The sequence below is a fragment of the Oceanobacillus sp. CF4.6 genome, from assembly GCF_051262635.1.
GTDB lineage: Bacteria > Bacillota > Bacilli > Bacillales > Amphibacillaceae > Oceanobacillus.
Map to the genome: position 1 here is coordinate 1 of NZ_JBIMEX010000001.1, position 57,671 is coordinate 57,671.

General features: G+C 36.3%; 62 protein-coding genes, 1 rRNA gene, 1 other RNA gene, 2 pseudogenes and 1 riboswitch (1 of these 67 running past the window's edge). Of the genes and pseudogenes, 21 read left to right on the plus strand and 45 right to left on the minus strand.

Annotated elements, in window-relative coordinates:
- Positions 1-82: 82 nt before the first annotated feature.
- Together rrf and ACHABU_RS00010 are read left to right on the plus strand one after the other, a co-directional pair.
- Positions 83-198 (plus strand): 5S ribosomal RNA (gene rrf / locus ACHABU_RS00005).
- Between the two features lie 394 nt (positions 199-592).
- Positions 593-1,201, plus strand: a complete 609-nt coding sequence (locus tag ACHABU_RS00010; RefSeq protein ID WP_435761001.1) for a YitT family protein — start codon at positions 593-595, stop codon at positions 1,199-1,201.
- Positions 1,202-1,214: 13 nt separating this feature from the next.
- Here ACHABU_RS00010 and ACHABU_RS00015 read toward each other — a convergent pair whose 3' ends face one another.
- On the minus strand, positions 1,215-2,432 hold the full coding sequence (locus ACHABU_RS00015; RefSeq protein ID WP_435762308.1) for an MFS transporter: 1,218 nt from the start codon (positions 2,430-2,432) through the stop codon (positions 1,215-1,217).
- A 72-nt stretch (positions 2,433-2,504) separates the two neighbouring features.
- On the minus strand, positions 2,505-3,005 hold the full coding sequence (locus tag ACHABU_RS00020) for a DUF3231 family protein (protein ID WP_435761003.1): 501 nt from the start codon (positions 3,003-3,005) through the stop codon (positions 2,505-2,507).
- A 200-nt stretch (positions 3,006-3,205) separates the two neighbouring features.
- Between ACHABU_RS00020 and ACHABU_RS00025 the strand changes: the two genes are divergently transcribed.
- The 3 genes from ACHABU_RS00025 to ACHABU_RS00035 are packed head-to-tail and all read left to right on the plus strand — an operon-like array spanning position 3,206 to position 5,743.
- Positions 3,206-4,156, plus strand: a complete 951-nt coding sequence (locus ACHABU_RS00025) for a sulfonate ABC transporter substrate-binding protein (protein ID WP_435761005.1) — start codon at positions 3,206-3,208, stop codon at positions 4,154-4,156.
- A gap of 23 nt (positions 4,157-4,179) precedes the next feature.
- On the plus strand, positions 4,180-4,944 hold the full coding sequence (locus ACHABU_RS00030; RefSeq protein ID WP_435761007.1) for an ABC transporter permease subunit: 765 nt from the start codon (positions 4,180-4,182) through the stop codon (positions 4,942-4,944).
- A gap of 22 nt (positions 4,945-4,966) precedes the next feature.
- Complete coding sequence (locus ACHABU_RS00035) at positions 4,967-5,743, plus strand: ATP-binding cassette domain-containing protein (RefSeq protein ID WP_435761009.1); 777 nt, start codon at positions 4,967-4,969, stop codon at positions 5,741-5,743.
- 73 nt (positions 5,744-5,816) lie between these two features.
- On the opposite strand, the gene ACHABU_RS00040 is transcribed toward ACHABU_RS00035, so the two are convergent.
- Positions 5,817-6,281: a hypothetical protein gene (locus ACHABU_RS00040; RefSeq protein ID WP_435761011.1), complete on the minus strand. Its 465-nt coding sequence runs from the start codon at positions 6,279-6,281 to the stop codon at positions 5,817-5,819.
- 181 nt (positions 6,282-6,462) lie between these two features.
- Positions 6,463-6,641, plus strand: a riboswitch (Lysine riboswitch).
- Between the two features lie 101 nt (positions 6,642-6,742).
- On the opposite strand from ACHABU_RS00040, the gene dapA reads away from it, so the two are divergent.
- The 7 genes and pseudogenes from dapA (at position 6,743) to ACHABU_RS00075 (ending at position 14,427) form a co-directional block, all read left to right on the plus strand.
- Positions 6,743-7,636: a 4-hydroxy-tetrahydrodipicolinate synthase gene (gene dapA / locus ACHABU_RS00045; RefSeq protein WP_435761013.1), complete on the plus strand. Its 894-nt coding sequence runs from the start codon at positions 6,743-6,745 to the stop codon at positions 7,634-7,636.
- 110 nt (positions 7,637-7,746) lie between these two features.
- Positions 7,747-8,700 (plus strand): annotated as a pseudogene (corA, locus tag ACHABU_RS00050) (magnesium/cobalt transporter CorA).
- Between the two features lie 48 nt (positions 8,701-8,748).
- Positions 8,749-9,114, plus strand: coding sequence for a DUF1801 domain-containing protein (locus ACHABU_RS00055; RefSeq protein WP_435761015.1), 366 nt, complete (start codon positions 8,749-8,751; stop codon positions 9,112-9,114).
- 269 nt (positions 9,115-9,383) lie between these two features.
- A complete protein-coding gene (locus ACHABU_RS00060) occupies positions 9,384-12,119 on the plus strand; it encodes a GTP-binding protein (protein WP_435761017.1) in 2,736 nt (911 codons plus the stop codon).
- 197 nt (positions 12,120-12,316) lie between these two features.
- Entirely contained in the window at positions 12,317-12,457 is a 141-nt protein-coding gene (locus ACHABU_RS00065; protein WP_379495492.1) for a YpzI family protein, read from the plus strand.
- Between the two features lie 213 nt (positions 12,458-12,670).
- Positions 12,671-12,931 (plus strand): hypothetical protein, encoded by a 261-nt coding sequence (locus ACHABU_RS00070; RefSeq protein WP_435761019.1) that lies wholly within the window; start codon positions 12,671-12,673, stop codon positions 12,929-12,931.
- A 506-nt stretch (positions 12,932-13,437) separates the two neighbouring features.
- The gene (locus tag ACHABU_RS00075; RefSeq protein WP_435761021.1) at positions 13,438-14,427 is read left to right on the plus strand and encodes an LAGLIDADG family homing endonuclease; all 990 of its coding nucleotides are present in this window, start codon (positions 13,438-13,440) and stop codon (positions 14,425-14,427) included.
- A 254-nt stretch (positions 14,428-14,681) separates the two neighbouring features.
- Here the strand turns inward: ACHABU_RS00075 and ACHABU_RS00080 are convergent, their stop codons facing one another.
- The 3 genes from ACHABU_RS00080 to ACHABU_RS00090 form a co-directional block, all read right to left on the minus strand.
- Entirely contained in the window at positions 14,682-15,824 is a 1,143-nt protein-coding gene (locus tag ACHABU_RS00080) for a glycosyltransferase family 4 protein (protein ID WP_435761023.1), read from the minus strand.
- Between the two features lie 170 nt (positions 15,825-15,994).
- Complete coding sequence (locus tag ACHABU_RS00085) at positions 15,995-17,524, minus strand: FAD-dependent oxidoreductase (protein ID WP_435761025.1); 1,530 nt, start codon at positions 17,522-17,524, stop codon at positions 15,995-15,997.
- Between the two features lie 153 nt (positions 17,525-17,677).
- On the minus strand, positions 17,678-17,917 hold the full coding sequence (locus tag ACHABU_RS00090) for an indolepyruvate ferredoxin oxidoreductase subunit alpha (RefSeq protein ID WP_435761027.1): 240 nt from the start codon (positions 17,915-17,917) through the stop codon (positions 17,678-17,680).
- A 140-nt stretch (positions 17,918-18,057) separates the two neighbouring features.
- On the opposite strand from ACHABU_RS00090, the gene ACHABU_RS00095 reads away from it, so the two are divergent.
- Positions 18,058-19,248 carry a M14 family metallopeptidase gene (locus tag ACHABU_RS00095; RefSeq protein WP_435761029.1) on the plus strand — a complete coding sequence of 397 codons (1,191 nt, stop codon included), beginning with the start codon at positions 18,058-18,060 and terminating at the stop codon, positions 19,246-19,248.
- Here ACHABU_RS00095 and ACHABU_RS00100 read toward each other — a convergent pair whose 3' ends face one another.
- From ACHABU_RS00100 to ACHABU_RS00150, 11 genes are all read right to left on the minus strand, one after another.
- Positions 19,249-19,809, minus strand: a complete 561-nt coding sequence (locus tag ACHABU_RS00100; protein WP_435761031.1) for a histidine phosphatase family protein — start codon at positions 19,807-19,809, stop codon at positions 19,249-19,251.
- 249 nt (positions 19,810-20,058) lie between these two features.
- Entirely contained in the window at positions 20,059-20,271 is a 213-nt protein-coding gene (locus tag ACHABU_RS00105; RefSeq protein ID WP_435762310.1) for a DUF6501 family protein, read from the minus strand.
- Between the two features lie 54 nt (positions 20,272-20,325).
- On the minus strand, positions 20,326-21,285 hold the full coding sequence (gene msrB / locus ACHABU_RS00110) for a peptide-methionine (R)-S-oxide reductase MsrB (protein ID WP_435761033.1): 960 nt from the start codon (positions 21,283-21,285) through the stop codon (positions 20,326-20,328).
- Positions 21,286-21,457: 172 nt separating this feature from the next.
- Entirely contained in the window at positions 21,458-21,868 is a 411-nt protein-coding gene (gene vrrA / locus ACHABU_RS00115) for a VrrA/YqfQ family protein (protein WP_435761035.1), read from the minus strand.
- A 303-nt stretch (positions 21,869-22,171) separates the two neighbouring features.
- Positions 22,172-22,387 carry a YozE family protein gene (locus ACHABU_RS00120; protein ID WP_435761037.1) on the minus strand — a complete coding sequence of 72 codons (216 nt, stop codon included), beginning with the start codon at positions 22,385-22,387 and terminating at the stop codon, positions 22,172-22,174.
- A 15-nt stretch (positions 22,388-22,402) separates the two neighbouring features.
- A complete protein-coding gene (tatC, locus tag ACHABU_RS00125; RefSeq protein WP_435761039.1) occupies positions 22,403-23,164 on the minus strand; it encodes a twin-arginine translocase subunit TatC in 762 nt (253 codons plus the stop codon).
- A 79-nt stretch (positions 23,165-23,243) separates the two neighbouring features.
- Positions 23,244-23,420: a twin-arginine translocase TatA/TatE family subunit gene (locus ACHABU_RS00130; protein WP_435761041.1), complete on the minus strand. Its 177-nt coding sequence runs from the start codon at positions 23,418-23,420 to the stop codon at positions 23,244-23,246.
- 19 nt (positions 23,421-23,439) lie between these two features.
- Positions 23,440-23,658, minus strand: a complete 219-nt coding sequence (gene tatA, locus ACHABU_RS00135; RefSeq protein WP_435761043.1) for a twin-arginine translocase TatA/TatE family subunit — start codon at positions 23,656-23,658, stop codon at positions 23,440-23,442.
- Between the two features lie 106 nt (positions 23,659-23,764).
- Positions 23,765-24,253: a dihydrofolate reductase gene (locus ACHABU_RS00140; protein WP_435761045.1), complete on the minus strand. Its 489-nt coding sequence runs from the start codon at positions 24,251-24,253 to the stop codon at positions 23,765-23,767.
- A gap of 29 nt (positions 24,254-24,282) precedes the next feature.
- Entirely contained in the window at positions 24,283-25,239 is a 957-nt protein-coding gene (locus tag ACHABU_RS00145) for a thymidylate synthase (protein ID WP_435761047.1), read from the minus strand.
- Positions 25,240-25,332: 93 nt separating this feature from the next.
- Entirely contained in the window at positions 25,333-25,923 is a 591-nt protein-coding gene (locus ACHABU_RS00150) for an HD domain-containing protein (RefSeq protein ID WP_435761049.1), read from the minus strand.
- A 302-nt stretch (positions 25,924-26,225) separates the two neighbouring features.
- Between ACHABU_RS00150 and ACHABU_RS00155 the strand changes: the two genes are divergently transcribed.
- From ACHABU_RS00155 to ACHABU_RS00170, 4 genes are all read left to right on the plus strand, one after another.
- Entirely contained in the window at positions 26,226-26,426 is a 201-nt protein-coding gene (locus ACHABU_RS00155) for a cold-shock protein (RefSeq protein WP_087971491.1), read from the plus strand.
- Positions 26,427-26,813: 387 nt separating this feature from the next.
- A complete protein-coding gene (locus ACHABU_RS00160; protein ID WP_435761051.1) occupies positions 26,814-26,951 on the plus strand; it encodes a cytochrome c oxidase subunit 2A in 138 nt (45 codons plus the stop codon).
- A 29-nt stretch (positions 26,952-26,980) separates the two neighbouring features.
- Positions 26,981-27,484: a cytochrome B5 gene (locus tag ACHABU_RS00165; protein ID WP_435761053.1), complete on the plus strand. Its 504-nt coding sequence runs from the start codon at positions 26,981-26,983 to the stop codon at positions 27,482-27,484.
- Positions 27,485-27,564: 80 nt separating this feature from the next.
- Complete coding sequence (locus ACHABU_RS00170; protein ID WP_435762312.1) at positions 27,565-29,175, plus strand: b(o/a)3-type cytochrome-c oxidase subunit 1; 1,611 nt, start codon at positions 27,565-27,567, stop codon at positions 29,173-29,175.
- Positions 29,176-29,199: 24 nt separating this feature from the next.
- Here the strand turns inward: ACHABU_RS00170 and ACHABU_RS00175 are convergent, their stop codons facing one another.
- The 9 genes and pseudogenes from ACHABU_RS00175 to ACHABU_RS00215 all read right to left on the minus strand — a co-directional run bounded on the left by ACHABU_RS00175 (position 29,200) and on the right by ACHABU_RS00215 (position 35,818).
- Positions 29,200-29,736, minus strand: coding sequence for an isoprenylcysteine carboxyl methyltransferase family protein (locus ACHABU_RS00175; RefSeq protein WP_435761055.1), 537 nt, complete (start codon positions 29,734-29,736; stop codon positions 29,200-29,202).
- Positions 29,736-30,827 carry a type III polyketide synthase gene (locus tag ACHABU_RS00180; protein ID WP_435761057.1) on the minus strand — a complete coding sequence of 364 codons (1,092 nt, stop codon included), beginning with the start codon at positions 30,825-30,827 and terminating at the stop codon, positions 29,736-29,738. Before ACHABU_RS00180 ends, ACHABU_RS00175 begins: the two co-directional genes overlap by 1 nt.
- 53 nt (positions 30,828-30,880) lie before the next feature.
- Entirely contained in the window at positions 30,881-32,380 is a 1,500-nt protein-coding gene (locus ACHABU_RS00185; protein ID WP_435761059.1) for a carboxypeptidase M32, read from the minus strand.
- A gap of 2 nt (positions 32,381-32,382) precedes the next feature.
- A complete protein-coding gene (locus ACHABU_RS00190; protein WP_435761061.1) occupies positions 32,383-33,519 on the minus strand; it encodes a THUMP domain-containing class I SAM-dependent RNA methyltransferase in 1,137 nt (378 codons plus the stop codon).
- Between the two features lie 209 nt (positions 33,520-33,728).
- An RNA gene (gene rnpB, locus ACHABU_RS00195) (RNase P RNA component class B) lies at positions 33,729-34,098 on the minus strand.
- Between the two features lie 77 nt (positions 34,099-34,175).
- Positions 34,176-34,484 carry a cell division regulator GpsB gene (gpsB, locus tag ACHABU_RS00200; RefSeq protein WP_435761063.1) on the minus strand — a complete coding sequence of 103 codons (309 nt, stop codon included), beginning with the start codon at positions 34,482-34,484 and terminating at the stop codon, positions 34,176-34,178.
- Positions 34,485-34,700: 216 nt separating this feature from the next.
- Positions 34,701-35,129: pseudogene (locus ACHABU_RS00205) on the minus strand (cytidine deaminase); the annotation flags it as partial.
- Positions 35,130-35,179: 50 nt separating this feature from the next.
- Positions 35,180-35,533, minus strand: coding sequence for a DUF1798 family protein (locus ACHABU_RS00210; RefSeq protein WP_435761065.1), 354 nt, complete (start codon positions 35,531-35,533; stop codon positions 35,180-35,182).
- Between the two features lie 75 nt (positions 35,534-35,608).
- On the minus strand, positions 35,609-35,818 hold the full coding sequence (locus ACHABU_RS00215) for a hypothetical protein (RefSeq protein ID WP_435761067.1): 210 nt from the start codon (positions 35,816-35,818) through the stop codon (positions 35,609-35,611).
- A gap of 159 nt (positions 35,819-35,977) precedes the next feature.
- On the opposite strand from ACHABU_RS00215, the gene ACHABU_RS00220 reads away from it, so the two are divergent.
- The gene (locus tag ACHABU_RS00220) at positions 35,978-36,088 is read left to right on the plus strand and encodes a spore protein (RefSeq protein ID WP_379495464.1); all 111 of its coding nucleotides are present in this window, start codon (positions 35,978-35,980) and stop codon (positions 36,086-36,088) included.
- A 32-nt stretch (positions 36,089-36,120) separates the two neighbouring features.
- Here ACHABU_RS00220 and ACHABU_RS00225 read toward each other — a convergent pair whose 3' ends face one another.
- Positions 36,121-37,086, minus strand: a complete 966-nt coding sequence (locus tag ACHABU_RS00225; protein WP_435761069.1) for a DUF2515 family protein — start codon at positions 37,084-37,086, stop codon at positions 36,121-36,123.
- 115 nt (positions 37,087-37,201) lie between these two features.
- Between ACHABU_RS00225 and recU the strand changes: the two genes are divergently transcribed.
- Both recU and ACHABU_RS00235 read left to right on the plus strand, forming a co-directional pair.
- Entirely contained in the window at positions 37,202-37,795 is a 594-nt protein-coding gene (recU, locus tag ACHABU_RS00230) for a Holliday junction resolvase RecU (RefSeq protein ID WP_435761071.1), read from the plus strand.
- Positions 37,796-37,813: 18 nt separating this feature from the next.
- Entirely contained in the window at positions 37,814-40,657 is a 2,844-nt protein-coding gene (locus tag ACHABU_RS00235; RefSeq protein WP_435761073.1) for a PBP1A family penicillin-binding protein, read from the plus strand.
- A 44-nt stretch (positions 40,658-40,701) separates the two neighbouring features.
- Here the strand turns inward: ACHABU_RS00235 and nth are convergent, their stop codons facing one another.
- The 14 genes from nth to ACHABU_RS00305 all read right to left on the minus strand — a co-directional run bounded on the left by nth (position 40,702) and on the right by ACHABU_RS00305 (position 54,655).
- Positions 40,702-41,358, minus strand: coding sequence for an endonuclease III (gene nth, locus ACHABU_RS00240; protein ID WP_435761075.1), 657 nt, complete (start codon positions 41,356-41,358; stop codon positions 40,702-40,704).
- A 4-nt stretch (positions 41,359-41,362) separates the two neighbouring features.
- A complete protein-coding gene (locus tag ACHABU_RS00245) occupies positions 41,363-42,046 on the minus strand; it encodes a DnaD domain-containing protein (RefSeq protein WP_435761077.1) in 684 nt (227 codons plus the stop codon).
- Between the two features lie 104 nt (positions 42,047-42,150).
- Positions 42,151-43,443, minus strand: coding sequence for an asparagine--tRNA ligase (gene asnS / locus ACHABU_RS00250; protein WP_435761079.1), 1,293 nt, complete (start codon positions 43,441-43,443; stop codon positions 42,151-42,153).
- An 18-nt stretch (positions 43,444-43,461) separates the two neighbouring features.
- Positions 43,462-44,649: a pyridoxal phosphate-dependent aminotransferase gene (locus ACHABU_RS00255; protein ID WP_435761081.1), complete on the minus strand. Its 1,188-nt coding sequence runs from the start codon at positions 44,647-44,649 to the stop codon at positions 43,462-43,464.
- A 16-nt stretch (positions 44,650-44,665) separates the two neighbouring features.
- A complete protein-coding gene (locus tag ACHABU_RS00260) occupies positions 44,666-45,181 on the minus strand; it encodes a DUF5590 domain-containing protein (RefSeq protein WP_435761083.1) in 516 nt (171 codons plus the stop codon).
- Between the two features lie 329 nt (positions 45,182-45,510).
- Positions 45,511-48,315 carry an ATP-dependent DNA helicase DinG gene (gene dinG, locus ACHABU_RS00265; RefSeq protein ID WP_435761084.1) on the minus strand — a complete coding sequence of 935 codons (2,805 nt, stop codon included), beginning with the start codon at positions 48,313-48,315 and terminating at the stop codon, positions 45,511-45,513.
- Between the two features lie 91 nt (positions 48,316-48,406).
- The gene (gene panD, locus ACHABU_RS00270; RefSeq protein ID WP_435761086.1) at positions 48,407-48,790 is read right to left on the minus strand and encodes an aspartate 1-decarboxylase; all 384 of its coding nucleotides are present in this window, start codon (positions 48,788-48,790) and stop codon (positions 48,407-48,409) included.
- A gap of 11 nt (positions 48,791-48,801) precedes the next feature.
- On the minus strand, positions 48,802-49,674 hold the full coding sequence (panC, locus tag ACHABU_RS00275; RefSeq protein ID WP_435761088.1) for a pantoate--beta-alanine ligase: 873 nt from the start codon (positions 49,672-49,674) through the stop codon (positions 48,802-48,804).
- Positions 49,675-49,727: 53 nt separating this feature from the next.
- Positions 49,728-50,717 (minus strand): biotin--[acetyl-CoA-carboxylase] ligase, encoded by a 990-nt coding sequence (locus tag ACHABU_RS00280; RefSeq protein WP_435761090.1) that lies wholly within the window; start codon positions 50,715-50,717, stop codon positions 49,728-49,730.
- On the minus strand, positions 50,693-51,892 hold the full coding sequence (locus tag ACHABU_RS00285) for a CCA tRNA nucleotidyltransferase (protein WP_435762314.1): 1,200 nt from the start codon (positions 51,890-51,892) through the stop codon (positions 50,693-50,695). The genes ACHABU_RS00280 and ACHABU_RS00285 overlap by 25 nt, the downstream gene beginning before the upstream one ends.
- A 22-nt stretch (positions 51,893-51,914) precedes the next feature.
- Positions 51,915-53,039, minus strand: a complete 1,125-nt coding sequence (gene bshA, locus ACHABU_RS00290) for an N-acetyl-alpha-D-glucosaminyl L-malate synthase BshA (protein ID WP_435761092.1) — start codon at positions 53,037-53,039, stop codon at positions 51,915-51,917.
- A complete protein-coding gene (locus ACHABU_RS00295) occupies positions 53,036-53,458 on the minus strand; it encodes a methylglyoxal synthase (protein WP_435761094.1) in 423 nt (140 codons plus the stop codon). Before ACHABU_RS00295 ends, bshA begins: the two co-directional genes overlap by 4 nt.
- Positions 53,459-53,508: 50 nt before the next feature.
- Entirely contained in the window at positions 53,509-54,303 is a 795-nt protein-coding gene (gene dapB, locus ACHABU_RS00300) for a 4-hydroxy-tetrahydrodipicolinate reductase (RefSeq protein WP_435761096.1), read from the minus strand.
- A gap of 61 nt (positions 54,304-54,364) precedes the next feature.
- Entirely contained in the window at positions 54,365-54,655 is a 291-nt protein-coding gene (locus ACHABU_RS00305) for a nucleotide pyrophosphohydrolase (protein ID WP_435761098.1), read from the minus strand.
- A 215-nt stretch (positions 54,656-54,870) separates the two neighbouring features.
- Between ACHABU_RS00305 and ACHABU_RS00310 the strand changes: the two genes are divergently transcribed.
- Complete coding sequence (locus tag ACHABU_RS00310) at positions 54,871-55,743, plus strand: YitT family protein (RefSeq protein ID WP_435761100.1); 873 nt, start codon at positions 54,871-54,873, stop codon at positions 55,741-55,743.
- Positions 55,744-55,813: 70 nt separating this feature from the next.
- Here the strand turns inward: ACHABU_RS00310 and ACHABU_RS00315 are convergent, their stop codons facing one another.
- From ACHABU_RS00315 to ACHABU_RS00330, 4 genes are all read right to left on the minus strand, one after another.
- Positions 55,814-56,494, minus strand: coding sequence for a zinc metallopeptidase (locus tag ACHABU_RS00315; RefSeq protein ID WP_435761102.1), 681 nt, complete (start codon positions 56,492-56,494; stop codon positions 55,814-55,816).
- 65 nt (positions 56,495-56,559) lie between these two features.
- Complete coding sequence (locus tag ACHABU_RS00320) at positions 56,560-56,832, minus strand: sporulation protein YpjB (protein ID WP_435761104.1); 273 nt, start codon at positions 56,830-56,832, stop codon at positions 56,560-56,562.
- A gap of 143 nt (positions 56,833-56,975) precedes the next feature.
- Entirely contained in the window at positions 56,976-57,548 is a 573-nt protein-coding gene (locus ACHABU_RS00325) for a DUF1405 domain-containing protein (protein WP_435761106.1), read from the minus strand.
- Positions 57,549-57,628: 80 nt separating this feature from the next.
- Positions 57,629-57,671, minus strand: the 3' end of a protein-coding gene (locus tag ACHABU_RS00330; protein WP_435761108.1) for a c-type cytochrome. It continues 731 nt past the right edge of the window; the window shows 43 of its 774 coding nt (coding positions 732-774); its start codon lies beyond the right edge, outside the window; the stop codon is at positions 57,629-57,631.

The window sequence follows — 57,671 nt, forward strand, 5'->3', positions numbered from 1 at the left end:
AATATCTTAAGATCGTTCAAGTAGGTTCGGTTAAAACCGTTCACGTCCTGTGAACAACACCGAATGACCTACATCGTGTAGGTCTGGTAGCAATAGCGAAGAGGTCACACCTGTTCCCATCTCGAACACAGAAGTTAAGCTCTTCAGCGCCGATGGTAGTTGGGGCTTTGCCCCTGCAAGAGTAGGACGCCGCCAGGCATTAAAAAAAGAGGATTTTCCAAAAGCTGTAACTTTTGGAAAATCCTCTTTTTTTAATGCCTATAAGTTATTGTGAAATCTTTTTAAAAATTAAAGTTCAATATAAACATCTTGACCCTGTGACTTAATCATACATATTAAATTTATATTTATAACTCAACTTTCGCAGAGTGAATTGGACAAATTAGCCTTAGTAGGATTGCTATGCAGATTGAACTTGGCTAATAACTATAAGGCAGTTTATATAATCAGGAAAGTAGTAAAAAGGAGTCAGAGCGAATACGTTCTGACTCCTTTTTAAATGTATTCATTCATGATTATAGAAAGGTTTGAATAAAATGAGAAAGTAGTTGTCCATTCCAAAGATATAAGATTAGGGCTTAGGAGGAACAACGTGAAACATTTTATTGCAAAGTTTGGGCTAGTAGCTGCAGGAGGAGCGATTCAAGGACTAGGTATGGGTCTATTTTTATTTCCTAATTATATTCCATCAGGTGGAGCTGGGGGTATTGCTGTTTTAATAAACTATTGGTTCCATATAAATATTGGACTAGCACTATGGCTGATTAATATATCGATGCTGTTTTTTGGTGTAAAGGTTCTCGGAAAACGATTTGCAGTATGGACAGTGATGGGAATTACGATTACATCTATTTCGCTTCATTTTTTTGAGCAAGGTTTCTCACCGGATAGAAATTTATTCTTTGATATCGTAGCTGGATCCGTATTTCTTGGTACAGGTATAGGAATTCTGATGAGGCAAGGCGTCTCCAACGGGGGAATGGGGGTAGTTGCCCTTATTATCTCTACGAAAAGAAATATTCTTCCAGGAAGACCTCTATTTTTTGTGAATATGTGTATTTTTCTTGTTACTGGAATTATAATTGACTGGAAAATAATTCTCCTGGCTCTGATTAGCCAATGGATTTCGACAAAGGTGGTTGATCAAGTGTGTCAAATGACTTTTCTTCAAACCTATACACTTAACTGGAGGAAAAAATAATATATATAGTAGTCTACATATATTTGTATCGTACTGCTGTGTGTTTGTTTTCTTTCCCATCTTTGCCTTTTACATGAAGCAAGAGTAGTACGAGCAAACCAACGATAAAGGTAAATGCTGCGATGGACAAAAACATACCTGTTCTTGATAAATCCATCAGACGAGAAAAAATTGGTGGACCTAGTGCAACACCGAGAAATCTTACCGATCCGTATAAAGAAGTCACAAAACCTCTTCGCTCTTTGCCAACTGCTCCTGTTATAATGCTGTTTACACAAGGCAGGATTAGACCAGCTCCTACACTACTTAAAGCGAGTACGGCAAGAAAGGGGATAAGCTTTTCAATAAATACAAGCGACCCGTAAGAAATTGTCTTTAATAGAAAACCAAGCAATACGAATCTTTTCATCTTCACCAGATTCTTTCCAATATTACTTCCTGTGAAATAGGAAACAGTTACCATCACCAACAACGGTAGTGCAAGAATTAATCCTTTCATAACACCGTCAATGTTATAATCTGTTTCCAAATTATCCGATAGATAAAATAAAATACCAAATAAGGCAAACAAACATGTTCCACCAGCTAAATACGTTGTAAATAACCATCTGCCTTCGTGCTTAAAAACACTTAAGAGGCCTCTCACATATTTATGGAAAGGAGGAGGAGCCTGACGGTTGCTCTTTTCTTTAATAAAAATCCATACGAGTAAAGCTGAGGCCACACTAATTAAGGGAAAAGTAAAAAATACGGAATACCAAACGATTAAAGCAAGAATAGACCCAAGTATTGGGGACAAAACCTTACCCAAACCATTGGATGCTTCATAAATTCCTAGTACCCTGCTTTGTTCTCCACCTTTAAACAGATCACCAGTCAATGCCATCGCAATGGGAGACGTCCCTGCAGCACCCACTCCTTGTATTGTTCTGCCAATCATAATCCATAAAAAAGCATTTGAAAAAAACGCAGCACCTAACCCTGCGATTAACCCTCCTAAACCAAACAGTAGTAAAGACGGTATAATTACAATCTTACGGGAAAATCGGTCTGAAAGGTAACCAACAAGAGGAATAAAGATTGCAGCTGCAATGGAGAATACGGTTATTGTTAAACTTACCTGCATCTGAGAAAGCTCTAAAGAAGTTTTCATTTCAGGTAATATTGGAATCAACATGGAATTTCCAAGTGTCATAATAAGAGGAATAGATCCAATAGTGGTTATAATCATACCCTTATTTTTCTTCTTCACGTACTATCTACTCCTCTTTCGTATATTGATGTTAATTTTCTGAAGAGAACGTTATTTTATGTTTATTGGCGGAGAAACCACCCACCCTTTTTCCTTCATTACTTTTAATAATTTAAGCTCGTATTCTTCTTTTTGAGTGCTGAACTCACTGAACATGGTACGTAAATCTTCCCGAATAGCTATACCTATTATATAACTGCATAATAGTCTCCCTGTCATTAATTCTTTTTGCATGAGTACAGCAATCTCCGAATCGTTAAACCGTGCACCTGCAGGGATATCCTGAACTTCCACGTTTGGGCGGTCAGGTGGTGCCGGTGGTAAACGAATGCCTGTTTCCTTTAGAAGAGCCTCAACCTGTTGTTCTTCTTGTGTAAAGCTATTTTCGAGGAGGTCTTCCAAAAAAACTTTTAGATCCTGTTCACCGGTATGATTAATCAAAACTTGGAGTGTAACAAGTGTTCCTTTCGTGCTATACAAATAGGACCACAGATTGAAAACTTCCCCAGAGTGTAATGGTTCTTCACTTGCTTTATTATTTAATACTCCCATTCGGATCCCTCCTAGTTATTCATTTATATAAGTTTTCCTGAAATGAGATAAATTATCCTATTAAGAGCCCATTCAACTGCATATCGCGGAGGTGGGATTTTATTACTTTAGGTATTTTAACCAAGACAGGAACCTACTTTTGATTTATACATAATCTAAACACAGATATAAATTCCATTTTGGTAAGGAAGGTTGCAAATATGATAAATAAAATATCATTGTATATGATGATTATGCTATGTATTGTTGTTGCGGGTTGCAGTATTAATGATTCCTCAGCTAGTTCAATAGAAGATGTTGTTCGAATTGGGTATCAGAAAAATGGTCCACTGATTATCTTAAAGTCACTTGGTACATTGGAAGAAAGACTTAAAGAAAATGGATACAAGGTAGAATGGAATGAGTTCCAGGCAGGTCCAGCATTAGTAGAAGCTCTTAATGCAGGGAGTATAGACTTTGGAAGAACCGGAAATTCACCACCAATTTTTGCTCAAGCTGCAGACGCACCATTCGTAACCATAGCAGCAGGGAAATCCAAATTTAAAGGAAGCGGTATATTAGTGCCAGAGGATTCAGAAATAACATCTATAAAAGATTTAAAAGGGAAGCAGGTAAGCTTTGCTAAAGGATCGAGCTCCCATTATTTGATTGTGAAAGCGCTGGAAAGTGAAGGATTAAATTATACAGATATTACTCCTGTATTTTTGTCCCCTGGTGATGCCAGAATAGCTTTTGAACAAGGGAAAACAGACGCAATGGTAGTTTGGGATCCTTTTACTTCATCAACGGAAGTTAATATGAATGCAACACTTTTAGTCAATGGTGAAGGGTTCACAACAGATAGGGATTTTTTTATAGCAAATGAAGTGTTCGCAGAGAAACACGAAGATTTGATTGCCGTTATTTTGGAAGAGATTGAGAACTCCTCTGTCTGGGCTAACAATCATCATGAAGCGTTAATCGATACGTTAGCACCGATTTTAAAAATTGATAAGGAATCCATTAAGATGGCTGTCGAACGAAGAGTCTACGGTGTTGATTCTTTAAATGAAAATATAATAAAAGAACAGCAGGAGATTGCAGATACATTTTTTCGACTGGACATTATTCCAAAGAAAATAGATGTTAAAGATGTCATGGATAGGCAATAAAGACAGAAAGGAGGGTTGGGCATATGAAACTTTTACTAAAGGGTTCGATTAAAAAGTTCATTCCCTGGTTTTTACCCCTCTTATTACTTGTTGGATGGCAACTATTATCATGGGCAGGAGCAATTCCTGAAAGGATTATGCCAGCACCCACAAAGGTTTTACAAGCTGGTATGAAGCTTTTGTCAACGGGGGAATTATTTAGCCATGTTTCTATTAGTCTTGGCAGAGCTTTAGCAGGATTTCTCATAGGGGGAGTAATTGGATTTGTATTTGGGTTACTTAACGGTATATTTCGTTTTGCTGATCTTTTTTTCGATACATCTATTCAAATGCTGCGAAATATTCCGCACTTAGCATTAATTCCACTTGTTATATTATGGTTTGGGATTGGAGAAACATCCAAAATCTTTTTAGTGGCGTTAGGGGTTCTTTTTCCAATCTATATCAATACGTACCATGGAATTAAATCGGTTGATAAAGGATTAGTAGAGATGGGACGCGCGTACGGATTAAAAGGAAAATCGCTATTCTTTTCTGTTATTCTTCCGGGTGCAATGTCGTCTATTCTTGTAGGTATTCGATTTTCTTTGGGAGTAATGTGGTTAACGTTGATTGTATCGGAGACGATCTCTGCCCATAGCGGTATTGGATACATGGCAATGAATGCTAGGGAATTTATGCAAATGGATGTAATTGTTTTAAGTATCTTGCTTTATGCGTTATTTGGAAAGTTATCCGATGTTATAGCAAGGTATTTGGAAGGAAAGTTACTTCGCTGGAACACCTAATCTACGAAGGAGGTAACCAAAATTGGAACCATCTACAAAAGAAAAGTATATTAAGATTACTAATTTACAGCAATCGTATGGAGAACGGGCCGTACTGAAAGGATTGGACCTTCGTATAGAAAAAGGAGAGTTTATAGCGATCGTTGGGAAGAGTGGTTGTGGGAAGAGCACCTTACTTCGATTAATTGCAGGATTGGAAAAATTCAATAAGGGTTCCATCTATATAAATGATGAACCATTGAACCATTTAAATGAATATGCACGCATAATGTTTCAGGATGGGAGGCTTCTGCCCTGGAAGCGGGTGATTGATAATGTATGTATCGGTCTTCCAAGCGATTTCAAAGTAAGAGCGATGGAAGCTTTACATCAGGTTGGATTGGAAGATCGTATGAACGACTGGCCGTCGAAACTATCCGGTGGTCAGAAGCAACGTGTCGCTTTAGCCAGGGCTTTAGTTCATAATCCTTCACTATTACTACTGGATGAACCACTCGGAGCACTTGATGCACTTACTCGAATTGAGATGCAGGATCTCATTGAGTCGCTTTGGAAACAAAAGAAGTTTACATCGATTCTCGTTACACATGATGTGGAAGAGGCAGTTGCTATCGCTGATCGAGTCATATTAATTGAAAATGGAGAAATAAGCTTGGATCAGACTATTCGTTTGCCTAGGCCAAGACAACGTACACATCCTGCTTTCTCGATGTATGTAGAAGAAATACTGGAGAAAATTCTTGATCGTAATAAGGGTAAAATCGCTTTAGTAAAGAGTTCAAAGGAATCTCACATTTAAGACTGGTTCCTTTTCACTCCATAAAAGAGAATAAAAAATGAACCTCTATAAAAAGTAGGTTCATTTTCGATTACTATTCTAAATCTTCATCATCGAGCCTTCTGAAGCCTTCTTGCTGAAGATAATCAGCAGCGGCATTGTAGGTTGCGTATGTACCATCCAATAAGTCTCCTGCATAGATATTCCATAAGTCAAAATCATGAATTAGTTTAAGGATTTGTAGTTCGTTATTAATCCAGCTCTCTTCAAAAGGTTCTGATTCTGAGAGGGATTTAATGGATTGTTTGATAATGTTACGCAGTTCATCCGGTGTAAAGTCACGGATATTTACCATTCCTTTAGAATCAACCGCATAGTTTTCATCTATTTGTTCAGCATATACAAATCCATTCCCGTTTGGGTGAAGATGATAGACGACAATCTTCTTTTCCATCACACTTTCTTCAAAATGAAAATTGACACGGCCTAGTGATACATCATGACGCTCTAATTCTGTAAAGTCTTCAATAATTGCTAGTTTTTTTTCAAATGTAAGCATGTTACCTCCAGATAGGTGTTATTTAAGAATCAATTTTTATTATACCACTTGAATATTGGAAAATACGAAGGAACTGCATTAAAATTTTATAGAAAAAAATGGATAAAGCTTGTTTATTCTTAGATACTTTTGTTATAATACAAATAACAATCAAATACTTTCTTATTTTAGATCTTTTTAAAGTAAGGATAGAGGTGCAGAAACCATTAGTACTTATGTTTAGGAGAATGAGGTCCGGGGATACATAAGGAAAGGGGAATTTGCCGAAGCGGAAGGAAACTCATCATCCTGAAGTTGGTTCTGTTATTTAATAGATGCAGAACTGTCATATAGGGAACTATATGGAGGGCTATCAAGCGTAGAACTAATCCAAGTTCTAAGCAGCAGCGGGCTCTCGTTGGTGCTTTTTATTTTTGTCCTCCACACCTATCCAAAAAATTAAAGAAAAGGTGTGAACAGTTATGAATTTCGGTAACGTATTAACAGCAATGGTAACTCCATTTGATCCATATGGAGAAGTAGATTTCGAAGCTACTAGAGGATTGGTTAATTACTTGATTGCAAATGGCTCAGATGGGTTAGTGGTTGCGGGAACAACAGGTGAATCGCCAACATTAACGCATGATGAGAAATTGAAATTATTTACATTTGTTGTGGATGTAGTGGATGGGAGAGTTCCAGTCATTGCAGGCACCGGATCAAATAACACAAAAGCCTCTATTGAACTAACAATAGAAGCGGAGAAAACAGGTGTGGATGCAATTATGCTTGTTACTCCGTACTACAATAAACCGTCACAGGAAGGTATGTATCAGCACTTCCGCACAATCGCAGAAAGCACAACATTACCTGTCATGCTGTACAATATACCAGGAAGAAGTGTTGCTTCCTTAGATTTGGATACGATTATACGATTATCTCAAATTAAAAACATTGTCTCTGTAAAAGAAGCAAGTGGAGTCCTAGATCGTACAGCCGAACTGATCAGTAATACGGCTGAAGACTTTAGTGTGTACAGTGGGGAAGACAGTCTAACACTGCCTACGCTGGCTATCGGTGGTACAGGGATCGTATCTGTTTCTTCCCATATCATCGGGAACGAAATGCAGGAGATGATGGAGCATTTCAATAGAGGAGAAGTCGCCGAAGCAGGCGCCATCCATCGTCGTATATTGCCTGTGATGAATGCAATGTTTGCAGCACCGAGCCCAACGCCAGTAAAAGAAGCATTAAATCGAATCGGTGTGCCGGTTGGAAGTGTACGCTTGCCACTCATACCGTTAAATGATTTGGAACGTGAATCTTTATCAAAAGTCATTGCTATCTACGAGGAAAAAAGAGTAGCAGGATATTGATTACTTAGGGGAATAAGCGCATATGCTTATTCCCTTTTTCTCATTAGGATATGTTAAACTAACTTGTAAGAATATTTTAATCCTGGCTTTAAGAATAAAGGAGTAGCAACATGATACGAATAAGTGGCATCACTAATGACCAGCAGTTGAAAAGGAATGTTTCCATAAATGAACTAAATTTATCTGAGTATAAAATGTGTTGGATTGATTTTAACAGTCCAACTGAAGTGGAAATCAATCATTTAGAACAGACTTTTCATTTTCATCCGCTTGCAATTGAAGACTGTGTATACAGACTACAACGACCAAAATTGGACTATTACGATGATTACACATTTTATGTGACGCAAACGGTAAGAGAAGGAAGCAAGGATGTTTCAAAAGATGAGCTGAATTTTTTTATAGGAGATAACTATATCGTTTCATATCATCAAGAACAGACAAAAGAAGTTGAAGATGTGTGAGACCTTTTTTTAACAGAGAAAAATAGTTCTCAGTGGGCACCTTATTATGTGCTATATAGAATCATGGACAAGATTGTTGATAATTATTTTCCGCTTATTTATAAAATAGAAGATGAATTAGACAAAATAGAAGACAATACTCAAAATAAATCAATGGATCTTTTAATGAATGAGCTTTTTGATATCAGACACACGCTACTGAACTTAAGACATACATTTAATCCTATGCGTGATTTACTTTATCGCATGCTGAATTCTCAACACTTAGAGGGGGTTAAAGAAAGAAAAGAGTATTTTTCCGATATTTATGACCACCTTTTAAAATTATCGGAAATGGTGATGTCTAATCGAGAAGTAACAGCTGACATTCGTGACAGCTATCTGTCTTTAAATTCACATCAAACAAACAATGTCATGAAAGTACTTACAATTATTACTTCGATCTTCGCACCTTTAACATTTATAGCTGGTATATATGGAATGAACTTTGAGAATATGCCTGAATTAGCATGGGAGTATGGTTATTTTATTTCCCTTGGATTAATGGCAATAATTAGCGTGTCAATGATCCTCTGGTTTAAAAAGAAAAAGTGGTTTTAAATACTAGAACGATAAAATTAACAATGACGATTTAAAAGGAGATACTTCATGGAGTGTAAAAGGAGAACAGAAGCGGTTGATCAGTTTATTGAAGATTTACCAGAGGATATTCAAGCGATTACAGCAGATTTAAGGAAGCTAATCCTTGATTCTTCACCGAAGCTTGTAGAAGAGCTAAAATGGTCCATGCCGAACTATTCATATGGCGGGTTGGTTTGTTATCTCCAAGCTGCCAAAAAGCATGTGAACCTTGGTTTTCATAAAGGTAATGAACTTCAAGAAATAGATGCGTTTAAATGTTTACAAGGTAAAGGGAAAACAATGAGACATATTCAAATAAAAAATAGTGATGATTATAAAACGGAATTCTTTACCCTACTTATTCAGGAAGCAGTAGCATTGAATGAGCAATAGAGCATAGGCACTGTTTTTTCCAAAAATGATCCTAGGGACTTAATATAGTTTTATCCTGCTATTTATGAAATAATAAAGATAACGGTGATTCAGTTAGGATCTGGATTGACCGTTATCTTTTTAAAATGGATTATTATTCGGGTGAAAAGTCATAAATACCTTAGATGTTACGAATTTATTATAGAGTGGTATAAACATTATAAATACATATGGAGATATACTTATCGATTTAGTGAATATATTAATTAAAAAGACTGCGGAGGTTCATGATGACATTTGAGAAGCAACTAATCAATAAAACCTATTATAAAACATTTATAGAAGGCAATGAAAGTATACACCCTATTCAGGTTTTGGGTGAGATGTATATGACTGAACAAAAGAAAGAAGTAACGGATTTATCGTCTATTCGCTTCTCTCAAGGAGAGGTATATTTTTTAAACAAAGATTTTGAATCAGCTATTTTTAAATGGGAGAATATTTCAGATGACTTAAAGCCATGGGCTCAGAAAAATATAGCGGATGCTCATTATGAACTGGATTTGCTTGCAATTGCTGAGGAATATTATAAAGCTGTCCAAACCGATTCGGATGTTTTAAAATCGGAATTACTTCTACAGCTGTTTTCACTATACATAGAGCGAGGTAAAATTGAACAGGCGGCTAATTCCATTACAAATGCAATTGACTTCAATCCAGATTATCCTAATGTAACTGATCTAGCGCGGGCTTTCTTTGAGGAACAACAGGATATTGCCAATGCGGTTAGGCTTGCTGTCAAGGAAGCGATTCGAACGGAATCCCTGTCATGGTATGAAGTTTTAGAAACGTATGTAGAACTGGGCTATACAGCGAAAATTACACCCAACTATTTTAGAGAGGCATTAATAACTTTAAACACGATTGATCAAGCTCGTTTTGAGAGCCTCGTCGCAGCATTATGGAATAGTTACAAAAAAAATGATCTGTATTTTCCATGGCTTAATGAAATCAACGATCTTTTACTGAATATAGAGCTGGGGCGTTCCTATATATGGCAGAAATTGTCGGTCCGCTATAGAGAGGACTACTTTGAATTAATTAACGGAGATTATTTAATAAGGGATTTATCGCACTTAATACCGAAACATTTAACAAATTGGGTGAAACTATCTACCGTTACAGATGGTCTCATTTCTTCAACGGCTGTGCTTGCATGGAATGATATTTTTCCGTCCACGATAGACGCTTCTATTGTTACTGCAGCGGAAAGCATTGTCAGCGAATCTTCCCCCCATCAGAACGGGATGGAAAACGGCTTGAGGCTATTCGATGCGATTCAAAAATGGGCAACCAATAATGGCGTCTTATTGAGTGAACAATTTGGATGGTGGATTCGTGAGCAAACAGATTTGGAACATTACCACCTTCTGATTGCCGGGACTTCAGGGAGTGCGAAAGCGGACTTTGTGAATACGTTGGTTGGCGAGGAGCTTGAAGGAGATTGTACTTCAGCCATTCTTTTTAAAGATGGTGACGAAGCGGAAATGCATGCTATTTCAGATAAGGAGATTAGAAATATATCCCACCTTGATGAGATTCATACAAATATCGAAAAGACATTAATTTTATGGAAAAAACCTCTATCGTATTTGCATAAAAACAAACTTACCTTGATTGATACTCCGGTACTTTCAAATCAATCCGAAAGCAGGAGTGCAGCATTTCCTTATCTACATGTAGCAGACAGTGTGCTATATGTCCTTAATGCTGATTCGCCACTGACAGGTAAAGAACTTGATATGGCTGTCAGAATGAATGAGCAACAAGCCGAGATGTCAATTCATTTTATAATAGGGAATATGGAGCAAATCGATAATAACGAGGAAGCAAGGGAACTTATTGAGAGTACGACAGCAAAAATCAATACGTATTTTCCATATGCTAAGGTCTTTGCCTTTTCCAAATATTATGAACATGAAAGCCAGTTAGATGAGTTGTCAGCGTTCATTGGTTCGATGAAAGACAAAGATGAGCGAGACATGGAAGTGCGCCGTGCATACACAATCCTTTATTATATTAAGGAATCAATTAAGTATCTATTCGATAGACGAACAGAAATAGAAAATTCCTTAATGGGTAATATAAAATGGAATGAAGAGATGGTAACAAAGCTCGAAGGTGCGGTAAATCAGTTAAGTGATATGGAAGAGGAGAAAGTGCGAGTTATTCATCGTTCATATAATAAGATTAAAGATGAAATGAGAGAACAATTGACAGGGGAAATACCTAAACTGCTTCGAGAATGCTCTAAAATGGTAAAGGAAGACAGTAATTTTGAAAAAATTCATGTACAACTGAATGAAGAAATGAATAAGCAAGTATTTAATTATATTGAAGGAACGATCTTACCGGAATTCCGCGTAGTAATCCAAAGATGGATTATAGAAAGTGAAGAAGAATTTAATGAAAGTCAGACAAATTTAAAAGAATTGAGTGAGAGTTTTAATTATCTGTACGGTGAAGAAAAAATGGTATTGGATTGTGACTTTAAAGTGCTGGATGACTGGCGCCGAGATGCAGATCGTATGACAAGGGGAAACATCCAACTGGCAAATGCTAATATACTCTTGCGTTCCACCCCGTCACAGTTATTATTTAAAAGTGCTGGAAAGATATTTGGATCATTATCGCAAAATAAAGGGATGCTTCAAAATAAATACAAGCAATTCATTGAAGGTAAAGATTATAGTGAAACTGCAGAATCGATTACAGACACGTTTATGCAGCAATTTGAGATATTCGAACAATCATTGGCGAGGGATATGAGCATGTTTTTCGCCAACCCTCATGAAGTGCTTCATGATACCTTAAAAGATACACATAAGGAGATTAAAGAAGATAAAGATTCTTTAAGCAATATGCGGGAGAATCCTGAAATTTACCGCGACCCACTCACACAATTTGACCTAAAGCTTCGTCAATTTGAGTGGATGGCTACTGCAGGTGAGCAAATCAAGGTATAACCAAAATTTTCTGAAGGAAGATACGAAACGTATCTTCCTTTTTCAGCAAGTAAGAAAGTATAAACTTTCTTACTTGCATAAGTGCAACTAAGGCATTCGCCAAAAAGGCTTGGCGGATGCCAAGTTTTCTAATATTCTTGGAAGTTGCTGAATAAATTTCATGAAAGAACTCATGTTAAGATTGGGAGGTGTTAATCATGGGAAGAGATCGTCAAGAAAAAAAGTTGAAAGAGAGTGGACGAGTAGAATCAGATCGAGATGTCGGTCTACGCTATAAAGGATCAACCAAAATGTCAAGTCCTGAAGAAGCCAGAAGATTGAATGATGGTAAAAAGTAGAATCTAATATACAGAAGACCTACTTAGATTTTGTTAATCATTTAACGGAAAAATTACTCAATAATAGGAGGCATTTCCTGGAAGGGATTTGCATCCTAATTTTTTTATGTCACAATGGGAATACATGAACAAACAGCTTTGCGAAGGTTTTAAATGCGATTACTCATTCTAGAATATATTCTTGTTATAATATAGAAAAGAGGGGGATTTACCATGAATTATTGGATGCTTGGTTTAATTAGCGCTGTTGTTATCATTGTATCATTAGTGTTAACTGTCCGTGTTTTGAAAGAAGAAGATAAAAAAATAAAAAAATACGAGGGAGAAGAGGACAGCGCTGCGAACGAATTAAAGCGATCGAACGATTATGAAAAAGAGTCACTTACCAAAAATGTTAAAAATCTATCTTTTATTTATGTGATTGTAACAGCTGTCTCTATTCTTGTGTTGGCATTATATATTTTTTCGTTGTAATAAAACAAACGTAATTACTGATAATAGTTTTCAAATCACTCAATCCTCCTTGAACCAACTTTAGTGCTAAACATATACCACCACCTTGGAACCATTTTCTCTTTTATGGGGGAATTATTGGAAGTCAGCTCGTATATGGTGATCTAAATCTATCCTCTATAAACCGCTTTTGTACCATGTTTTCTATAGGCTAAGACTTTGTTATAGTTGTAACAAATCTTATCTTTTGCCTATTAACTGAACATAGATAAAGAGATAAATTATTGAACATTAACAGATAAGGAAAATCCTCATAAATCCTTTAGGAACAAGGCGTTCAGTAACTCTTGGTTTTCTGAACAGTATCCTTAGCGTATGTTTTCCGCTTTTTGCTGGTAGTACCCCAATAGGGAATTATTTTTTTAATAAGATCAGTTAATTGACAATAGTTAAATAACTATTGTCTGAATATCTTAGATGATGTTATAATCTAATTAGAACAAGGGTTCCGGTTAGGAGAGATAGAAGTGGATGAGAGTAAAAATAAAGTTCGGAAAAGAACATTGAGTACAGACGAAATTATTCGTCTGTATAAAGAGGGATATAGTACAGTTGATATTGGAAAGCGGGCAAATGTGTCTGCCAGATATATTAATTTGTTATTAAAGGAAAATAATATTGAAAGAAGACCAAGAGGTAGCTGGAAACGTATATACCAATTAAACGAACATTATTTTAAGACTTGGACAAATAATATGGCTTATATTTTAGGTTTTTTCATTGCAGATGGAACTGTTGCACGAGAAAGTCAATTTATAAGTTTTGCTCAGAAGGAAAAGTACATTTTAGAAAGTATTAGAAAAGAAATTGGCTCAGAACAGCCTTTATATCAAAATAAAAAAACTGGTGTATATATATTGACCTTGAATAGTAAGATCATGAAAGAAGATATAATGACTATTCATGGAATAATGCCGAATAAATCTAGTGATGTCGGGTTTCCAGAAGTACCTGAGAAATACTTAAGCCATTTTGTTAGAGGATATTTTGATGGGGATGGGTATATTAATTATGCAAAATATACTGTAACATTTGTAGGTCGATCAGAAACTTTTATGAATTATTTTATAAGAGTTCTTGAGGAACAGGGTTTTAACCCGCAATTTGTCATGGAGAAAAATCATTACCGTGTCCATATTAGAGGGAGAAAATCAATAAAACTTTTTTCTGAATGGATATACAAGGATACAGAAGCTGGATTTTATCTGGAACGAAAACATGCTACTTTTAATAAAGAAAAGCTAACTTCTGATTTTTTAACAGATAGAAAGGATATTGTCACAAGAGAAGCTGTAGCAAAACGGAAATTATATTTTTTAGTCATATTTACCGTATTAAAATCTGAAAATCAAACTTGTGATTACTTAGGGATTAAAATTGCTACCTTTAAAAGGTGGTATAGAGATGATCAATTATTTAGGCATAATTTTTTGGTTATAGAAGAAGAACAGGAATGAATTTTCACTGTATATATTTTTTGTCTACGAGTTAACATAATATTTATTATAGGAAGTAAAATAAAAACGATGATATTTTATCTCATTACCAAGTATACTTCAGATATTGAGATAAAGTTAAAATTTTGAGTCTGATTTTAGTATTTTAGTACTTCTATATATTATTTTTATAGAAGATTATTTCTCTGAAATCCGAATTTGATTTGCTACATAAATCTTTTTGATATATTAAATATAACTAAACCTGGTAGCAATTAATTTGCAACCAGGTTTTTTGTATTGTTGTGTATATCAATTGTTTGATAATAATAATCCAATAATTGTTGAGATGCTTTATCCCATGCATATTTTTCAGCTTCCAGACGTACGTTTTGTTTCATTTCTAGTAGCAAATCATTATTATCCAATTTGTTAACTGCATCGATCATGCTGCTAACATTCTCATTTTCAAATAATAGTCCTGTCTTTTCGTCTTTTACCTGTTCCATTGTTGGTCCACTCTTAGCAGCAACTACAGGCAATCCAGATGCCATTGCTTCGAGTATGACCAATCCGAGTGTCTCCGTAACAGACGGGAAAATAAAAGCATCAGCAGACGCATATGCATGTGAAAGCTCTTTCCCGTGCAGGAAACCTGTAAATATAGTATTTGTTCCTTTAAACGTATTTTCCAGTTCATTTCGTAATGGTCCATCACCAATTATAGCTAAAGCTATATCATCTCTGGCATCCAATAAAGGTTTGATTTTATGAATTTCTTTTTCAATTGCTAGTCTACCAATAAAAATAAGTAATTTTTTGGAATCATCCCCATTTGTTAATCGATTCCGCATATGGTTATCATAGTATTTGGGATGACGATGATGAATATCAACACCGCGCTGCAGTACATGAAGGTTATGAAAGTCTTTCTCTATAAGCTCTTTTTTAATTGCTTTAGATGTACAGAGATTTAAATCTGCAGTATTATGGAGCTTTTTAATATGATTCCAGACAATGGGTTTTGCAGGTTTATATACCCAGTAATAATCCATATACTTTGGTATGTGCGTGTGATACGTAGCGATTAAAGGATAATCTAACTTATTAGCATATTGTACTGCAGATGCTGCTAGTAAAATTGGGTTAGCAGCATGCACGATATCTGGTTGGAAGTTCTCCAATATAGCTTTCACTTTCTTAGATGGTAATGTAAACGGTCTATAACGATAAAATGGTAGGGTTATAGGTTTGATGCCAACTACTTCTGCCCCTTCATATTCATATACTCCTAGATCAGGAGCGATAACGAGTACGTCATGCCCTATAGAACGGAAATGTTTGATTGCTTGTGTAAGTCTCGTTACTACGCCGTCTGTAGATGGTAGAAAGGTTTCTGTTACGATTGCTATTTTCAAGGCTGAACTGCTCCTTTATTTCCATGTCATCAGTGGTAAGACATTTTTTTATTAGTGCTTACATAAAATGATACGAGTTCTATTATAATATAATTTAACATTTTTAATAGAAGATAAACCAATAGATAAATTAATTTTACAATAAATAAACAAATAAGCAGTAAAACTGCTTATTTGTCACTACGAATTTTACTTAAGGCTTTTTTTGCCGGACCTTCTATTACTTCACCGGTATAATCGAACCTTGATCCATGACAAGGGCAATCCCATGTACGATCTCCAGAGTTCCACTTTACTTCACATCCCATATGCGTGCAAGTTGTATCCACCATATGAATGGAATCTTCTTTATCTTTATAAACACCGACTCGTTTGCCATCGATTCTTGTAACAGTAGCGTCATCCGTATGGAGATCTGCAACGTTATTTTGAGTAAATTCAAGTTTTCCTTTAATCAGATGTTTTGCAACGTCTGCATTAATTTCCATAAACTTCTTAACAGCGGGATCAGCCTGGAATCTTGATGGTGTAAACAAATCTGCATAGGCATTGTCTTTTTCCAGGATATGATCTGCCAATATTTTACCTGCTATCGTTCCACTGGTCATTCCCCACTTTCGAAAGCCAGTAGCAGTAAGTATCGTCGGTTCACCTTTCGTAATCGGGCCAATGTAAGGAACCTTATCTAACGTTGTTAAGTCTTGAGCCGACCATCTGTATGCTATTCTTTCCATCTGAAATTTTTCCATGGCAAATGTTTGTAAAGCTTCATAATGGTCCATCGTTGATTTACCTTGACCAGTCTTATGATTTTCGCCGCCAATCAAAAGCATTTCTTCTCCCCCGATTTTTGCTGACCTAATCGAACGTGTCGGGGATTCCGCATTAATATACATGCCCCCTGCAAAATTCTTAGGAGATTTTCCTGCTAATAAATAAGACCTTTCTGGATACATTCGAGCAAAGTAAAAGCCTTGGCTATCATAGAAAGGAAAGTGAGATGCTGCTATAACATAATTGCATGTAATTCGATGTCCATCTTTTGTTATGATACTGGTATGTTTATTGTGTTCGATATCTGTAGCTGTCGTATTATCAAAGACACGTAACTGATCTTTAAGTCCGTCTGTTAGAAGTGCTTTTAAATATTCTAAAGGGTGAAACTGAGCCTGGTTGTGCATGACCAATGAACTCTTAACAGGAAGATGAAGAGGTATTTTGTCAGTTAGCTTACTTTCAATCTTTAATTTATCATATGCTGCCTTCTCTTTTTCAAGCTTGTTTACATATGAATGATCGTTTGTATAAATGTAAGCATCCTCTTTGCTGAAATCACATTTTATTTTCTTTTCACTTACGGTATCTTCAATAAATTTTTTCGCCTCTTCAGCTGCTTTATAATAAAGAGAAGCTTTTTCCAATCCGAAATGATTAATTAATTCATCATAAATAAGGCCATGCTGTGCAGTTATTTTTGCAGTTGTATGACCAGTAGTTCCATTCAATACAGGCCCAGCATCAATTAAAACGACGTTAAGATTCTGTTTAGCAAGTAAATATGCTGCTGTTATTCCGGTAATTCCTCCACCAACGATTCCTACATCTGCTTTAGTAGATTCATTTAAAGCAGGGAAACTTGGCAAAGATAAATGATCCCGCCATATCGGCTCGGGAAATTGCGGTAATTGGGGGTTTACCAATTGATCTCTCTCCTATCTTCCATTTAGATAGGATTATTATTCCCTTCACAGGAATCTTTATGTATGTAACTGTGCATGGTCAAAATCGAGAATGAATTAATTTTCAAATAAAAGCCGCCTCCCTATGATAAGGTAAGCGGCTTCTTCCTTTGGTTATCTGTTTTCAAAAAATACCCGGTTCAAAGAAATATATTCTGATTCTTTTCCAGGAACCTCGTCTTCCATATAAATTGCCTCAACAGGACATACTGCTTCACATGCTCCGCAATCTATACAAATGTCAGGGTCAATGAAGAACATATCTTTTCCTTCTTCTATACAATCAACAGGACAAACCTCAACACATTCTCCTGCTTTTTCCGCTTTACATGGTGATGTAATAACAAATGCCAAATTACTCTCCTCCTTCGTGCCAATGATGAATAAATATTAGTATTTAATTATTATAACTCATTATCGTCAAAAAATAAAAGATTCATCATTCCCAGTATCTATCATATGATGTAATATTCGTCACAGAAAGGAGAAAGAGGATGGAAATTACGGTAAGGTCAGGTGATACAATTTGGTATTACAGTCAGCTTTTTAGTGTTCCACTTATTCTTATAGAAACATCTAACCCGGGAATGGACTCCTCCCGATTACAGATTGGTCAGGTAATACAAATACCTGGTTATGTGAATGAAAGCTATACTATAGTAACAAATGATTCTTTTTGGAGCATTGCGCGGGAAAATAATATTCCATTAGACATTTTGGAACTGACAAATCAGGGTATAGATCCTACACGCTTGCAAATTGGTCAAGCAATCGTTTTGCCAAGAAGAGTTACGGAAATGGTTGTCGGTGATATAACTAATTATACATTTGAAAAAATGATGGAAGATATTAGCGAACTCCAATCGATTTATCCTTTTCTGATGAAGCGTACAGTAGGAAATTCTGTCATGGGTAAAGAAATGACAGAGTTGCAGATTGGTGCCGGTCCTAAAGAAGTTCATCTAAATGGTTCTTTTCATGCAAATGAATGGATTACAACTCCAATTATTATGCGTTTTATTAATCAATATGCTTTATCTATCACGAATCGATTGCCAATGAGAGGGCTCCCTCTATTGCCTCTTTATAACGCAAGACAGTTGTCTGTTGTCCCAATGGTTAATCCAGATGGAGTGAATCTTGTGATTGAAGGTCTATCTGCTGCAGGGCAATATAGTGAATCCGTTTTAGCTATCAATCAGGAGAGTGTAGACTTTTCTGGATGGAAAGCAAATATAAATGGGGTTGATTTGAATAACCAATATCCAGCCTTATGGGAAGTAGAAGCTGAAAGAAAACCGATGACTCCACAACCAAGAGATTACCCAGGTACTGCACCTCTAACAGAACCTGAGGCGATTGCAATGGCAAACCTGGCAGAAGATAGGAATTTTTTAAGAATGAATGCATTTCATACACAAGGTAAGGTGATTTATTGGGGGTTTGAAGGTCTTGAGCCCCCTCAATCGATAGATATTGTGAGCGAGTATGAAAGGGTCAGTGGTTATAATCCGATTCAGTATATCGATAGTTATGCAGGATACAAAGATTGGTTTATTCAGGAGTTTAGACAACCAGGCTTTACGGTGGAACTAGGGTCGGGAGTAAATCCTCTTCCTATTGAACAATTTGATGAAATTTATGAAGAAAGCTTAGGAATTATGCTGGCAAATCTTTACTTATAGTTATCTGGGTTTCCACACACATTCCATGTTATAGAATTGACCATTATGATCAAGCTGCAATAAATAAATATCTGGGTTTCTTAATTCCTTCAATTGTTCGAAACCAAACTTTTCATCATATTGATTGAATAGATGTGACAAAAGGTTTCCATGACTTACTACGATGGCATTGTTTATCGAGGTATCTTTATAGATTCGCTGAAGCACTTCAATGGAACGAGCAACTACATCCTTTGCGGACTCTCCGCCAGCTAATTTGTAGCTGTTATCCAAGAAGGAATTATTCAGTGCCTCCACCCAGTCTTCAACAGGATCTTCACTAAGAATGCGTTCTTTTAGGCGTTCGTCTTTTATAATTGTTTTCCCGATCATTTCCGCATACGGTTTAATGCTCTCTACTGCTCTTAAATAAGGACTGGAAAGGATTATATCAACGGGGATATTTATCTCATTGAAAAAATTTGCCAGTTCTCCTGCTTGTCTGATACCCGCGCTTGTTAAAGGAGAATCTTTATGTTGACCATCTGCAGAACAATGTCGGACAAAATAGATTTTTTTCATGTTTTTTGATCAATCCCTTTTTAGTTGGTATGTTTTAAAAAATTAGAAACTATTCGTTTTGAATGATAGCTAAATTATAGCATTTTAAATGAAAATAGAAAACGATATGATTTAATTTTAAAAATATTTAATAATTTATGTAAAAACTAAACCGAGAACTGAATCTGTACGTGTCTGTTTTATGTGAGTGAATGAAAGCTGTCAAATTTTATATTTTCTAATAACAAAAAAATAACAGGAGTTATCCTGTTATTTTTTATTTACTTCTTTAAAATAATCTTTCCTAAACCCAGCAATCCGTTCGCTATTATCGATAATAAAGTAAAATTCGTCGGTTTCATTTTTCACATCATACCTTTTTCCTGGAGTAAGCTTATTATCAACAATAAATTTCTTGGCGTTTGCGTGAACACATTCGATTTGCTTCCTGGTTTCTCTATTTTCCCAGTCTAAATGAATCATCATTAATTTCCTCACTTTAGTTAGTTTACATAATATTGTTATGGTCAATCACATTTATTTAAATAGATATAAATAGTTTTCATACCCTTTTTCTTTCATTTCTTCTTTGGGTATAAAACGCATTGCAGCAGAATTCATGCAATATCGTAACCCACCAGCTTCTGCCGGTCCATCTTCAAAAACATGTCCTAGATGTGAGTCTGAACTATTGCTTCTAATTTCAGTACGGACCATCCCATGAGTCTTGTCTGTTTGATCTTCAACTTGATAAGGGTCAAGGGGCTTGGTAAAGCTTGGCCACCCACATCCAGCATCATATTGATCCTTTGAAGAAAACAAAACTTCGCCAGAAACAATATCAACGTAGATTCCTTCTTTATCATTATTCCAGTATTCGTTTTGGAAAGGTCTCTCCGTTCCATTCTCCTGGGTCACATGATATTGAATTGGAGTGAGTTTCTTCTTTAATTCGGACTTATCGACTTTACCTTGCCACGTATTTTTTATGAAGTCCTCTCTACCTGATCCCTTTTTATACAATCGATAATGAAACGATTGTTTCTTATAATAATCCTGATGATTTTCCTCTGCTGGATAGAAAGTCTTTGCTTGCAAGATTTGGGTTGCAATCGGCTTAGAAAACTTTCCGCTTGCCCCCAACGCTTGTTTAGCGTTTTCTGCAATCTGTTTTTGTTGTTCTGTATGATAGAAGATTGCAGTTTGATAGGATTCTCCCCTATCATTAAACTGGCCACCAGGATCAGTTGGATCGATTTGCTGCCAGAACGTATTTAACAATTGCTCATAGGACATGATGGTTGAATCAAAGGTAATTTTTACTGCTTCCACATGTCCTGTTGTGTTGGAGCAAACTTCTTCATATGTTGGATTTTCAACATGACCCCCAGTATAACCAGAAATCACGCTTTCGATTCCTGGGCGCTGATCAAAAGGTTCCACCATACACCAAAAGCATCCTCCGGCAAATGTCGCTGTTTCAATATTTTGAGACATGAAAATTCCTCCAGTCCTATTCGTTTTATTATCAGTGAACAATAGAATGCTCATTCTTTCCATTATGTTACAGAAGAGAATACAATTCAGCAAATGAATAGTTCGTATTCTACTCTCTATTTTTCCTTTTTTGCTGCTAAAAATCAAGTAGTCCGACTTAACTCAGGGAAAATTATATAAAAAGCTTCGGTTTAGACTCCCCTATTGCTTGCGTTCTTTTTTGTTTTTTTACTACCACAGGCTCTTTTTTATTTTCCTTTTCCTCTTCCTTATATGATGCTTCACTACCGCTACCCTCATCACTGCTTTCAATTTCTTTAAAAGCTTTCATCATTCTGTACATAGCAGGAAGATTTTTTATCATTGGTCCATATTCCTGAATATAAGGGGTGCTTGACTGAACGATGTTTAAAACTTGCTGAACACTATCCAATGTTTTAGTAATTCCGCTTACACTTTTGGTCCCGAGAGATTTAGTTATCAATCGGGATGGTTGCATGTCATTTCTGGCATTCCGAATATTCCTCGAATTTCTCTCCGTTGGGTATGGGTGCCGACTTTGTTGTCGCGGTGAAAATACCATACATATCCCCCTCTACATTTATAAATCATCTAACATTAGTTTACGCCTCGAATGGATTTACGTGTAGGCAAATAATATACATAAGAGGATATATTTCCCGGGCAACCGCAGGAATCAACAAAATCCTTATCTTACCGTCCTGATTTATCGAGAATTATGTCGCTTTATGTAAACTATGCAGATTAGATAAAATAATAATCAGTTAATTGATCAAACGTTTGTTTGAATTTATTTCCCTTATTATAATGGACTCGAATAGGTTAAAAAACGGCCATGGAATTATTCTTCCATGGCCGTTTTATATTATTCAGTGGTTTGATAAGTTTCCCAAATCTCATCATATACGTTTAATGCATTTGGAAAAGGACTATTCCACTCTAAATAATTACTGATTTCATCATAGTTAGTAGATTGCTTTGGGAAATTATGATCCTGAAACGCCCAGTCAGCAAGTAATGATTTTTCATCAGGCTTTATCTTTCCACGATAAGTCATTAAAAAAAGATAGAAGGAACGCATTACTACACCTCATTTTTAACCTTCATTTTCCAGAAATTCTTCATGCTTTTTTAATTTTTTTCGGTAGACAACTTTAGATAACTGAATACTGATTTCAAATAGAATGATTAGAGGTACGGCTACAACAATTTGCAAAACAAAATCTGGCGGTGTAATTAGAACACCAATAACAATTAGTATAAAGTATGCATATTTTCTATTTTTAATCATGAAGTCAGGAGTTATGATTCCTAAACTTGTTAGGAACATAGCAATAATTGGTAATTCAAACAACACTGCAAACGGCAGTGTAACCCGGAGTAGAAATTTGAAATAGCGATCTACTGTAAACATAATGTTAAACATATCATCGTTTAACGAGAGTAGAAAAGGCATAATTAAGTATATAAATACGACATAGCCAAAAACTAATCCTAGGATGAATAATAGAAACAATGCTGGAATGTAAGACAAGGATGATTTTCTTTCATGCTTAGTTAAGCCCGGTTTAATAAAAGCCCATACCTGATAAGCTAAGATGGGAATTGTACCTACTATAGCTACAAGGCCAGCCATGGTGAAATAAATCCATATGATTTCAGTTGGGCTAATTGCTGTTAATTCAAGATCAATGCCATTAACGAAAAACCAATAAATATCTTTGACATAGATAAAACCTACAATAAAAAATAAAACGAAGAAAACAGCAGTTACAATCAGCCGATTTCTTAGTTCCGATAAATGACCAACCAGGTTCATATCCTTTTCACTTTCAATTTGTTGCTGATCTTCTGACATTCTAGAACACTCCCCTATGAATAGCACAAAAGAAGATGTAAGGAATAACCCTACACCTCCATTTTCAATCAAAATATTTTTATACGTTTTTATTTTTATCGTCTGCATCACTAACAATATCTCGTGTTGCATTTTTGAATTCGCGTAATGAACTTCCAAGGGCTTTGCCAATTTCAGGCAATTTTGATGGTCCAAATACAATCAAAGCAACGATGAGAATAAGTATTAATCCAGGAATTCCAATGTTGCTGAACATACCGTATCACTCCGAAAGGTTATTTAGCTTCTTCTTTTTTATTATCTCCTTGGACGATAGCCTTCACATCGTTGATCTCGGTAGTTGCATCGTCAGTCAAACTACGTGTGGAATCTTTAAATTCTCTTAATGTTTGTCCTGCTGCTTTACCAATCTCAGGCAGTTTTTTCGGTCCGAATATAATTAATGCGAGCAATAGGACTAATATTAATCCTGGCACCCCAATATTTGCCAACATATGTACACCTTCTTCATAAATAGTCTACTTAATTTATTGTATTACTTTGCTTTATATATCGTATCGTACAACTATATAATACCATGTTTTTCTTTTACTAAACAAGTTATTTACGGTCATATTGTAAAAAGTAATAGTCATAGGGATTTGTATCGTTCCTCTCCCCTTTTACTTTCGAAGTTAAATGCCACTCATCTTCTGTAAAAGTCGGAAAATACGTGTCTCCCTCAAACGACTCATCAATCCAGGTAATATACATTCGATCGGCTATATCAATCACTTGATTAAATATGTTTCCTCCACCGATAATAAAATATTCCTTTTCGGGATGATTTGTATTCCACTCTGTAATGATTTGAAGTTGGTCAATGACTTCAACATTCTCCGGAATCTCCAATTTGCTTCTAGTCAACACAACATTTTCACGATTAGGTAGTGCTCCACCCATAGAGTTGTATGTTTTTCTTCCCATGATTATTGTATTTCCTGTAGTCTTTTCTTTAAAAAATCGTAAATCTTTTGGTAAACGCCACGGCATGCCATTATTCAAACCTATAACATGATTCTTATCCATTGCAACTAATAATGAAATCATTGTTTCCGCTCCTATCGGTACTTATATGGTTAAACTGCGATTGGTGCTTTAATACTTGGATGAGGATGATAATCAACTATTTCAAAATCAGTAAGATCAAAATCAAATATAGATGATTTTTGCTTATTAATGTTTAGCTTTGGTAATGGCCGTAAATCCCTTTTTAACTGTGTTCCTACTTGCTCTACATGATTGGAATAAATATGCGCATCACCGAACGTATGCACAAATTCCCCAACTTCCAAATTGCATTCATGTGCAATTAGATGGGTTAACAATGCGTAACTTGCAATGTTAAAAGGTACTCCAAGAAAGACATCAGCACTACGCTGGTAGAGTTGACAGGATAATCTCCCATCCGCTACATAGAATTGAAATAATGTGTGACATGGAGGAAGAGCCATATTTGGTACATCTTCTGGATTCCATGCAGAAACAATATGTCTGCGTGAGTCAGGATTCGTTTGAATGGATTCAATCACTTCTTTTAGCTGATCTATCGTATCGTTTTGTGAGGTTTTCCAGTTTCGCCATTGTTTTCCATAAACGGATCCAAGATCACCGAATTCTTCAGCAAAGGAATTATCCTGCAATATGTTTTCTTTAAATAGTTGCATCTGTTCCTGATACGTCTCGTTAAATTCCGGATCCCGCTGACTTCTGATTCCAAAATCCTTCATGTCAGGTCCGGTATAACTTTCACTCTTTATCCATTTTTCAAATGCCCATTCATTCCAAATATTATTACTGTTCTCGAGTAAATAACGAATATTTGTATCTCCCTTTATAAACCATAGAAGTTCGCTGGCAACTAGTCGAAAAGGAACTTTCTTTGTAGTCAGTAACGGGAAGCCAACTGACAGGTCAAAGCGCATTTGATGTCCAAAGACAGAGTGTGTTCCAGTATTGGTGCGATCGCCCTTTTTAAAGCCATTATTTAGGATATGCTGGCATAAATCCAGATAAGCTTGTTCATTTTTTAGCATCGTATCTCTCCTAACTTATTTATATACGTGATGTGCGTTCAAATAGGAATGTTTTTATTATAAAGTTTTCTTACGTATGAATCCAGTATTGCGCTAATTCCATTCTTTATTAAATTGTTCTAAAAATTTTTCCATAAATTGATGTCGCTCCGCTGCAAGGGTCTTCGCTGTATCGGTATGCATCAGATCTTTCAATTTTAATAACTTATCGTAGAAATGTTGGATGGATGTGAAGGTGACCCCGGGTTGATGAATCATTTGATGATTGGCCCCACCATATGCAAACGTCCTGGCAATTCCAATTGCGCCAATAGCATCCAATCGATCAGCATCTTGAACTATTTTTCCTTCCAGTGTTTCCGGAATTCTTCCTGTACGATAAGAAATGCGATTAATGATTGTATCAATTATGGTAATGTGGGATTCTTCCATGGAAATGGACTCTAAAAATAAATGCATATTTTCTGTTGCTTGCGCTGGATTCCTGAAAAGTTTTTTATCCCCTACATCATGTAGCCAAGCAGCTGCTTCACAAATAAATCCGTCAGCATTTTCTTCTCTTGCAATCTGTTTTACTAAGTTTACTACACGCTCCATATGAAAAAAATCATGTCCAGTAACATCAGTATTGAAAAGTTGAAATGCATAATCCCTAATCGCTGCCAATTGTTTATCCTCCATCATAGAATTTCTCCCTCTATTTGTTTCTCTAAACAGTATAACCTCCATGTAAATTTTTTTCAGTTAAATAGTGTAGTTTATTCGTTCAAAACACGTTCCTTTTCTTGACTGTACATTATGAATAATATAATATTAATACTAAGCAAAGAAGATGTACGGAATCACTAATGACATGGGCGGCTTCTATAGAAGTGGATGCAATCGTGATCCTACACTTCTAATAGATGCCGCCCTTTTTAATCTATTCTGTGCTAACTTTGTATTAACACGCCTTTTACGTGGAATTATTTAGGAGGAAGAATTACATGGAAAATGGAGTAGTAAAATGGTTTAATGCAGAAAAAGGTTACGGATTTATTCAAATGGACGAAGGAAATGATGTATTTGTACATTATTCCGCTATCCAGGAAGAAGGTTTCAAGTCATTGGAAGAAGGCCAAGAAGTTTCTTTTGAAGTTGTGGATGGAGAACGTGGTCCACAAGCTGCAAATGTTGTAAAAAGATAAGGATAAAATATATAAGTAGAAGCGGAAATCCATCTGGATTTCCGCTTTTTTTGGCAGTTAAGAAAGTATAAACTACTTTCTTACTGCATAAGTGCAACTAAGGCTGTCACCCAAAAGCTTGGTGACAACCAAGTTTTCTAATGAATCAATCGCTCTCTGCCTTGGTGAAATAATTTTAATTTATTACGATTTGTCAATAAAATATCTACTTTATTCACAAATTGTTCACATACTTTTTATACTAAAAAGTTAGTAAAACCTTTAGAGGAACTTGAATGCATATAATTGAACAAAATGTGAAACGTTTGCAACTTAACTTCATTCTATTCGTACTTTGTTATGATAAAAATAGAAGGTATCCGATACTTTTAAGAAGGGGTGGTACGAATGGAAGGCAATGGGAAAAAGCATGCAGGATCAGACGGTGAAACGAATTTAAAAGGAACATTTATTTCAGTCGGAATTTTGGGTTTAATAATTGTTATTAGTTGGTTTGCTGTTTTTGTATTATTTATTTCAAGATAATAAAAGAAATTTTAAGGGAGTGATCATTCATGCATTTACACAAGTATGAAAAAATTTGGCTAATATCTGGGATTTCTGCATTAATCTTATTTTTAACTATTCTTGGGTTTGGAGCTTTTTACCTCGGAACTCACCCACAAAGCCATGGTGTAATAATTGACCCAGGAAATATTGAAGCAAATGAAGCTTTTCAGACTGAAAATCTGGGACTTACTAAAGTAGAAGATGATAAGTATATTGTCAACATTGTCGCAACTGCATTTAATTATGACCTTGGTGTTGATGATGAAGGGAAACCAGTTAAGAATATTAAAATACCAAAAGGTGCTACAGTACTTTTCCAAGTAGTTACACCTGACGTGGTACATGGCTTCAATATAGCCGGAACGAATGTAAATATGATGGTAGAACCTGGATTTATAAGCAGTATAGAAACGGAAATGAATCAAGCTGGAGAGTTTACACTATTATGTAATGAATATTGTGGTGTTGGACATCACATGATGTTTGCAACTGTGGAGGTGTATGAATAATGGCTATTCCAAAATTAGATGTGTTTCAAGAGAATTCCAGATTACCACTTGCAATTAGTAAAAAAGAAGCCAACTTGTATATGTCATTTATTTATGTAGCATTTATTTCATTGTTTATTGGCGGATTAATGGGACTTCTTCAAGTATTAGTTAGATCGGGAAGTTTTACATTACCATGGGGAATTGGCTATTATCAAATCTTAACTTTACATGGTGTTGTTCTTGCTCTCGTTCTTACAACGTTTTTTATTCTTGGTTTTCAATATGCTTTAATGGGGAAAACAGTTGGCATTTCAGATAAACAACGTAAAGTTTCCTGGCTTGCTTTTTGGATCATGACTGTTGGAACTACGATTACTGCAGCGACCATTCTCGTTGGTAAGGCAAGTGTTCTCTATACGTTCTATGCACCTTTAAAGGCTCATCCATTATTTTATATTGGTTTGACTCTTGTAATTGTTGGTAGCTGGGTTGCTGGTTTTGTTAATTGGCGCCAATTATATGTTTGGAAAAAAGCACATCCAGGTGAAAAGTCACCTTTATTGGCTTTCATGGTAACCATCAATATGTTAATGTGGTTTATCGCATCTTTAGGAGTTGCAATCGCGGTACTTGTACAATTTATTCCATGGTCTCTTGGTTATGCGGAGACGATTAATGTATTGGTAAGCAGAACATTATTCTGGTATTTTGGCCATCCACTGGTATATTTTTGGTTGTTACCTGCTTATATGGCATGGTATGCAATCATTCCAAAGATTATTGGTGGGAAAATATTCAGTGATTCGCTGGCAAGATTATCATTTGTTTTGTTTCTATTCTTCTCCATTCCGGTTGGTTTCCATCATCAACTGACAGAACCAGGAATTGATCCTACCTGGAAATTTATCCAAGTAGTTCTTACATTTATGGTTGTTATACCTAGTTTGATGACCGCATTCTCGATGTTTGCTACATTCGAAATAACCGGACGCCGAAAAGGATTTGGAGGTTTATTTGGCTGGTTGAAACATTTACCATGGAAGGATGTCCGTTTCCTTGCTCCGTTTATCGGTATGCTAGCATTTATACCTGGTGGAGCTGGAGGAATTATTAATGCGTCCCATCAAATGAACGCAGTTATTCATAATACCATTTGGGTAACCGGACATTTTCATATAACCGTAGCTACAACAGTAATTTTAACCTTCTTCGGTATTACCTATTGGCTTATACCGCATTTAACAGGAAGAACGCTCACAAAAGAAGTTAATCGCTTGGGAATAATTCAAACGTTTATTTGGACAATTGGTATGACAATTATGTCAGGCGCGATGCATATTCAAGGGCTTCTCGGAGCGCCAAGACGATCTTCCTACTCTGACTATGGTGGTACGGAACAAGCTGCTGAATGGGGTGCATATCAAATGGCACAGGCCATTGGTGGCACCATCTTATTCGTCGGCATCGTCTTAATGGTTTATATTTTCATTAAGCTAACATTTTTCTCTCCTAAGGGCGAAGAGGAATTTCCTATCGCAGAGGAAGAAGAAGATGCACCAGCGACTCCTATGTGGCTGGAGAACTGGAAACTGTGGATAGCAATTACAATTGCATTGATACTATTTGCATACACGATACCGTTTGTAGATATTATACAAAACTCACCACCAGGATCACCGCCATTCGATTGGCCAATAGGAAATTCCTAATATAAAAGGGAAGAATCAGGTTATTTACCTGTCTCTTCCCTTTTTGTATTTTGAAAGGACTTCAGTTAAAGCTCGTTCTTCTGCTGGAATTCGTACAGTAAGTAATAAAATATGAAACAGTGGAAAGATGACTGCTGTAATTCGTGCTCCAAAAAGAAGAGGAATAACAAAAAGTTCAATTCCTACGATGACATAGTTAGGGTGTTTCACATATTTATAAGGCCCCTTGCTTACCAGTTGTGCACCAGGAAGAATAATTATTTTCGTATTCCAAAACCTTCCAAGCGAAGAAACACACCAGATTCTTACCAGTTGCGTTAAAATGAAAATTACAAGCAATGTATAATTCAATGACCAGTTTGAAGTATCTTTTAAATAGCTCTCCATCAAAATAGATATAAAAAAGAGTACATGTAAGATTATAAACCATTTGTAATGATCTGCTTCCTTTTCAATAGCACCTCTATCTTTCATCCATTTTTCATTGCTCTTGGCTATCACCATTTCGAGAAGTCGCTGCAGTACAATAATTATTAACAACACCCACAAATATACAGACATCAGTTACTCCACTCCAGTAATAATAATTCAGAACAAAAACCTGGACCTAAAGCAGATAAAATACTTTTCTCATTTGGGGCAACATTTTGTTTTAACCATTCCCGCAAAACATATAATACCGTTGCAGAAGACATATTTCCATGGTCAGCCAAAACCTGATAAGAGTATCTCCATTTATCCTTTGAACATTGAATAACTTCTTCCATGGCTTCCATTACTTTTCTGCCACCTGGATGTGATATAAAGGAATGAATATCTTCCTCCATCAGAGCTGTGTCTTGCAAGAATTTCATCACATGCTCCCGCCAAAAGGAATCCACCAATGCTGGGATACTTTTTTTAAAGACAACTTCAAAACCGGAATCGTTAATTTCCCATCCCATCACACTCTCACTATCACGTTTTAAATAGGAACTTGTTGTCATTACTTTTGGGGTACATTTTTTTCTTAGGGAAAGATAAGGTGATTCACTTCCCACTGCCAATGCCGCACTGACACCATCTCCAAATAGAGCTGTTCCTACCATATTACTTTTCTTGCTGTCCCCTTTTTGGAATGTCAGACTACAAAGCTCACAACATACAATAAGTACTGTCTTGTCGGGGTGGGCTGTTAACCAATCATGTGCCCGCGATACTCCAATTGCGCCACCTGCACACCCTAGCCCCCATAAAGGCATTCTATTAATATCCTGTCTAAATGGCCTGGCGTTCATTAGATGAACGTCCATAGATGGAGTTGCAATACCTGTACTTGATACGAATATAATCATATCAATTGCTTCATAAGGCATTTCACTATTCAAGAAATCCAAATTTTGCAGGCAATCATCAATAGCAGCCAGTGAATACCTCTTGGCGGCTTCCTGATAGAGATCATTTTTTTCTTTAAATGTATGTTCTTTCAGAAACCAGGATTGGTCAACAACAAACTGGCGATTATTCACTGCCGCATTATCAAAAACAGGTAGTAATCGATTAATTTGTTTATCAGAATAGGAAAATATTTTTTGAACGATTTGTTTAATTTGTTGCTGTTCGATAGCGAATTCTGGAATTCCTAATCCAATGGAACAGATATTGGTCAACATAATCACCTTTATTTAAAATTATTTTCCCCCTGGCTTGTGAATTTCAACACATATTATAAATTATATATATCTGTATATTTCGTAGTTAGATATTCAACAAGATATTTTTGATGGAGTGGTTCATTTGTAACATTTTTAAGAATCTCCAACGGTTTTTTCGTTTTTCCGTATTGATGGATATTATCGGTCATCCATTGCCTTATCTTTGTGAAGTTACCCCCAGCTATCAATTCTCCCACATTCATTTCTCTAGATAGAAAATGATTAAACTGTGCAGCATACATATATCCTAATGCATAGGAAGGAAAATAACCAAAATCTCCTCCTGCCCAGTGGATATCCTGTAATACGCCTTCTCGGTCTGTTGGTGGTTCAATCCCTAAATAATCGACCATTTTTTCGTTCCATAAATGAGGCAGATCCTTTACTTTTATTTCTCCATTAATTAATGCCTTCTCTAATTCATACCGAACCATAATATGTAGCGGATAAGTTAGTTCGTCTGCTTCAATTCGGATTAGCGAAGGTTTGACCTCATTTATTGCGCGATAAAAGTCAGTCCTGTCAATGGTTTGCAAATGCTTTGGAGCATATGACTTAAATAGCTCAAAATGGTTAGCCCAGAAATCTTTGCTCCTCCCTACAAAGTTTTCCCAAAATAAGGATTGTGATTCATGTATACCCATTGATGTTCCAGTTGCAAGCGGTGTATTGGCAAGTTTTTTACTGATGTTTTGTTCATATAATGCATGTCCGCCTTCATGAATGGTACCGAATACAGCCATGCGGAAATCTTCTTCATCGTATCGTGTTGTTATACGTACATCATTTAAATTCAAACTGATGGCAAAAGGATGAATGGTATCATCAAGTCGACCAGATTCAAAATCATATCCCATCTGTCTTAATATCTCGATTGTAAAAGATTTTTGATTTTCTTTAGGAAAGTGGCCTTTTAATATAGATGCATCTGGTTTGTCTGTACTTTTTTGAATTTGATCGACAAGTTTACTTAATGAATCCCTCAACTTAGGGAATACATTGTCAAGTGTCTTGGTGGTCATACCAGGTTCATAATTATGTAATAATGCATCGTATACATTATCTTCATACCCCCAATAGTCAGCAAACCTTTTATTATAATCTACGAGCTCCTCGAGATAGGGCTGAAACAAGGAAAAATCATCTTTTTCTCTTGCTTCTTGCCACATTGCCTCGGATTTAGACTGAAGCATGACATAATCTTTGTATTCATTATTTGGTATTTTACGGTTTCTTTCGTAATTCTCTTCGCATTCCTCAACAATTTTCTGGATGATAGGATCCTCTGTTTTATCTTTTAATACATCAATAAAGAACTTCATTTTTTCTGAGGTTTCCAATTGATGCTGTTTGTCTGCAAGAAATCCAACTACCTCTGTTCTCTGTGCAACAGCTTTTCTCGGAATTTTTGTACGCATATCCCATTGCGCTAATGTAAGCGTTTCACGATAAGCATTAAGTTCATTTAATAGAATTTTAAAATCTTTCTCGTTAAGATATGTGTTTTCCAAGTTTATTCCTCCCTGATTTTTTTTCCGAAATACTGATAGTAATTCGTTTCTATAAAACCATTAAATAATTTGCGCTTTTTTGTTGCCTGTTGGCCATAGTGTTTCTCAAATGCATCAAAGGCTGTAATGATATAGACACTCCATGAAGGATGGTCATTCATCACGCTTCCCAGTTCACTATACATTTTTGCTACTGCATCTTTATCACCTATACGCTGACCATAAGGAGGATTACTTACCACATAACCGTTGTCCCGGCGGATAAATAAATCACTTACTTGCATTTGTTTCCACGAAATAAGATCGCCAAGCCCGGCTTCCGTAGCATTATCAGTAGCTATTTCTATCATATTATGGTCGATGTCTGAACCAGTTATATCAAGTTTTTGATCATAATTTGCATTGTCTTCTGCTTCCTGAAATGCATCGTCCCATAACTTTCGTTTAATAAATGTCCAATCCTCTGATGCAAATTCACGATTGAAGCCTGGCGCAATATTTTGACCGATTAATGCTGCTTCAATGGCTAATGTTCCTGAACCACAGAATGGGTCCACAAATGGGTACTCCGGCTTCCAGTTTGTAAGCATAACAAGAGCAGCAGCCAATGTTTCTTTTAATGGAGCTTCCCCTTGTCCAACACGGTATCCCCGTTTGTGGAGTCCAGCACCGGACGTATCCAGTGTCAGAGTTACGACATCTTTAAGCAAAGCAACTTCTGTTTTGTATAATGCCCCCGTCTCAGGCATCTTAGTGGCAAGGCCATATTTCAGCTTTAATCTTTCTGCAATTGATTTCTTCACGATTGCCTGACAATCCGAAACACTGAAAAGCTTGGATTTTATAGATTTTCCGGAGACAGGGAATTGACCATCTTCAGAAATGTATTCTTCCCATGGTAATGCTTTTGTCGCTTCAAAAAGCTCATCAAATGTGAAAGCCTTAAACTGACCTACAACTACTTTAATTCGATCAGCCGTTCGAAGCCAAAGATTACATCTGGGGATTGCTGATACTGGTGCTTCAAAAATAACCTTTCCATTGTCTACTGTTACTTCATACCCTAATGATTTAACTTCCTGTGCAACTACTGATTCCAAACCCATCGCAGTAGTTGCGATTAATGTTACTTTACGCATTGAATTATTCCCTTCGAATTAAAATTAGTTTTAGTTTACCATATTAAATTGCGCAAACAAAAGCGGAAGTGCCGACTAACGGTGTGGATTGATCCTAATATATCTGTAGTATTCATTAAAATGATAAACCTAAGCAAATAAAAAAACCTTTCCATATGTCATTCTTGACAAAGAAAGGTTCTTAGTTTCATATTAAAGACCATTAAATGCTCGATAAGCCATGTTCTGTGCCTTTGTACTGCAAACGGTGGTCGGCCTCGTACTCCGGCTGTAATCATCTATCTACAAGCAATAACTTGTCCCTTGTTCGGTTGAATTCCCTACTAAAGGATGCCCCTACCATTAATTTGGGTTGCTCACTCGTGGGGTTTACCCGTTCCACCTGAAATGTTTCCATTCAGCTACGTCACTGTGGCACTTTCAAGAATCGTTCCTTATCAAAGAGACTTAGGAAGTCTTCTGCCGTTAGCTTAAAGCTACCTTGACTTATGAATTCATCAAGCACGAACACTACAAACATCTCAGTTTGTGCGAGCATGGACTTTCCTCTGCAAATACATGCAGCGATTACTTGAGCATTTAAGTAATGTTTTATAATCATATCATAATTTTGTCGTTTTATCAATCGATGTTAAAAATTGGCAGAACAAGTGTATTTATTCCGCTGAATCAGCGAATTTCTTACCGAAAACAGCTTTTTCCAAATTGGACAGACGTTTTAACACATCATAGTTGACCTGTGTATTTGGTTGTGGGGCTCTTGTTCTTGGTTGTTCTGCAGTATTTTTTTTCAGTTTTTCATTCTCAGCCTGTAGCCTTTCTATTTCCTGCTTAAATATGTCATAATCCTGTATGACAGCATCCAGAAATTCATCAACCTCTTCCTGATTGTAACCTCTCATACCTGTTTTAAAATCTTTCTCTAAAATATCTTTTCCACTTAGTTGAACGCGATTCAAACTCATCTCTTCACCTCATCATTTTCACTTATACTATGTTTAAATTTTACTCATGGTCAATTTTAAGTTTATTATTCAAATTAATTTCTAGTACCAATTATTCTTTATTATATCATAAAAAAGGAAACTGAATATCAGTCTCCTTGTTAATATTAAAGATTCTTAATAACAAAGGGAGGTTTCTACGCCCCAACAGGTAGGTAATAGAATCCTATGATTCATTCAGCTGCCTAATAAATCTTCCGAATCAAATGAAAACGGAAGCAGTTCTTCCATTGTGAATGATTTTGTTTCATTAGTAAGATTGGTCAAATGTATATTCATGGTCTTAGGGAAAAACTCACTCATTACTTGACGACAAGAACCACATGGGGGTACGGGTCTTGAAGTATCTGCCGCAACGGCAAGCTCCTGAAATTCTGTTTCCCCTTCAGATATTGCTTTAAATATAGCAACACGTTCTGCACAGCATGAAACAGGATATGCAGCATTTTCAATATTGCATCCAGTATAAACCTTACCTGACTTAGTCAATAATGCAGCTCCGACTTGAAACTTTGAGTATGGAGCATATGCATGATTCATAATTTTAATTGCTTCTTCGATTAAATGATCTGTTTTCATCGCTCTTTTCACCCTTTTAAGTTTGTGCTGGTAATTATAAGAGAAATAAGAATTATTGTAAAGCTCTGTAGCAGTACTTAAGGTCTAATGTCTCCTAAAAGCAAGTCAAATACATACAGTATGGAATTGTGCAATTCCATATAGCGCTTTCTTCGTGCATCCACATAATAGCTGTGTAATAAGACTAATTCCATATTCTCCTTTGTGGAGGTTATTTGCTGTGGATGTACGTTAGCCTTTCTTTCTTTAACGACTTTCAATGCTGTTTCTTCCCATTTTTCCAAAAGTTCATAAACAGGCATCGTTTCATCTTTTACTTTCAGAAAGAAATCCTTATCTTTTGTACTTTCAGGGGGTTCGTTTTTCTCGAAAATATCTTTTAATTGAATTAGATGTCTTTTTAATAAATCTGTTTGACTGCTTAGTTCCATATATGTTATCCGCCTTTGTATAGTAGTAAATCGATATATACTACTTTATCATTATTATAATCAAAAGGCATCTGATTAGCGTGTTATTTTTTCAATAGCATTTTTAGTGTGATCGATTTGGTGAATTTCATTTTGAAAATGTAACCATACTTCTCTATCGACGTTTATTTTTAACTTCTGGTCGATAAGGAGTAGTTGATCCGTCATTTCCTGTATGGTCAATTTTGCCTCGTCGATGCTGATACCGTTCTTTTCCATTTCCATTTCGTCCAGGATTGCTGACATGTTTATCACCCCTAATATTTATTTGGTATATAAATAATTCGCCGGATCCTTTAGACTCTCCTTCCCGTTCGACAAAACTAGAAGTAATTGTACAAAACTAGTGTAATTACTTATCTTTTGTCCGAAATTAGACAAACTAAAAAAAAGGAGGTGTTTCGATTGAAACAGTCAAAAAAAGAAAGACAACAAAGCAGCACAACAGACCGTAAAGCAAAATCTTTAAGAACTGGTGATAAGAAACTTAATGGTCCAAACCGTCCATCCACATAAATTTTCCAAAGTAAAAGGATTTGTACTGGTGGTTACTGGTACAAATCCTTTTTACAAATTTTTTTAATATGATAGTAAGCAAATAATAACTTCCTTTTAACGTAAAAGGATTTCCCTATTTCCAACTTAGCGGATAGGTTGGGTTTTTTAAGCCATTTTGTTTTCATACCCCCCCTTTTATACCAATCATTTCGAATTATATCTTGATGGGTAACCACTGGATAGATATCTCTTAACATCGAACTTCTTGCTAGGTTTAGATTTAAAAATTGTTCATATTCATGACGAGAGCCGGTGGGTTCAACAGAATTTATAAAGTCAAGCAATTCATGGTGAATGGTGGGTATATTGATTAGCGCAGCTATTTTTTTACCCACCTCTATTCTGTTGTCCACGTTTGTGAAAGCATGTACAAAAAATCCATAAATATTCCCTATACGATTCGGTATCAATACAGCATTCATAAATAAAATGTTTTGTAATTTATAGGGACTGGCTTCGAATACATGCGTTTTAAAGAAAGGTTGGTCAATAACAGGTATTTGTATGAGATTTTGTTCATTGATAATTAAAGAATTTACCAATCTGTCCAAGTCACGTGATTTCCAGAAATAATACCATTCATTAATCATAAAGGTGGAAACATTGAATTCAGAAAGCAAATGGAACAATGGTTGATTGAAGTCTTTAGAAAAACGATAGATCAGCAACTGAGGATAGGCATCAGAAAAAATTAACCAATTAGCTCTTTCGTAAGTCATGAATAAACGGTTTCTTTCTTTTTTGCTTAATATCCCCTGGAATGGGGGTAAACATAAATCAGTCATGTTCCAGCCTGCATTTCTGGACACGATACTGGCAATCAATGCCCATTTAATCTCAGGGTATTTCAAATAAAACATTTGATAAGCTTTTGTTCTCGCGATATTGTCAGTATTATGTGCTGTGGTCTGATTTGTTATATAATGTAAGAGGTGTTGTTGTTTATTCGTAATCATAGATCTGACACGTTCTTTCTTTTTGGAATAATAGGATACGCATGCAGTACAGTTAAAAGTTATCATTTACCTTTTTTTCTGATATCATACTGTATTATGCTGGGAGGGAAATCTTTTGAACTATCCAAATGGACAAAGAAAAACTTTGCCAGTCAGGAAGAGATCGTCAGGAAAGGAATCTAAGACTTTCAGTAATCGGGGAATGACTTTAGAGGAAGACATAAATATAACGAATCAATTTTATTTGGATACAAATAAAGCGGTTATTCATAAAAAGCCAACCCCGGTACAAATCGTAAACGTGAACTATCCAAAACGTAGTGCTGCAGTTATTACAGAAGCATATTTCAAACAAGCTTCAACAACGGATTATAATGGCTTGTATCGTGGTAAATATATTGATTTTGAAGCCAAAGAAACAAAGAATAAGACGCTTTTTCCTCTAGCTAATATTCATGATCATCAGATCAGTCATATGGAATCTATTATTGGACATGGTGGAGTCAGTTTTATGATCATACGTTTTGCTGCTTATGATGAGACATATTTCATGGAAACAGAGAAACTTTTTTCATTTTGGAACGACAAATTGAATGGTGGAAAAAAGTCCATTTCTTATGAGCAGGTAAAACAGAACAGTTTTCTTATTCCCTTTCAATATCAGACAAGAGTCGATTATTTATCAATCATAGATAAGCTTTATTTTTAGAGACGGAGGTATACAACGATGGCAGAAAACAGCCAGAGTCGATCAGCTAGACGAAAACAGAAAAAAACCAAAAAAAATAAACCGATATGGAAGAAAATTTTATTAACAGCTCTTATTATGATAGTAGCATTAGGAATTGGAGCAATCGTTTTGAGTGCGTATTGGATCGCGACAGCACCAGAACTTGATGAATCACAGCTTTCTGTCCCCTTCTCCTCTACGTTGTACGATAAAAATGGGGAAGAATTCGCGAACCTAAGTGAAGAGGCACAACGTGAGAAGGTTACCTATGAAGATTTGCCACAAGTTTTAATTGATGCCGTCACTGCTACAGAGGATGCAAGGTTTTTTGAACATCCCGGTATTGATTTACGTCGAATAGGTGGTGCTGTACTTGCAAACATTACCGACGGATTTGGGTCACAGGGAGCGAGTACAATCACCCAGCAAGTTGTTGAAAGAGCTTTCCTTTCACATGATAAAAAAATCAGTTTAAAAGTTCAAGAAATGTGGCTTGCATTACAGTTGGAAAGAGAATATTCCAAAGAAGAGATCCTTGAAATGTACTTAAATGGTATCTTTTACGGAAGTAATTCATCAGGGGTTGCTAAGGCTGCAGAAAACTATTTTGGGAAAGAGGATTTAAATGAGTTAACATTGACAGAGGCCGCTATTCTTGCAGGTTTACCACAGCGACCTACGGCATATAATCCATTTCAAAATCCTGACTTAACGAAAGATAGAATGAATACCGTATTAACATTAATGGTAAGACATGACAAAATTACACAAGCTGAGGCTGATGAAGCAAGAGAAGTAGACATCCCTTCCCTTCTTGTTGAATCACGGCCGGACTCATCAGCATATGAGGCATTCATTCAACAAGTTGAAAAAGAAGTAAGCGAAAAAATGGATGGAACGGATATCAATACAGATGGATTAAAGATTTACACAACATTGGATCCAAGTGTACAGGAACATGTGGAATTCTTACTTACAGACAGTGAAGAAAATCCAATTAAATATCCGGATAATACCCAGGCTGCCATGACCGTTTTGGATACAAAAACGGGAGCAATTCAAGCAATAGGCGGCAGTCGGAATAATGAAGGTGATTATGGCTTTAACTATGCCATTGAAGGTGGTTCGCAGTTAGGTTCAACAGCAAAACCAATTATGTCTTATGGACCTGCCATCGAATATAATCAAGTTTCCACGTATCACCAAATTAATGATGATGGACCAGTTCCGATTCCGGGAACAGACCATTCGATTCGTAACTGGAATCGTACAAATGGAGGGTGGATGAGCGCAAGACATGCCTTAAGTCAATCACTTAACGTGCCGACTGTTAAGTTAATGGAGGAAGTTGGTATCGGAAAAGCCCAAGAGTTTGCGGAAAACCTTGGAATAAACTTTGCCAATGATCAAATGGCGCTTACGGATGTCATCGGTGGAGCAGGAACCAATGTTACACCACTTCAATTGTCTGGAGCCTTTCGCGCATTCGGTAATGAAGGTATCTATAATGAGCCATATGCTGTTACAAAAGTGGAATTCCCTGATGGTGAAGTTGTTGACTTAACACCAAAAGCCGAAGCGGTTATGTCCGATTACACAGCATATATGGTAACAGACATGTTAAAAACAGTTGTGACAGAAGGAACTGGTACTGGGGCCAATGTCTCAGGTATACCAATTGCCGGTAAGACAGGTACAACTAATTTAAAGGATATAGAAGGAAGTCCGGATGCTTGGTTTGGCGGATATTCTACTAACTATACGATAGCCACATGGACAGGTGGTTATACTGTGGATGAAGAAGGTAAAGCAAAGCGTGTTCCTCTTGAAGATACGAATATTTCAAAGGCATTATTCAAGAACACAATGGAAACCATTTCTGAAGGAAAAGATACAGCAGATTTCACAAAGCCAAGTTCTGTTGTGGAAGTACAAGTGGAAAAAGGCTCGAACCCACCTGTACTACCAAGTGAATACACACCATCTTCACAAATTGTTACAGAGCTATTTGTAAAAGGAACAGAACCAACGAAAAGATCTGAAAAATTTGATGAACTCGATCCTGTCTCTGGATTAAATGCTTCATACGATGAAGAGTTAAATTCAGTTCAAATTAAATGGGATTATGATACGGACGAAAATGTATCGTTTGAAGTCAGCGCCAGCGTTGATGGCGGGCAAATGCAAAGCCTCTCCTCTACAGAAGAAACTCAGATGGAAATATCAGAAGTAGAACCTGGAGCAGCTTATGAGATACAGGTCGTCGTAACAAGTGGATCGATGACAAGTGAACCTGCTGCAACATCAGTAACAGTGCCTGGTGATGAAGAGGAAGAAACGATTCCTCCAGTAAGTGACTTGACTGCACAGTATATTGCTGACAATTCTTTAATTGATGTTTCGTGGAACTATGAAGGACCATCTGCTTCTTTTGAAGTATCAGTCAATGGTCAAACTCAGAATGTACAGTCACAGGGGATTGAAGTGAGCGGTGCTGCACCTGGGGAAACATACACCATCGAGGTTACCCCGATTGGTCGAGATGGGGATAACGAAGGACAAAGAGGTCAGACACAAAGTACCAGTGTAGATGTCCCGGCTGAAGAAAATAGTGGGAATAATAACAATGGAAATAATGAAAATAACGGTAATGGAAACAATGGGAATGGCAATAACGGTAATGGTAATAATGGAAACGGGAGTGGCCAAGATCAACCAGAACCGGAACCTGAGGAACCAGAGGAACCAGAAGAACCAGAACCAGATCCGGAACCAGATCCGGAACCAGAACCAGAAGAAGATCCAGATCCCGAGCCGGAACCCGAACCTGAAGACCAATAAGAGAATAACAAAAAGAGGTAAACTCCATTATGAGTTTACCTCTTTTATTGTGCATTTTGCTTTTTCATTCGTTTCTGTCCTTCTCTGCAAAGTTCCAGCAATGGACACTCCGGGCAATTAGGATTACGTGCTTTACAATGATATCTGCCAAAGAATATCATTCGGTGGTGTGTAACACTCCATTCATCACGTGGCACCTTTCGCATTAGGGCTTCCTCTACCTCTATGACAGAGTCTTTCCATCTGCAAATACCTAAACGTTTCGAAACACGCTCAACATGTGTATCAACTGCAATTGCAGGCTCATTAAAAGCGATAGAGGCTACAACGTTTGCGGTTTTTCTGCCAACACCGGCAAGCTTTATTAAATCTTCTTTTGTTCGGGGTACTTCCCCGTTATAATCATCCAGTAACATTTGGCATAATTTTTTAATGTTTTTTGCTTTTGTACGGTATAGACCAATGGATTTTATATCGTTCTCCAGTTCCTCAAGTGAGACTTCTAAGTAGTCTTGCGGTTTTTTATACTTCTTGAAAAGATTAGCAGTTACTTTATTAACAAGTTTGTCCGTACATTGTGCAGAAAGTAAAACGGCGATCACAAGTTCGAATGGATTGGAATGCACCAACTCACCCTTGGCATCTGGAAACATTTCAGCCATCTCATCAAGGCAATATCTAATCTGCTTTCTGTTTAGCATTATTTTAGTCTTCTCCTTCCAACCAGTTGTAATAAAAGGATGTATCTCTTTTTACTGTTTTATCTTCTTTTGTGCTTTTTCTGTTATGAAAGTTTTTGGTTGCTTGACGGGCCTGGTCTACGGTATGGATCCCTTTTTTCTTCCACTCCCGAAGAATACGATCAATATATTTGAAATTCAGTTTACCCATTAGTACAGATTCCCTTAACCCAGCTTTAATTAGCGAAGATTCGATTTCATCTTCATCTATCCAGGCATTAATTGTTTCAATTTCAAACGGAGATAATGGTCGTCCAAATTCCTGCTCAAATAGGATAAAAATGGTTCCAACTGTTTGATCTTCATCGGGTTTTTCCTCTTCCTGTGTAAACAGCCTTTCCCATAATGGGTCCAGGCTATAAGCTTCACTTAATTGATGCTGTTCATTTTCCTTTTGTTCGATCGAAAGCATGTTTTTCTGCATTAATTTGCGAAGCATATTCGCACACTCTTTTTCATTCATCGTGACATATTGAGAAAGGTCGTATGGTGTTGGAAAGTCATTATTATCCTCTAAATATCGGAATAATTGGAGAATAATCATTACCTCTTTTTCATCTAGACCTATTGATTTATACTTTGAAAGCAAAATACTTGGTATGTTCAATTGATTGGAAAGAATTTGTTGGATAGTTATTTTTTTTGTCATAATTCTAGCACCTCTATATTAGTATAGCATGAACGATAAGACATTCTAAGAAATTAAAATCCCTTGCTACGTATTTGCAAGGGATTTTAATATAATTATATCTCTTATGGATATAGGCGATTTAGTAATCTTGGGAATGGAATGGTCTCCCTAACATGGTCAACACCTGATAGCCATGCTACTGTTCTTTCAAGTCCCAGTCCAAAGCCGGAATGTGGAACACTTCCATATTGTCTTAATTCCAAGTACCATTTATAGGCTGGTCCATTCAATCCATGCTGATCGTATCGATCTTTCATCAATTCCAGATCATCGATACGTTGTGAGCCACCGATAATTTCTCCATAGCCTTCTGGGGCAATTAAATCTGCACAGAGTACGACATCTGAGCGTTCCGGATCTGGTTTCATATAAAATGCTTTGATTTCGGCTGGATAATTTGTGATGAAAACGGGTTTTTCAAAGTATTCAGCAATTGCTGTTTCATGTGGGGACCCAAAATCTTCTCCCCATTCGATATCATCGAACCCTTTTTCCTTTAATAATTCAATAGCATCATCATATGAGATCCTAGGGAAAGGGGCTTTGATTAGTTCCAATTTAGACGTATCACGTTCTAGGACATCTAGTTCAAGCTTACAATTATCAAGTACAGATTGAGCAATATAACTCACATAATTCTCTTGAATCTGCAAGCTTTCCTCATGATTAACAAATGCCATTTCAGGTTCAATCATCCAGAATTCAATTAAATGTCTTCGTGTTTTTGATTTTTCAGCACGAAAAGTAGGGCCGAAAGAAAATACTTTTCCAAATGCCATCGCTGCAGCTTCCATATATAATTGTCCGCTTTGTGATAAATATGCTTCTTCATCAAAGTACTTTGTATGGAATAATTCAGTTGTCCCTTCAGCTGATGAACCTGTAAGGATTGGCGGATCAATTTTAACAAAATCATTTTCATTGAAGAACTTATACGTCGCGCGAATAATTTCATTTCTGATTTTCATAACAGCATGCTGTTTTTTGGAGCGTAGCCACAAATGGCGATGATCCATTAAAAATTCAGTACCATGTTCTTTTGGTGTAATTGGATAATCAACCGCTTCATGGATGACTTCAATCTCACTAACCTGCATCTCATAACCAAATGCAGAGCGCGTGTCCTCAACAATTTTTCCGGTTATATACATGGATGTTTCTTGTGTTAAATTTTTAGCCAGATTAAATATTTCTTCGGATACTTCGCTTTTTACGACAACACCTTGCATGAATCCTGTCCCGTCACGTAATTGGAGAAAAGCAATCTTTCCACTGGATCTTTTATTTGCAAGCCATGCACCAATCGTAACGGTTTGTTCCTTATGCTTTGACGCTTGTGATATGGTTATTTTCATAAATAGTTGACCTCCATCTTACTTAGACTGATTATTTACGACAAATCGTTTTATTCTTTTGGCAGCTTCTGTTAATTCTTCTAAAGATAATGCATAGGATAGACGTGCATTATCTGGTGACCCAAATCCAGATCCTGGTACAAGTGCGACTTTTTCTTCTTCAAGTAATGCTGTAACCCATTCGTCTACACTTGTAAATCCATTCTTGGTAGCTGCTTCTTTTACATTTGGAAATAGATAGAAGGCTCCTTCTGGTTTCACACAGCTTATACCAGGAATATCATTAATTAAATCGTAAAAAGCATCAAGTCTGTCTGAAAAGACCTGTTTTAATTCTAGTGTCGTGTCCTCTTCCGTGCTGTATGCAGCAAGTGCGGCATATTGAGCAATTGAAGTTGGATTTGAAGTAGAATGCGAAGCTAGGTTAGTCATTGCTTTGATGATTTCTTTTGACCCTGCTGCATAACCAATTCTCCAACCAGTCATTGCATGTGATTTAGAAACACCATTAATAATAACAGTTTGTTCCTTCAATTCGTTTGAAAGAGATGCGATTGAAGTATGTGGCTTTTCTGTGTAAATAAGTTTTTCATATATTTCATCTGAAATGATCAAAATATTATGTTTTAGGCAGACTTTACCAATTTTTTCCAGCTCATCCTTATTATACATCATCCCTGTAGGGTTGGATGGTGAATTAATAACTACTGCTTTTGTTTTATCCGTAATTGCCTCTTCCAATTCGTTAGGCGTAATTTTGAAATGATTTTTTTCAGAAGCTTGAACAAATACTGGACTTCCTTCAGCTAGTTTAATTTGCTCAGGATAGCTCACCCAGTATGGGGATGGTACAATCACTTCATCCCCTTTGTTAAGTATTACTTGAAACAAAGTATAAAGTGCGTGTTTTGCTCCTGTTGTGACGATAATTTGGTCGTTCGCATAGGTTAATTCACTGTCATTAGTGAACTTTGCAGCAATTGCTTTTTTAAGATCAACAATTCCTCCAGATGGTGTATATTTAGTCATGCCATCATCCATTGCTTTTTTCGCAGCTTCCAGTATGTAGTCTGGTGTATTGAAGTCAGGTTCCCCTGCTCCCAGGCCAATGACATCATGGCCTTGTTGTTTTAATTCTTTTGCTTTTGCAGTAATTGCCAAAGTGGATGAAGGTGATAATGTTTTTACTCGGTTTGCTAATTCCATTTTTTAGTTCCCCTCTCTAATTAAACATCTTTTTAAATACGTAGCTTTCAACTGGTGAGCCATCATAAATGGAAAGATAATCCATGACATACCGATTATGATTGTCATGATACGTTATTTCCCATAGAGGCTCATCATTTTCCAATGCAGGATTAATTTTTACGAATTCACATTCGTTGCATTGTGTTCTCCAAAGATTTACAATTTCTTCTTCTGACAGTACTTTGGACCTGTCAATCGTTGTAAGTTCTTTTTCATTACCTTCGAGTGGGTAGAAAATGAGCTTTTCCTCATTCTCATCATTTATACCAAATATGACATGGTAAGACGTTGAACCACTGTATCGTTCAATCTTTTCTACTTCTGTTATGGATGTTTGATTCAGGATTTGCTTTGAGGTTTCATGAAATCCTTCTGTCTTGCTATCATATAAATCATTGTATAAGTATACCGCATATATGATACAAGCTAAAATAATAACCAATAACAGTAACGAACTCCGCAATAGCCAACCGGACCTCGAACTACGCATATACCTCATCCAGTGGATTCAATTTTAGTCTATCCAAAGATGAAAATTGGAGTGTACGTAACGAAATTCCTCCATTATACCTATTCATCTGTATTCCTCCAATTTTATTACTTCATGTTTTATCAATTTTTACTATACATAGCTCGTAACAGTATGTAAACACTATGTATAAGTTAAATTGATGTGCGAAGTATGATTACAGTCAATCAGCCCAAGCAGGTAATTTACTTTTTATATTCAATTTGACAAAAAATATTCCTTACCCACACATCATATCTAACTTCACTACTGATGCAATACGGTTGTATCAGTAGTTTTTTTACTCGAAGTTAAAACCATTCTTCTGCTTTAGTCAGGAGATTTTTGGTCGAATCAAATGTTAAAGGAACATCTGGGATGGACTCCGTAAAAAACTTCCCATATCTCGTTTTCATAATTCGTGCATCACAGACAAAGACAATCCCTCTGTCGCTTGAGGAGCGAATTAAACGTCCAAAGCCTTGCTTGAATTTAATCACAGCGTTAGGTAATGATAATTCCATAAATCCATTTTTCCCATTTTCTTTCAGCATTTTAGATTTTGCTTCAAATACTGGATGATTCGGAGGCTGGAACGGAAGTCTGACAATCATGAGACAAGATAAATCATCACCTGGTATATCCACACCTTCCCAAAAGGAACTTGTACCGAGAAGAATTGCCTGATCAAACGTCTGAAAGTTTTTTTTAAGTCTTGATCTGCTTCCACTCGTAATCCCTTGACCAATGAGGATAAATTCATTATCCGTAATAATTTCCTTTAATAATGAATACGACTTTTTCAACATATCATAAGAGGTAAATAAAACAAGCATTCTTCCTTTTGTTATTTCGGCCAAAGAGATAATTGCTTCACAAGTTGCATAGATAAAATCATCCATATTTCCGTATTTTATATCAGGGAAATCATTAGGAATAAGTAATTGAACCTGGTCCTTGTATGAAAATGGTGATTCTATTTTTTTTGTTATCAGTCGCTCCGGTTTTAAACCGAGTCTTTTCTGTATAAAGTCAAAGGAATTCTTCATAGTAAGTGTAGCGCTTGTCAAGATAACGCTTTTTTTACTCTGGAAAAATTCATCTGCCAGCAATTCAGATATATCGGATGGTTCACTGTATAAGTATACAGCATTCTTACTTCCCTTTGTATCGATCTCAATCCACTTTATTTGAGGAACAGTAGTACCTTCTGTAAAAAATAACAGCTCCAATCCATCGATAAAGTTTTGAAGAATTCCTGTCATTGATAATAAATCTTCTCTGTCGTACTTATCCAGTACTTCCTGCTCGGACAAATGCTGTTCAATAATGGATAAAATGTGAATCGCGTCCCTCATATGAAATGTTACTCTTGAAACCATTTCTTTAATGATCGACCAAGTTGTTTGTTCTTCCTTTTCTTCCTTGAATCGATACTGTAGTCTCCCAATATCACTTAAGGACTTACTGTTTTTATGTTGTGAGACAACATATTGATAAAGCGTTTGAAATAAGTCATCTATTTCGTATTTTGTTTTATCAAGAATCTCATCCCAGCTTTCAATTGGAACATGTTCCTCTGTTAAAGAATAATTTTCTAGAACCTTACCAAACATCTTCCCATCATTGGATCGACCAATTTGATTAAATGTAAACTGCATATTGATGTAATCCATTTTCATTCCATAATGACGAGAGGCTGTTTCCTCAAAATGGTGGGCCTCATCGATAATTACTTTCTCATAGCCTGGTAAAAATTGATAATCATTAAACATATCTGTACAAAGTAGTGCATGATTTGTAATAATTATATCAGCTTTTTGGGCCTTTCTTCTAGCCTTCTGATAATAGGACCTCGAAAACCAAGGTGACTGGGGATCTACATTACTTTCAGCATCTGTAGAAATCTTTTTATAAAAAAAGTATCCACTTGTTGGTAACTGTACTTCATCAATGTCTCCAGTCTCCGTCTCTGTCAACCATACAAGCAGCATTGCTTTCGTTAATGCTGTGTCATAGTTATCTGATTGCGTGTTATCCAATTCATGTGTAAATTTCTCCAAACTTATGTAATGACTTTTTCCTTTTAACAAAGCAACCTTGAACGGGATCTCTGTCAAATTCCTAATGGAGGGGATTTCCTCATCAAGTAACTGGCTCTGTAGTTGCGTTGTATAGGTGCTAATAATAATTTTATGTTTTGTTTTTACTGCCTCATAGACCGCAGGAATTAAATAGCCAAGAGACTTGCCTGTTCCAGTTTCTGCTTCAATTAACGCATGACTTGATGAATGAAATGAATCATATATGATTTCAGACATTTCTCTTTGGCCAGCACGCTTTTCGTATTTAGTAAACTGCCTTTGCATCGAGCCATTCGCTTCATATATTTCATCCAAGTATTCTCCATAGGAGGTTTCCACAACATGTGTTTCTTTTATCGTATCCTCCACTTGCTTAAACGCTAAACCTTTAAAAGATGTAATATCTTTTTGATCGGATGTCGTAAATGCTAATTCCTCTAATCGATCTGATAATAATTCCTTCACGTCAGAAATAAACATTTTTTCAAGCTTAACTAAATGGTCAATTGTCTCATATGGCAGAGATTCTAATTTTTCTTTTAGCTTTATGAATAATTTAGCAGTTACATACGCATCTGAAAGTGCACGATGTGGATCACCGTGGCGGATATCCAAATAGCTGGCAAGCTGGCCCAATTTATAACTTGGTGCTTTTGGAAATAATATTCTTGATAATTCCACAGTATCCAATACGGGATTCGTCAGTCTTTCTCTTCCATTTGCTGCAAGTTCTGCATTAAGAAATCCAAGATCAAACGTGACATTATGCGCAATTAAGTAACTGTCTTTAAATATATCAATAATTTTGTCTGCTTTTTCATAAAATAATGGTGCTTCTTCGACGTCCTCATCTGATATCCCGGTTAAATTTGAAATAAACGGTGGAATGGATTTACTTGGATTCAATAAGGTCGTACGGGTATCCGTAATTACATTATTTTCAATAACAACGATACCGACTTCAATTATTTTATCATTTTTGGACGGAGAGTGTCCTGTAGTTTCGAGATCGACTACTACAAATTTATCCATCTTTCCCACCTTGCTTTCTAATTCGAGCTGGTTAATAGTAAAACTCTTATCAATGAAGTCGATAAGAGTTCTTAAATCTTGCATGTAAAGCCTACATGATTGTTAGAGGCGGCTCTTGTTCAATGAGTTGTTGTACTTGATTATATTTATTCATAATAGCAACTTTTGGACGATGAGATTCTAATTCTTCCTCTGAAACAACTGCATAGGAAACGATGATGACGATGTCTCCTTCTTGTACCAGCCTCGCTGCTGCTCCATTAAGGCATACTACCCCTGTCCCTCTTTCTCCGGGAATGACATATGTTTCAAGGCGTTCTCCATTATTATTATTGACTATTTGGACCTTTTCATGTGGTAATATGTCCACTTGTTCCAGTATGGATTCATCGATCGTAACACTTCCAACGTAATTCAGGTTAGCTTCTGTAACCCTTGCACGATGAATTTTACTTTTCATCATTGTGCGGAACATTTCACTTCCTCCTATTCAAATTGGCTGTTTATCTGTCCTTTTGCATTTAAAATAATATTGTCAATTATTCTTGCTTCTTCAAAGTAAATGGCAGCAGCCAAAATTATATTTTGGTTTGTATCTGAGACAGGCAAAAGATCCGGGTAGCTCAATATTTCAATATAATCAATTTTTCCGGAAACATGTTCTCTTAATAATTCGTGGACCTCTTTAACAATGATATCAGGATTTTTTACCCCGTCAACTACTAATTGCTGCCCATGCAACAGGCTTTTGTATAGCCAGGCAGCTTCTTTTCGTTCCTGTTCGTTTAAGAAAACATTTCTACTGCTTTTAGCTAGCCCATCCGCTTCTCTTGTCGTTGGAACACCTATCAATTTAATTGGGAAATTATGATCCCTTATCAGGGCTTCTACCACTGCAACTTGCTGAGCATCCTTTAAACCGAAGTATGTTTTGTCCGGCAAAACAATATGAAATAATTTTGTTAAGACAGTCAGAACGCCATCAAAGTGACCAGGTCTTGAGTTTCCACATAAAACGTTAACTCGTCCTACCATGTGCATTTTAATCAGCTGCTTATTTGGATACATTTCGTCTACACTGGGAAGGAAAAGATAGTCGATTCCTGCTTCTTCTGCTTCCTGGGTATCTTTCTCTTTATTTCTTGGATATTTCTCAAAATCCTCATTCGGACCGAACTGCAATGGATTTACAAAAATACTTGTTATAACAATATCATTCTCTTTTCTTGCCTGCTTCATCAAATTAAGATGACCTTCATGAAAATAGCCCATTGTTGCAACATAACCTATTTGCTTCTGCTCCCTTTTTAATTGGATACTGATCAGTTGCATTTCCTTTACAGTTCTAATGATTTGCATTGTTATCCCCACTTCGGAGTAATAATTTTCAATTCGGAAAGCCTGTAGACGACCTAATCTTGTTCTGTAAACCAATCTATCTCAGCTGAATAAAGTTTCACAGGAGTTCCATCCTTGGATTCAGTTAACAAGGCACCTTCGTCTGATATGCCGAGAAATTTTCCTTCCCACTTGTCATTGAATGTTTTAATAGCGATGTTTTCCCCAATTTTAAATCCATAGTTTTCCCACTTCTTTTTAGTTGGGGCAAAGCCATCTTCCATGTATGCATCATAGGCAGTTTCAAAGGTAATAAGTAATTTTTGAATAATATCTTTAACGGACCATTCTTTTTCTGTTTCGATTCGTAGTGAAGTAGCCTTTGATTGTATATCCTCATTCAGATCATTGATGGAATGATTAACATTTAAACCAATACCAATCAATATGTATTGAATTTGATCCTGTTCGGACTGCATTTCTGTTAGAATTCCTGCTGTCTTTTTCTTGTTTAATAATATATCATTCGGCCATTTGATAAGTGGTTCAATATTTTCGAATTTGCTTAAAACATCTGCTAGGACAGTCGCTGTTACTAATGTTAATTGAGAAGCATGATTAGGGGGTATTTCCGGTCTTAATAGGATACTGAGCCATATACCCTTATCCTTAGAAGAATGCCAGGATCGGTTCATTCTCCCTCTTCCCATTGTCTGTTCGTCAGCAACAACAATTGTACCATGCGGTGAATTTTCCCTTGCAGCCTGATGAGCAATGGTCTGCGTGGATTCGACTGTTTCCTTATGTATTACTTTCTTAGCAATCCATTTGGAATCCAATCCCCATTTAATTGTATTACTACTCAACTTCTCAGGATATTTCTTGATTCTGTATCCTTTTCTCGGTTTAGCTTCAATTTGATAACCATCTTTTTCAAGCTCTTTCATATGTTTCCAGACAGCGTTTCTTGATATAGTCAGAGAATCAGATAATACTTGTCCTGAAATAAAGTTATCCTTATTCTCAGCCAACAGATTGATTAATCGATTGCGGGTGGATTCCATTTTACCCAATCCTTTATAACGTTTTTATTATTCATTAATTTACCTGTTACAACCTCTTGTTCAATTTGATTGATGACATGGTTTAACCAAGGTCCCTTTTTCCTCTCGGGAAATAATTCGATTAAATCATGTCCATTGATTGCCAAATCACTTTTTTGATAAATCTCCAGTTTGTTTTCAATGATTAACATTTGTTGCATGTTGATTGACGTATCATCCAATATATGAACTAAACGGACAAAGCCAGCATAGAACTCAGGTCTTAATCGGTACACAAGCATCTTATCCAACCCATGGACCGTATAATGTGTATATGCTTCCAACAATTGACTTGCCTCCAATTTCGTCTTGTTCGAGCACTTCCATTTGGTTACCCAATGGTTTATGGTTACTTCTGGTTTCAAGAGATGTAATAAAGTAATTACCTCACCAAAAGATTTTAATGGCTTCATCGTTGAAGGAATTAGATTAATTATATCAGGAAAATCAGAGAAAACAGGAAGAAATTGCCCTATTTCCAGACTTTTTAAGTATTGAATACCAGTTGTAATATAGGTTCCAGCAAATAGCTTTGTAAATTCATTTGTTATACGTTCCATTGCTAGACTTTCTATTTCATTCCGTACCAATTTTATGTCATCTAGTGTTTCTGGATGGATCGTGAATCCTAGCTGACTGGAGAAGCGAAGCGCTCGGATGATACGTAAAGGGTCTTCGGTGAATCGTTCATACCCATTTCCGACCGTACGAATGATTTTATTTTTTATATCTTCTTTACCACCAAATAAATCAATCATGTCCCCTTTTAAATTCATGGCGAGTGCATTTATTGTAAAGTCGCGTCTTTCTAGATCTTTATCGATCTTGTCAATAAATTGAACGGTATCAGGATGACGTTTATCTGAGTAGTTTCCATCCATTCGAAAGGTAGTAACTTCATAGGAATCTTTTTCATACCTTACGATAACTGTACCGTGCTCAATGCCAACTGGAATTACTTTAGGGAAAATTTCCTGGATATACTCCGGTGACGCAGAGGTGGCAATGTCGATATCTCCCAGTGGTCGATTTAACAAAAGATCGCGTACACATCCACCCACAAAATATGCTTGGTGATTGTGTTTCTCAATATGCTCAATTACTGGTTTCGCCATTAAAAATGCTTTCGGTAACATCTTATTCACCATTTTCTCCTGTTTACTTTTTCATAATCGTGTCATAAAGTTCTATATACGTATTCACGATTTTACTTGATTTAAAGTTTTCCTTACTGTGCCGGGTGGCATTTTCAGAGAATTGATTTAATAAATGCTCATTATTCAACAACTCGATCGCATATTGAGCAGTAGTCTCAATATCACCTAATTCAACAATATAACCGGTCTCATTATGCTTAATTACTTCCGGTATGCCACCTACATTTGTTCCGATACATGGAACTCCACAGGCCATCGCTTCAAGAAGGACAAGTCCGAAGCTCTCCTTCTCTGATAGCAGCAGCTTCAAGTCTGCAATGGAGAGCAGTTCACTAATATTATTTTGTTTTCCAAGGAAAAGGACATGTTCTTTTAAGTCAAGTTTTTCCACAAGTTGCATCATATGTGAATATTCTGGCCCATCTCCAATAAGAAGCAGCTTACTCTTTACTTGTTTTCTAATTGAATTAAAGGAATAGATAATATCTTGGACACGTTTTACTTTTCGGAAATTGGAAATGTGTATGAGAACCTTCTCATCAGGATCAATGCCATACTGCTCTTTAAGTGTAGGAACACTTTTTTTATGGTATTCTTCTTCATTAACAAAATTATAAATAACAGATATATCTTTATTTAAATCGAGCATTTGTATCGTTTGATTAACTAAACTACCGGAAACTGCTGTCACTGCATCAGACTTTTCAATACCATGTTTAATTATTTTTTTAAAAGTATGGTCAATGCCAAGAACAGTAATATCCGTTCCATGAAGTGTCGTTACAATTTTAACATCATGTTGTGCAATATCTTTCGCCAATATGGCGCAAATAGCATGTGGCATTGCGTAGTGAACATGAAGAATATCCAATTTTTCTTGGTCAATTACTTCTGCCATCTTCGCTGCAAGCGCAAGGTCATATGGAGGATATTGGAAAACAGGATAATGGTTCATTTCCACTTCATGGTAGAATATTTTTGGATGAATTTTATTAAGCCGAAAAGGTACACTCGATGTGATAAAGTGAATCTCGTTTCCTGCTTCGGCGAGAAGCTTGCCCAACTCTGTAGCGATTACCCCGGATCCTCCTACGGTTGGATAGCATGTTATTCCTATCTTTCTCAATGGTTACCTTCTTTCTGCTGGCGTTCCTTTAAAATTTCTCTCCATTCTAAGTCTCCGCGTTCTAAACCATGCAGGAAAATTTCGGAGGCAGCGATATTTGTTGCCAGTGGTATTTGATAGACATCACATAATCGCATTAGTGCACTTACATCGGGCTCATGGGGTTGTGCAGTAAGTGGATCCCTGAAAAATATCACCATATCCATTTTATTATTGGCAATCATAGCCCCTATTTGCTGATCGCCACCAAGTGGTCCAGATTGAAATCTGTGGATATTTAGTCCTGCTGCTTCTGAAATTAACTTTCCCGTTGTTCCAGTAGCAAACAGCTGGTGACTATTTAGTATATGGGAGTATGCAATACTGAAATTTATCATGTCATCCTTCTTTTTATCATGTGCAATTAGAGCAATATTCATATAAACCTTCCTTTTCATTCACTAATCGAACTTCTATACCCTAGCAACATTTATAGAATATTTTCAAGTCCGTATGTAAGTTCATCCATTTCCATTACTTTGTATACAGATAATTTAATGCCTTCCATAAAGGATTCACGATTTAATGAATCATGCTTGATGGACAGTGTTTGCCCAGAGCTGCCAAATAAAACCTCCTGATGAGCTACCAATCCGGGGAGACGTACACTGTGAATTCGCATTCCATCCAGCTCAGCACCACGGGCGCCTTGTATTGTTTCTGTTTCATCTGGGTGACCTTGTTTTTTAGCTTCCCTCGTATTCATGATTAACTCTGCTGTTTTTTTAGCTGTGCCAGATGGAGCATCTAATTTCCTATCATGATGTTTTTCAATAATCTCAACGTCGGAAAAGTATTTCGCTGCCATTTCTGAAAACTTCATCATTAGTACAGCTCCTACAGCAAAATTAGGAGCGATGATACACCCCGTTTTGTTCGTTTTAGCTAAATGTGAAAGTTCAACGATTTGCTCATCTGTAAATCCAGTAGTGCCAACAACTGGTCTAATGTTATTCTCCATGGCTGTTTTTGTATGATAATATCCTACCTCAGGTATCGTAAGATCAATAAAAACATCTGCTTTCACCTGCTGGAAGCATTCTTCAATTTCCTTAAAAATAGGAACGTTTTTATCAGGTAATCCCTCGATGTCTGTTAACTGTTCTCCGTCGTGCTTTCTGTCAATGCATGCAACCAATTTAAAGTCATGTTCATTTAAAACCATATTTACTGCTTCTGAACCCATTCTTCCTCTTGGTCCTGCTAATATAATGTTTATTGCCATGGTCTCCATCTCCTTCATCGGATGTTCAAAAAGTAATCCTTTTTTTATCTATACGATATGGTTAATCTTTATGGGTCCAGCGATCTTTGTCCCTTGTTTCGATTTTATTAATTGCAATATGAAACGATTCTGAGAGATCGATATCAAGTGAATTGGCAAAACAGGTTAAAACAAAGATGATATCCCCCAATTCCGCTTCTATCGTATTTTCTTTTTCAGAAGCCTTTTTAGGTTTTTCACCATGATAATGATTTACTTCCCTGGCCAACTCTCCAACTTCCTCCGTTAATCTCGCCATTAATGCTAATGGCGAAAAGTAGCCTTCCTTATATTGAGAAATATAGTTGTCCACTCTTTTTTGAATTTCCTTTGTATCGTATATTGGTGTGTCGATGGTAATTCACCTCTTCTTCACTTTTCTCTTTTCATGTTAGCGAAAAGGAACTATTTTGACAAATTTTTAATACTTATTAAATATAAATTGTTCTTATGAATACAATTGTCTATACTAAGAAAGACTTTGCTTTGGAATAAAGGGTATAGATTAATGTTAGGAGGAACTTTGAAATGATGTTTGGAATAAAAACAAAAAACACCTTATTTATCTTGCTCGGATCAGCAATTTTTTCTTTTGGTATCGTCCATTTTAATATGCAAAACAATTTAGGTGAAGGCGGTTTTACCGGTATTACATTATTGCTTTACTTTCTTTGGGATTGGGATCCGGCAATTACAAATATTTTATTGAACATACCAGTGTTCATTGTAGGTTGGAAATTCCTAGGGAGAAGTACATTTCTTTATACGATCATTGGAACGGTTGCTGTTTCTGTATTTTTAAGTATCTTTCAGACCTATCAATTTTCCATTCAATTGCAAAATGATATGACTTTGGTTGCACTTTTTGCTGGAGCGTTTATCGGTGTTGGTTTGGGGATTATTTTCCGCTATGGAGGTACAACTGGTGGTGTTGATATTATAGCAAGGCTAGTTAATAAATATGTAGGCTGGAGTATGGGACGGACAATGTTTCTGTTTGATTTAATTGTTATTGCCACATCTGTTTTTGTTATTCTCGATTTGGTACAAGGTATGTATACATTAGTTGCTGTCTATGTAGCTGCAAGAGTGATTGATTTTCTTCAGGAAGGTGCTTATTCTGCAAAAGGGGCCACGATAATATCCGGTAAAAGTGATGAAATAGCTGAGAAGATACTCGCTTCCATGGATCGTGGAGTAACTGTACTTGATGGGAGAGGAAGTTTTTCAGGAGAAAAAAGAGATGTCCTTTATTGTGTTGTTGCAAGAAATGAAATTGTTCGGCTAAAGGGTATTATCAATGGAATTGATCCCCACGCATTTGTAGCAGTGACGACTGCACACGATGTAATGGGTGAAGGATTTACATTGGACGAGAATAAGAATCCGATACGTGACTAAATATACAATTGAATAGTGAATGAACCAAAAATAAAGGGACAACAAGTTAACTTGTTGTCCCTTTTACTTATTAATCTCTCTGTGAAAGGTAAATTAATACGAATCTTAACAATTCAGCAACAGCTACTAAAGCAGCAGCTACATAGGTTAGTGCCGCAGCATTAAGAACCTTTTTCGTTTCGCGTTCTTCATTATTATTTATCACTCCAGCTGAAACCAATTGAGTCATTGCACGGTTAGATGCATCAAACTCTACAGGAAGGGTTACTAACTGGAAAAGAACAGCTGCCGACATGAAGATGATACCCAACAGGAGCATATTTGTCATGCTGAAGAAAATACCTGCTAAAATAAAGAAGAAAGAAATATTGGAACCAAAGTTAGCAATTGGAACCAAGGCACTTCTCAATTTTAAAAACGCGTACTCTTGCTGATCTTGAATAGCATGTCCCACTTCATGTGCTGCAACAGCGGATGAAGCCATGGAGCGACCATGGAAAATACCTTCAGAAAGTTTGATTACTTTTTTTCTTGGATCATAATGATCCGATAATGTCCCTTTAACTTGTCCAATCTGTACATCATATAAGCCATTTTCATCCAAAATTTTACGGGTAACTTCTGCACCGGTCATTGAAGATGAAGTTGGTTTTTTTGAATACTTTTTATATGTGCTTTTTACTTTTGATTGTGCCCATAGTGGGATTATCATTAATAAAGCAATATAAATAAGATAACTACCTAAGCCCATTTGCATTCCTCCATTAGAAGTTGAAAAAATCTATCCTAAGGTCAATTTTAGTCAAATTTCTTATTTTAGTCAACTGATTTGTCCTTCTTTGCTTCCTTTTTTGATTTAATTTCTGCATTATATTTTTTCCAGCTTACGTAAGATAATGTACCGATGATACATCCTCCTACAATGAAAGCAGACCAAATAAGGATTGAAATATCCACATGTTTTTCTATTGTATTTCCTTCATTGACTGTACTAGCTTCAACCCATAATGTACTGAATTGAATATAGAATAAAATCCCTATGAGCAATGCGGTTGTGATCCGAACAAGTTGTTTCCTTCTGTTAACCATAGAGATCACCTCTCACCTCATAAACTTGTTATTATTCAAGTGTATGATGGAGATACGAACGATATAACAATTACTACTCAAACTTTCTCAAGGTTCAAACAGTTAACTTGGTTAAACTTAGAATGTCTAAAAAGTTGAGTTACTTATCGTTCCTTTTTGTGTATCGTTAACCAGTAAGCAATAAATATAGACAGAATACTAAGCCAGAATGTAAAGTAACCAATCTCATTCATATATTGATTTAATGAAGAGTAAGTAGGCATCATTCCAAATAAATAATCAATAACATCATTATGAAGTGTCCAAATCGAAGCAAAGACAATATGTCTTAATTTAATTTTATAAAATGGTGCATACAGAAGGCCTTGGATTGCCATTCCGGCGTGTGATGCCATAAGCATATAACCTTGCCAGCCGATGGACCCTTCAACAACTAACGTTAATAAATTCATTACAACAGCCCAAGTTCCGTATTTAAATAACGTTATAATCGCAAGTGCTTCAATATATGGAACATTTCTTCCGAACAGGAAAAATAATAAAAAGAAGGTGAAAAACAAACTCGCTGTTGGACTATCTGGAACAAAAACCAGAAATATATCAGGTGTGTTGGCGAGTTGGCTTTCATACCAATAATAACCGTATATCGTACCGAAGAAATTGATGAGAAATAGCAAAAGAATAAATTTTTTGTCTTGCAGTATGTATTTAATCATTGTTTTATCCTTTCCATGGTTACTAATTAAAAACACCTTCACCAACTTAATTTGGCAAAGGTGTTTTATGATTATTTCAGTTATTCCGCTGATTCATTTACGGTAACGATAAAGTCTGCTAAT

Excerpts from the sequence above, each read along its gene's own strand:
- ACHABU_RS00015 (WP_435762308.1), bottom strand. The coding sequence starts at position 2,432 with ATGATTATAACCACTATTGGATCTATTCCTCTTATTATGACACTTGGA.
- ACHABU_RS00020 (WP_435761003.1), bottom strand. The coding sequence starts at position 3,005 with ATGGGAGTATTAAATAATAAAGCAAGTGAAGAACCATTACACTCTGGG.
- ACHABU_RS00025 (WP_435761005.1), top strand. The coding sequence starts at position 3,206 with ATGATAAATAAAATATCATTGTATATGATGATTATGCTATGTATTGTT.
- ACHABU_RS00030 (WP_435761007.1), top strand. The coding sequence starts at position 4,180 with ATGAAACTTTTACTAAAGGGTTCGATTAAAAAGTTCATTCCCTGGTTT.
- ACHABU_RS00040 (WP_435761011.1), bottom strand. The coding sequence starts at position 6,281 with ATGCTTACATTTGAAAAAAAACTAGCAATTATTGAAGACTTTACAGAA.
- dapA (WP_435761013.1), top strand. The coding sequence starts at position 6,743 with ATGAATTTCGGTAACGTATTAACAGCAATGGTAACTCCATTTGATCCA.
- ACHABU_RS00055 (WP_435761015.1), top strand. The coding sequence starts at position 8,749 with ATGGAGTGTAAAAGGAGAACAGAAGCGGTTGATCAGTTTATTGAAGAT.
- ACHABU_RS00060 (WP_435761017.1), top strand. The coding sequence starts at position 9,384 with ATGACATTTGAGAAGCAACTAATCAATAAAACCTATTATAAAACATTT.
- ACHABU_RS00065 (WP_379495492.1), top strand. The coding sequence starts at position 12,317 with ATGGGAAGAGATCGTCAAGAAAAAAAGTTGAAAGAGAGTGGACGAGTA.
- ACHABU_RS00070 (WP_435761019.1), top strand. The coding sequence starts at position 12,671 with ATGAATTATTGGATGCTTGGTTTAATTAGCGCTGTTGTTATCATTGTA.
- ACHABU_RS00095 (WP_435761029.1), top strand. The coding sequence starts at position 18,058 with ATGGAAATTACGGTAAGGTCAGGTGATACAATTTGGTATTACAGTCAG.
- ACHABU_RS00100 (WP_435761031.1), bottom strand. The coding sequence starts at position 19,809 with ATGAAAAAAATCTATTTTGTCCGACATTGTTCTGCAGATGGTCAACAT.
- ACHABU_RS00105 (WP_435762310.1), bottom strand. The coding sequence starts at position 20,271 with ATGATTCATTTAGACTGGGAAAATAGAGAAACCAGGAAGCAAATCGAA.
- msrB (WP_435761033.1), bottom strand. The coding sequence starts at position 21,285 with ATGTCTCAAAATATTGAAACAGCGACATTTGCCGGAGGATGCTTTTGG.
- vrrA (WP_435761035.1), bottom strand. The coding sequence starts at position 21,868 with ATGGTATTTTCACCGCGACAACAAAGTCGGCACCCATACCCAACGGAG.
- ACHABU_RS00120 (WP_435761037.1), bottom strand. The coding sequence starts at position 22,387 with ATGCGTTCCTTCTATCTTTTTTTAATGACTTATCGTGGAAAGATAAAG.
- tatC (WP_435761039.1), bottom strand. The coding sequence starts at position 23,164 with ATGTCAGAAGATCAGCAACAAATTGAAAGTGAAAAGGATATGAACCTG.
- ACHABU_RS00130 (WP_435761041.1), bottom strand. The coding sequence starts at position 23,420 with ATGTTCAGCAACATTGGAATTCCTGGATTAATACTTATTCTCATCGTT.
- tatA (WP_435761043.1), bottom strand. The coding sequence starts at position 23,658 with ATGTTGGCAAATATTGGGGTGCCAGGATTAATATTAGTCCTATTGCTC.
- ACHABU_RS00140 (WP_435761045.1), bottom strand. The coding sequence starts at position 24,253 with ATGATTTCATTATTAGTTGCAATGGATAAGAATCATGTTATAGGTTTG.
- ACHABU_RS00145 (WP_435761047.1), bottom strand. The coding sequence starts at position 25,239 with ATGCTAAAAAATGAACAAGCTTATCTGGATTTATGCCAGCATATCCTA.
- ACHABU_RS00150 (WP_435761049.1), bottom strand. The coding sequence starts at position 25,923 with ATGATGGAGGATAAACAATTGGCAGCGATTAGGGATTATGCATTTCAA.
- ACHABU_RS00155 (WP_087971491.1), top strand. The coding sequence starts at position 26,226 with ATGGAAAATGGAGTAGTAAAATGGTTTAATGCAGAAAAAGGTTACGGA.
- ACHABU_RS00160 (WP_435761051.1), top strand. The coding sequence starts at position 26,814 with ATGGAAGGCAATGGGAAAAAGCATGCAGGATCAGACGGTGAAACGAAT.
- ACHABU_RS00165 (WP_435761053.1), top strand. The coding sequence starts at position 26,981 with ATGCATTTACACAAGTATGAAAAAATTTGGCTAATATCTGGGATTTCT.
- ACHABU_RS00170 (WP_435762312.1), top strand. The coding sequence starts at position 27,565 with ATGTCATTTATTTATGTAGCATTTATTTCATTGTTTATTGGCGGATTA.
- ACHABU_RS00175 (WP_435761055.1), bottom strand. The coding sequence starts at position 29,736 with ATGTCTGTATATTTGTGGGTGTTGTTAATAATTATTGTACTGCAGCGA.
- ACHABU_RS00180 (WP_435761057.1), bottom strand. The coding sequence starts at position 30,827 with ATGTTGACCAATATCTGTTCCATTGGATTAGGAATTCCAGAATTCGCT.
- ACHABU_RS00190 (WP_435761061.1), bottom strand. The coding sequence starts at position 33,519 with ATGCGTAAAGTAACATTAATCGCAACTACTGCGATGGGTTTGGAATCA.
- gpsB (WP_435761063.1), bottom strand. The coding sequence starts at position 34,484 with ATGAGTTTGAATCGCGTTCAACTAAGTGGAAAAGATATTTTAGAGAAA.
- ACHABU_RS00210 (WP_435761065.1), bottom strand. The coding sequence starts at position 35,533 with ATGGAACTAAGCAGTCAAACAGATTTATTAAAAAGACATCTAATTCAA.
- ACHABU_RS00215 (WP_435761067.1), bottom strand. The coding sequence starts at position 35,818 with ATGTCAGCAATCCTGGACGAAATGGAAATGGAAAAGAACGGTATCAGC.
- ACHABU_RS00225 (WP_435761069.1), bottom strand. The coding sequence starts at position 37,086 with ATGATTACGAATAAACAACAACACCTCTTACATTATATAACAAATCAG.
- ACHABU_RS00235 (WP_435761073.1), top strand. The coding sequence starts at position 37,814 with ATGGCAGAAAACAGCCAGAGTCGATCAGCTAGACGAAAACAGAAAAAA.
- nth (WP_435761075.1), bottom strand. The coding sequence starts at position 41,358 with ATGCTAAACAGAAAGCAGATTAGATATTGCCTTGATGAGATGGCTGAA.
- ACHABU_RS00245 (WP_435761077.1), bottom strand. The coding sequence starts at position 42,046 with ATGACAAAAAAAATAACTATCCAACAAATTCTTTCCAATCAATTGAAC.
- asnS (WP_435761079.1), bottom strand. The coding sequence starts at position 43,443 with ATGAAAATAACCATATCACAAGCGTCAAAGCATAAGGAACAAACCGTT.
- ACHABU_RS00255 (WP_435761081.1), bottom strand. The coding sequence starts at position 44,649 with ATGGAATTAGCAAACCGAGTAAAAACATTATCACCTTCATCCACTTTG.
- ACHABU_RS00260 (WP_435761083.1), bottom strand. The coding sequence starts at position 45,181 with ATGCGTAGTTCGAGGTCCGGTTGGCTATTGCGGAGTTCGTTACTGTTA.
- dinG (WP_435761084.1), bottom strand. The coding sequence starts at position 48,315 with ATGGATAAATTTGTAGTAGTCGATCTCGAAACTACAGGACACTCTCCG.
- panD (WP_435761086.1), bottom strand. The coding sequence starts at position 48,790 with ATGTTCCGCACAATGATGAAAAGTAAAATTCATCGTGCAAGGGTTACA.
- panC (WP_435761088.1), bottom strand. The coding sequence starts at position 49,674 with ATGCAAATCATTAGAACTGTAAAGGAAATGCAACTGATCAGTATCCAA.
- ACHABU_RS00280 (WP_435761090.1), bottom strand. The coding sequence starts at position 50,717 with ATGGAATCCACCCGCAATCGATTAATCAATCTGTTGGCTGAGAATAAG.
- ACHABU_RS00285 (WP_435762314.1), bottom strand. The coding sequence starts at position 51,892 with ATGTTACCGAAAGCATTTTTAATGGCGAAACCAGTAATTGAGCATATT.
- ACHABU_RS00295 (WP_435761094.1), bottom strand. The coding sequence starts at position 53,458 with ATGAATATTGCTCTAATTGCACATGATAAAAAGAAGGATGACATGATA.
- dapB (WP_435761096.1), bottom strand. The coding sequence starts at position 54,303 with ATGGCAATAAACATTATATTAGCAGGACCAAGAGGAAGAATGGGTTCA.
- ACHABU_RS00310 (WP_435761100.1), top strand. The coding sequence starts at position 54,871 with ATGATGTTTGGAATAAAAACAAAAAACACCTTATTTATCTTGCTCGGA.
- ACHABU_RS00315 (WP_435761102.1), bottom strand. The coding sequence starts at position 56,494 with ATGGGCTTAGGTAGTTATCTTATTTATATTGCTTTATTAATGATAATC.
- ACHABU_RS00320 (WP_435761104.1), bottom strand. The coding sequence starts at position 56,832 with ATGGTTAACAGAAGGAAACAACTTGTTCGGATCACAACCGCATTGCTC.
- ACHABU_RS00325 (WP_435761106.1), bottom strand. The coding sequence starts at position 57,548 with ATGATTAAATACATACTGCAAGACAAAAAATTTATTCTTTTGCTATTT.